Origin of the sequence: Marinomonas maritima (assembly GCF_024435075.2) — a bacterium.
GTDB classification, from domain to species: domain Bacteria; phylum Pseudomonadota; class Gammaproteobacteria; order Pseudomonadales; family Marinomonadaceae; genus Marinomonas; species Marinomonas maritima.
In genome coordinates, this window is record NZ_JAMZEG020000002.1 from 634,085 (window position 1) to 691,755 (window position 57,671).

Here is a 57,671-nt window from a genome sequence, read left to right on the forward strand (position 1 = left end):
ACCGATACGAGAGGTCGTTCCGTCTTCCAGTATGACATCAAGGTGGCCAATGCCAACGATAGGGTGATCCATCTGGCTGGTTTGATAGCCTTTTGGGAGATCTGGATAGAAATAGTTTTTACGCGCAAAAACCGATGTCATGCCTATTTCAGCATTAACGGCATGGCCGAACATAACGGCCATACGCAAAGCTTCCTTGTTTAGAACGGGCAATGCACCAGGCATGCCTAAATCAACCAGTGTCGTTTGAGTGTTCGGTTCAGCGCCAAAACCAACGGCGGCGCCAGAGAATAATTTTGATTTTGTGGTGAGCTGAGTATGAATCTCAAGGCCAATAACAACTTCCCAATTCATGCTTATGCTCCTTTTGCCATGGTCGGTGTTTGAAGGTGCCAGCCAGTATTTTGCTGGTACTGATGTGCTATGTTAAGTAGCTTGGCTTCGGCGAAATAGTTGCCCATTACTTGAAGGCCGACCGGCATGCCATTCACAAACCCTGCTGGTATAGACATAGCTGGAATGCCGGCAAGGTTCACGGACAGTGTGTAAATGTCTTCTAGGTACATGGCGATAGGGTCGTTGGTTTTGCTGCCAAGTCCAAATGCGGTTGTTGGTGCAACAGGACCCATGATGACATCGACGTCGCTTAGTGCTTTTACGAAATCTTCTTTGATCAAGCGGCGTATTTTTTGCGCTTTTAAGTAGTAGGCGTCGTAGTAACCTTCTGATAAGGCGTAGGTGCCGACCATTATACGCTTTTGGACTTCAGTGCCGAAGCCTTCCGCACGCGAGCGGGTGTACATATCGAGTAGGTCTTTTGGATCGTCACAGCGGTGGCCAAATCGAACGCCATCAAAACGAGATAGGTTTGATGAGGCTTCAGAGGGCGCGATTACATAGTAAGATGGTATGCTGAGTTGTAAGTTTGGTAATGAAATTTCTTTTATTGTTGCGCCCAGCTTTTCGAATTCTTTCACTGCGACCATAATGGTGTCAGCGACGTTAGAGTCGAGACCTTCTCCGAAATATTCTTTTGGCAAACCTATTTTTAAGCCTGCTAATGGTGCGTTTATGTTGACTAAATAGTCGTCTGTAGGTGTTTCAGAAGACGTTGAATCTTTTTCGTCAAAACCGCTCATGGCCTGCATTAAATGTGCACAGTCTTCGGCGCTTTTTGCCATTGGGCCGGCTTGGTCAAGGCTTGATGCGTAAGCGATCATTCCGAAACGAGAAACACGACCATAAGTGGGCTTAAGTCCTGTGATACCGCAGAAAGAGGCGGGTTGGCGAATGGATCCACCCGTGTCTGTGCCAGTAGTGGCCAATACAAGACCTGCGGCAACGGCTGCGGCAGAGCCACCAGAAGAGCCGCCTGGAACCATGTCTAAGTTCCAGGGGTTTTTAACGGCACCGTAAAAGCTATTTTCGTTAGAGGAACCCATGGCAAATTCGTCCATGTTGGTTTTACCCAGCATAACGGCGCCAGCTTGCTGAATACGGCTGGTAACGGTTGACTCATAAGGCGGAATAAAATTATGCAGCATTTTAGAACCACATGTAGTGAGTGTGCCTTCTGTGCAAAATAGATCTTTGTGTGCGACAGGGATGCCTGTCAAGCTGGTGCCTTTTCCGCTTTGTAGAAGAGCATCCGCGGCGGCGGCTTGTTCTAGTGCTCGCTGCTCGCTTACGGTAATGAAGCTGTTTAGTTGTGGGTCAAGTTTGGCTATGCGCGCTAGAAAATGGCGAGTGAGCTCAACGCTTGAAATATCTTTGTTACGCAATTTTTGCGCTAATGTTGAGATGCTTTGTTCGAACATGCTTGGCTCTCTTAATCAATCACTTTTGGTACTAGGAAAAGACCAGCTTCGGTCTGTGGCGCGTTCGCTAGGAATGCGTCACGGCGGTTTTCTTCTGTGACTTTGTCTTCTCTTAGTCTTTGAGTCATTTCAAGCGGATTCGAAAGTGGTTCAATGCCATCGGTATTAACAGATTGCATTTGTTCAACAAGCGATAACACGCTGGATAGCGAATGTTGATATTGATCGGCGTCTTCCTCTGTGAGAGCGAGGCGTGCCAAGTGTGCAATCTTTTGCACGTCTTGTTTGTCTATGGACATGTTCCACCTAATTTTTGATTGTCGTAAATGGCTTTTATTGTATCCCGTAGCCGTATTGCTATAAAGCCAACTGAGTGAAAAACTGGCTTATTTTTAGTTTATTGGTTTTTTTTAGGTGAACAATGAAAATCATGGGGGTTTTTTTCAGATTTACGCGGAATCAACTTGCCCATTGGGCGAGCGATTGTTACATTTTGACGCTGTTCGTATCGTATTATCAGGGTGTAGGAATTCATGTTTAAGAAAATCAGGGGAATGTTTTCAAGCGATTTGTCTATTGACCTAGGGACGGCAAATACCCTTATTTACGTTCGTGGTCGCGGAATCGTGCTTGATGAGCCATCTGTAGTAGCCATTCGTCATAATGGGAATCAGAAAACAGTCGCGTCAGTTGGTACTGATGCAAAGCGTATGTTAGGCCGAACGCCAGGTAATATTACGGCGATTCGACCAATGAAAGACGGCGTTATTGCTGATTTTCATGTTACAGAAAAGATGCTTCAGTACTTTATTGCAAAAGTGCACGAGAATAGTTTTTTGAAACCAAGCCCACGCGTTTTGGTTTGTGTTCCCTGTAAGTCTACCCAAGTCGAACGTCGTGCTATTAAAGAGTCTGCGTTGGGTGCAGGTGCACGTGAAGTTTATATTATTGAAGAGCCAATGGCGGCCGCGATTGGTGCTGGTCTTCCTGTCGCTGAGGCGTCAGGTTCAATGGTGATTGATATTGGTGGCGGTACAACCGAGATCGCTATCATTTCGTTAAATGGTATAGTTACATCGGAGTCAATCCGTGTTGGTGGTGACCGTTTTGATGAAGCCATTACGACCTATGTCCGTCGTCAATACGGCAGTTTGATTGGTGATGCTACCGCGGAACGTATTAAGACGGAAATCGGTATGGCTTACCATACAGGTGAAGAATTACAGATCGATGTTCGTGGTCGTAATTTAGCGGAAGGTATTCCACGCTCTTTCGTTCTGAGCAGTACGGAAATCCTAGAAGCGCTGCAAGAACCGCTTGCTCAAATCGTTCAAGCGATTAAAGGTGTTCTTGAGCAGTCACCTCCAGAATTGGCTGCAGATATCGGCGAGACTGGCTTGGTGTTAACTGGCGGTGGTGCTTTGTTACGTGAGATTGATCGTCTGATCAGTGAAGAAACGGGCTTGCCTGTCATTATTGCTGATGACCCTTTGACCTGTGTTGCTCGAGGTGGTGGTATGGCGTTAGAGTTGATGGATAAACACGCATCCGAACTATTTACTGAAGATAATGAGTAAAGGTTAGGAGCGCACCATTAATAATTCGCTTCATTTTAGTGGCAAAGTTTCTAGCACACGTTTTGTTGTGTTGGTTATTTTGTCTATAGTGATGATTGTTGCTGATGTTCGTTATTCTACTTTTTCGCAGGTGAGACCTTATTTGACTCTGCTTGTGACACCTATACAAGTTGTAGTGAATACTCCTCAGAAAGTGCTTAATTGGTCTGGTGAACACCTTGCCAGCAGAGAGGGCTTAGTAAGTGAAAATCAGTCCTTGCAGTCTGAAATATTGCTTTTACGCAGTCGACAGCAGAGGCTGGATTCCCTTCAGGCAGAAAACGTTCGTTTACGTGAGTTGCTAGATGCTTCACAGAGAGTTGACGAAAAAATTGTCATGGCAGAAGTGATAGGCTTTGATCAAAATGCCTATAGTCATAAGCTTATGATAGATAAAGGTTTTTCTTCTGGAGCATACGTTGGTCAGCCTGTTTTGGATGCGACGGGCGTATTGGGTCAGGTGGTTGAAACTGCAGCGTATAGTAGCCGTGTATTACTTATCGCTGATGCTAGTCATTTTGTTCCTGTACAGCTCTCTCGAACAGGCTTTAGAGGGATCTTACGAGGAACGGGTAGCTTGAAAGTCATGGAGTTGATGAGTGTTCCTCGTTCTGTTGATATTAAAAAAGGCGACATATTAACAACGTCGGGCTTAGATAAACGCTTTCCAAGTGGATACCCTGTCGGGGTTGTGCGGAGCGTCAAGTATACTCAGGGTAAGGCTTATGCCGATGTCGATGTCGTTCCTTTGGCTCAGCTGGGGCGTAGTCGACACGTTATGCTTATTGATAAGCCCAAGGCTGAGCGATAATGAAACCGATTTTTGTATTTTGTATTACGTTATTAACGGCCTTGATGCTTGAAGCGGTGCCTTTTCCCGAAGAGCTTGTATGGTTTCGTCCTGAGTGGGCTTTATTGGTCATTTTATATTGGGTGATTGCTTTACCTTTTCGTGTTGGCGTTGGTTTGGCTTGGTTCTTGGGGTTGATGGTTGATTTATTGCAAGGTGGGATAATTGGTCAGCATTCTCTCACATATGTGATTATCGCCTATACTTGCGCTGTGTTTTATAAGCGATTGAGGATGTACCATCGTTGGCAACAAGGCTTTTTTGTATGCTGTTTGGTTAGTATTAATCAATTAGTTGATTTTTGGGTCGATCATTATCTTGGGCATGCAGAGCCAACATTAATGATCTTTATGCCGGCTGTGATGACGGGGTTGTTATGGCCTTGGTCTTTTATTATTTTGCGCAGTGTGCGCCGTATTTACGCTATCCGCTAGGTCGTTTTTTTAGGGAAAGTTTATGCTTGTTTTGGCTTCAGCTTCGCCAAGAAGAAAAGAACTACTGAGTCTCTTGGTTAAAGAATTTGAGGTTTTGCCGGCCGATATTGATGAAACACCGTTGTACCAAGAAAATGCGGAGGATTATGTTGTTCGCATGGCAATGGAGAAGGCAAGTGCTGCAGCGCTGAAATATAGACAGCAAGCCGACTTTGATTTGTCAGCTATTTTTATTGCTTCAGATACAAGTGTTGTCATTGATGGACGCATTTTAGGTAAACCCGCTTCACTTGAAGACTCTCTTTCTATGTTAAGGCTTCTTTCTGGCCGCTCCCATAAAGTGATTACCTCTCTATGTTTTTCTAACTTACAGCTTGAACATATAGCAACAAAACTTGTTGTCAGTGATGTGCTGTTTCGTGAGATCTCTAATGTTGAAATAGAGCAATATTGGAAGACGGGTGAACCTCAAGATAAAGCGGGTTCTTATGCTATTCAAGGGTTGGGCGCTATTTTTGTTCGCTCTATCTCTGGTTCTTACTCCGCTGTTGTTGGTCTACCGTTATATGAAACGGCGCAACTATTGTCTCAATTTGGAATTCATTCGCTAGAGGAAATGTCCCATGAGTGAAGACGTACTCATTAATGTTACTCCCATGGAAATTCGTGTTGCTCTAGTTGAGAACGGAGTGTTACAAGAAGTTTACATCGAACGCTCAAGTCGCAAGGGGATTGTGGGTAATATTTATCAGGGCAAAGTGGTTCGAGTGTTGCCTGGTATGCAAGCTGCCTTTGTCGATATTGGTCTTGAAAGAGCCGCTTTTATTCATGTGTCAGAAGTGGTTGATCGCGATGCAATTAACCCAAGTGATCAAATTGGTGATTATTTGCGTGAGGGGCAATCGCTGGTAGTTCAAGTTACTAAAGATCCTATTAGCTCTAAGGGCGCTCGTTTAACAACACATCTTTCCATCCCTTCTCGTTATTTGGTTTACATGCCGGATCAGGCTCATGTAGGAGTGAGTCAGCGAATAGAGGATGAGGTCGAACGTGAACGTCTTAAATTGCTTGTATCCGAAGCGTTAACAGACGCAGATGAAAGCAGCGGCTATATCCTGCGGACAGCAGCGGAAAAAGCGGGAGAGGAGGAAATTCTTTCCGATATTAAGTTTTTGACCCGACTTTGGCAGTCTGTAAAACGCCGTATGCAAAACGCTAAAGCCCCTTCAGTTATTTATGAAGACCTTCCTTTGCATTTACGTACTATGCGAGATTTGGTCGGGTTGACGACAGAAAAAATCCGTATTGATTCCAAAGAAAACTACGCGAAGCTGAGATCGTTTGCAGAAGATTTTATACCAGACTTGAAGGACCGTATCGAATACTATCCGGGCGAGCGTCCTATATTTGATCTATACAGTGTTGAAGATGAGATTCATAAGGCGCTTGATCGAAAAGTACAACTGAAGTCTGGAGGCTATTTGTTGGTTGAGCAGACTGAGTCAATGACCACCATAGATGTTAATACAGGTGCTTTTGTTGGCAGTCGTAATCTTGAAGAAACCATCTATAAGACCAATCTTGAAGCGGCAACGGCCATTGGTCGACAGCTAAGATTAAGAAATCTTGGTGGTATTATCATTATTGATTTTATCGACATGGAAGATGAAGAGCACAAGCGTCAAGTATTGCGGATGCTCGAAAAAATATTAGACTCGGATCATGCTAAAACAAAAATCACCGGTGTTTCTGAACTTGGTCTAGTAGAAATGACAAGGAAAAGGACGCGTGAAAGTCTCGGGCAGACCTTGTGTGAACCTTGTCGGTCCTGTCGAGGGAGCGGTTTGGTTAAAACCCCAGAGACGGTTTGTTACGAGGTATTTCGAGAGATTTTAAGGGCAGATCGTGCTTATGATTCGCAAACATACACAGTGTTAGCCGCCAGTTCTGTTGTTGAACGCTTTCATGATGAGGAGGGAGCCGCTGTAGCGGAACTAGAGGCTTTTATTGGTAAAACAATTCGTTTTCAAGTGGATTCTGTCTATACGCAAGATCAGTATGATGTTGTGTTACGCTAGCAATAAAAGGTTTTAAAATGAGGTGGTTATTACGTAAACTGATCCTTTTCTTGTTTTGGGGGGCTGTCGTTTTTGCCGCCTTTCTTGGCGTATTTGCAGTAAGTGTTGGAAAACTGCTACCTTACCTAGATAGTTATCGTCCTCAAATAGAGCATAATCTGCAGCAAATAACAGGCTATCCTGTGACCTTGGGTGAGATTGATGGTCGTTTAGAAGGGATTGATCCGACGGTTTCGATTAGTGGCTTTAAACTATTTTCTAATGGACAGCCTGCGATAGCCATTAATGAAATGCGGATTCGTTTAGATATTGTTAAATCACTCCTTAGTTTTAGCCCTCAATTCACCTATATTCGTTTTGTTCGTCCAACGATTGCATTGCAGGAGAGTGATGGGCAGTGGCGATTAAATGGCGCCGCGCCTTCGCGAGATGTACGCAGTGACGTTGGTGTTGAGCGCGTATTGGATTATTTGTCCGCCCAGCGTAACTTCTCTATATATGATGCCAAATTAGAGGTTTATAGTGACCAGTTTGGAGAGCATGTATTACGTATTCCTCATGTATATATATTTCAAAAAGCGTTTGAATCATTATTGAGCTCAACGCTTTATTTGGATGATTACAAATCGCCATTTCAAATAAATGCCCGTGTTGACAAAACTCGTAGTCTTCTGGGTAACTATCGAATAAAGGCTTCAATTGAAGCACCATTAGTTTCTTTACCTTTAAACTCAATGCTATCAAGTAATTCCTATTCGCTATCGTCGGTTGAATTTGGTGGTGATATTTGGTTGGATGCTTTGGTGGGTAAAGAGCTAGAGGTGCGTACAGAATCAACAAAATTTAATGTCGCTTTTACTGATGGAAAAACGTATAGCACCACGTCTTCGGTTAAGCTTCGCTATTCTCAGAAACGCCCTGGTGTGAGAATAGATGTACACAATATGCTAATTAAGGATCAAGGTGGCACTGAGTATCCTGCTTCAGATTTTGCATTCGACTGGTCATCCGTTACTCATCGCTCAAATATGAGTTTTAATCAAATTGATCTCGGTTTAGCGAATAAAATCGCGCCCTACTTTCTACCTGAAGAATCCAACGCCGCAAAAATCTTGACTGGACTTGACCCTAATGGAATGGCTAAAAACGGCACTGTCCGTTTGTGGCGTGAAGGTGATGCGTTTGCTTTCCAGTTTCTAAGTAATCTACAGTCAGCTTCAGTTGACGCTTATAATGGTATTCCCAAGGCAAACAATATCAATGCTGTTTTTAGTTTATCGGACGATAATGGTTATATTGATTTTCGTGGAAAAGGCAGTGAAATAGGTTTTGATACTGTTTATGACGAGTCATGGCGTACTGAGCTGCTGTCTGGTTATGTGAGTTGGCAGAATCAGCAAGATGTCTTTTTAGTCAGTGGGCGTGATCTGTCTGTTCAGCGCAATGGAGCAGATATCAGTGGTGGGTTTCGATTAGAGGTTCGCGATACTGAGCCAGATTGGATTTCATTAGATTTACATGGACGAAATTTGCCCCTTTCTGATCGCCTAACGTACCTTCCTCCAAAGGCTCTTGGGGATGACTTAATGTCTTGGATTCAAGAGGCGTTTGCAGGCGCTAAAGCAGGACAGGTAGACAGTGTCGATGTGTTGCTGCAAAGCGAATTATCTGATGACTCAGAGCCTCATGTTAGAGTGCAAATGGTGGTTAGTGATGTTGATGTGGCCTTCGATAAAAATTGGCCAACGGCCACTAAGGTTAATGGTTTCTTTGAGTATGATGAATTGGGTGTTTCTGTAGATGTGAAATCAGCCTCTTTGCTGAATTTGCCAGTAAAGGACCTTTTGCTAACGGTTCCAATTTTAAGCGGTTCTGCTGATTGGTTAAATCTAAAGGGCAGCATTAATGCTGAGTCTACGACTATTTTGACTGCATTAAGAGCGACACCATTAGCGAATACGGTGCTCAAGCCTTTTGATAATTGGCAGCTGAAAGGTGGTGTAAAAGGCAGTTTCGAGATTGCTATTCCTTTCTCAGAAGACGTGGAACCTAGGGTGCAGTTAGGACTAGTTTTTAAAGGTAATCAGTTATTGATAAAAGAAATAGATCTTTTATCTAAAATTCAAAATGGTCGTTTAAATTATAGCTCGAACGAAGGTATCACTGATTCGGGTTTTGATATAAAAGTCTTAGGCGGTACTTCACGCCTTGAATTGTCTTCGAATGTTACCGAGAGCGGAGGGTTTGCGGTTGTAGGTGACCTTTCAGGTGTTGTTGATGTCAGTGACGTGGCGACGTGGCGTCAGCTACCTGCCGCAGCCGTTAAAAAGGTATCTGGTCAGTCTGCTTATAAGGCGGTATTGCTCGTTAATCAAGCCCAAGATGGACAGATAGACCTAACTGTTGATAGTGATTTGATTGGAGTTAGCATTGATCTGCCTGAGCCTGTAGGTAAAGCTGCGCAAGAGGCTAGGGCATTGCGAATAAAAGTGATGCAACATGAAAAAGATCTTGTCGTTGATATGGATTATGAATCGTTGTCTAAAGCGAGATTTTTTCTGCAAGACAATGAGTTTGTTGGCGGTGAACTTATTTTGAGTGGTGCTCAAGATCAAGTTTTGAGCTCATCTATTCCCAAGGGGTTGGTACTGACAGGCGATTTTGAACGCTTTTATGTTCAAGATTGGCAATCAGTTCTTGCTGACCTATCTGGTGATGCATCTAGACCTTCTAGTGATGTAAAGATTCCTGAATTTCCTGAATGGTTAAGCCGAGTCGATTTGATTGTAGATGAGGTTATTGTTAATCCTGATAACAGGTGGCATAACTTCAAGGTTGGCTACAATGTTGCTAATGGTAAATCGCTTTTCGTTAGTTCCGATGAAATGAACTTTTCTTTAATAAATAAAGAGGGGGTTCCTAACCTCCACTTTGGCTTTTTGAGTTGGAATACTGCGTCATCAGACACAGCTGAAGCTTCTCCAAATATGAATGAACCGCCCATTTCAGCAAAACAAGTTCCTAACATGGTGCTTTCTGTTGATCAGCTTTATTTTAATCAAAAACCCTATGGAGATTGGAAATTAACACTTCATAGAGAGGGGGATAGCGTTCGAATAGACCCCATCACATCAAAATTAAAGACGGGTAGTTTCAAAGGGAGTTTGTTTTGGCACGATAAAGAAGAGGACTCTCGTGTTGAGCTGGTTATTGCAACAAGTGGTGAAGACCTTGCTGAGTTAACTCGTAAATTTTCGAATGATGCTTTTGTTTCTTCAAAAAAATATAAGATTGATGTTGTACTCAATTGGAAAGGGCACCCTTTTTACTTTGATCGTGAGTCAGTATCGGGGCATATTGCCTTTTCTGCTGAAAATGGCAACTTCCAAAAGGTTGAAGAGCTACCAGCATTCCTGAAAGTCTTAGGGATTTTTAATATTGGAGCGCTTAGTCGCAGATTATTATTGGATTTTTCAGATGTTTATAAACCAGGATTAACATACGATAAATTTAGTGGTTCGCTTTCCTTAGATAAAGGCATTTTAAAAACCATTTCTCCTATTTCCATTGCCTCCCCTACCGCAGAACTCGTTGTGGAAGGAGAGGCTAATATTGTGAATGAAACCTTAAATGAAAAACTGACAGCAACGTTTCCTTTAACAGGTGCACTACCTTTGGCCGGTTTACTGTGGGGAACACCTCAGTTAGCAGGGCTGCTTTTTATTACAGATAAACTAATTGGTGACCAACTCTCAAAAGTGACGAGTGTGCAGTACAAAGTAGAAGGCTCTTTTAATGAACCTATTATGACGCCTATTCGTTATAACCCGTTAGGGAAGTCTAAATAGATGAAAGAAACGCTTTGTGTTGCGGCTATTCAGCTAACTAGCACTCGGTGTTGGCAAGATAATCTGACTGAAGTGACACGACTTATTGACTCTGCAGTAAGTGATGGGGCGCGTTTGGTCGTGTTACCTGAGAATGTTTTTTTATTTTACGGAAAAGGCATGCGATGGTTAGCAGAGTCTGATTCTCAAAAAATACTGTTCAATAACGTTTTAGGGTTGGCTAAAAAACACGCCATTTATCTTGTTGTTGGTTCACATCCTTCACTTTATACACCTAATGGTGAAGTGGTTGCTGATGGCCGAGTTAGACAAACCTGCTGGGTGATTGGGCCTGACGGTCTTATCGTTGAGCGTTATGACAAGATTCATTTATTTGATGTGATGGTTGATGATAAAGCCGCTTCTTATAAAGAATCTGATTTTATTGAACAGGGGGATTTGACACCAAAAGTCATTGATGTTGACGGCTTTAGCATTGGACTGAGTATTTGTTATGACGTGCGCTTTCCGGAGTTGTACAGGGCTCTTGCTGAATTAGGGGCTGACGTTTTACTGGTCCCTGCCGCGTTTACTTATGTGACGGGAAAAGCGCATTGGGATATTTTATTGTCAGCGCGGGCTATTGAGAATCAGTGTTATGTACTTGGCGTTAATCAATGTGGTTGGCACAGTGAAACCAGACAAACTTATGGGCACAGTGCGTTGTATTCTCCGCTAGGCGTTCGCTTAGCCAGTTTACAAGAAAAGCCAGAGTATTTTGTTTATAACATAACCAAACAGGCCTTAGAGGATTGTCGGCAAAAAATGCCATGCTTTTCCCATCGAAGGTTGTAATAAAAAAAATCCCTTCTTTCTCTGTGATCTACAGAGCCATGAGTTCTTTATGATCTACAGAGCCATGAGTTCTTTATGATCTTCAGTATTGGTTTCTAGTGCCAAGCAGATCGATTTACGGATAACCCAAAACAGACTATTTACCGCGATTGGATTACCTATATTTTTGTGGCTTTGTTGGTTTTCTACCACCTAGGGTTGGTATCTATTAAGTAAGATAACTGAGACTCACTAAAAAGGGCCAGATCCCTTTAAGAAGAGAGTACATCTTTCACTTTCCTATTTAATGTGGCGTTTAAGAGATCTGGCCTCTTTTAAGCCTTATTCGAAAATGCTTTTCTTACCTGATGTTTTATTAGATTCTTTGTCTTTAGACTTTGATACGTTGTCTTTAGCCTTAGAGCCGCTTCTAGGTTTTGATGGGCCTTTGCGCTCTGGCGCTTTGCTCTTACGAATAAAGTTCAATACAGAAACTGGCACTGTTTTTCTAACCGGAAATTCGTCAATTTCTTCTCGGTCAATGATATGTTTTAAACGACTTTCAATGGCGCATAGGTTTTTAAAATCACCCATTGCAACAAAAGAAATGGCTTCACCTGCCGCTCCAGCACGACCTGTTCGCCCAATACGGTGGACATATTCTTCAGGCTTGAAAGGTAAGTCGTAGTTAACAACACGACTCAGATCACCAATATCAATACCACGAGCAGCAACGCCGGTGGCGACCAAATATTTTAGTTTGCCAGATTTGAAGTCAGTTAGGATTTTTTCACGCATGGCTTGGCTTCTATCACCATGAATGGAGTCTGCTTCAATACCACGTTTTGCTAGCTGATCAACAAGCTTGGCCGCACCGTGTTTTTTCTCGATAAAAATAAGCGCCTGATCCCACTTATGCTCTTTAATTAAATAACTAAGCAGGGCGGATTTTGTGTCTTTATCGACCGTAATTAGCCATTGCTTGATATTTGGGGCCGTTTTTGTTCTTGGTGAAATCTTAATTTCAGTCGCAGGTTCACTCACTTTGCTATCAGAAAAATCATAAGCCAGTTCGCGAACACTGTCTGTTATTGTCGCCGAAAATAATAGATTCTGGCGGTGCGGCGGTAAGCGATCTAATATTTTGTATAGCTCATCGGTGAAGCCCATGTCTATCATTCTGTCAGCTTCGTCTAATACTAAGACTTCAAGCTCATCAAAATGTACCGCTCGCTGATGCGCTAAATCAAGTAGTCGACCGGGCGTTGCCACTAAAATATCAACGCCTTCGATTAAACGCTGCTTTTGTGGTTCGGTATCAACACCACCATAGACGGCCATAGAAGTGAGTTTCAGATGTTTACTATACAAAGCAACATTGGCTTCTACTTGAACGGATAATTCACGTGTTGGTGTCAGAATAAGTGCACGTATACGTTTGCCTCTTAATGTTCGCTCTTTATTGAGCTTCTCTAATAGAGGAAGAACAAACGCAGCGGTTTTACCAGTACCCGTTTGAGATGTGGCAACAAGGTCTTTTCCCGCAAGAATGACAGGGATGGCTTGTTCCTGTATGGGCGTTGGTCTTTTGTACCCCAGTTCCTTGATAGCTTGTACAAGGGGCTTTGATAATCCTAGTTTTGAAAATGGCATATGAGGCTCGGACAGATTGTCGTAATGGTCGTTGTAAGGATGGCAATAAGATTCGCCATAAGGCAATGTGGCGCAGTATAGCGTAAAAGCGTTGGCTTGTTGTCCGAACGTTGCAAAAATCAATGAAGCGTTGAAAATTATCGCTTAGAAAGGATAATGTCGTGATCTTTCCTCGCTTAATGTTGTATCTCATGCGCCTTGATAAGTTTGTTTGTAAAAGTACCGAGTTAACCAAAATTGAAGCCATTCAACATATACACTTTGGTGAGGTTAGCGTTAATGGTGACGTGACAACAGATGAAATGACTCAGGTTCATGAAAACAACACGATTATGTTAAATGGGGTTAGGCTAAAAACGCGTGATTTTCGCTATATCTTAATGCATAAGCCTGCTGAAACGATTTGCTCTAATCTCGATGAAGCGTATCCATCGCTATTTAATTATCTAGTGGTTGATAAAGTGTCTGAGTTGCATATCGCAGGGCGTTTGGATGCAGACACAACCGGTTTGGTCTTGATTACCGATGACGGGCGTTGGTCATTTAATATTACGTCGCCAACAAGACAATGTTGCAAAGTATACCGAGTGGGGCTTTCTAGAGCCCTAACGATAGAGCAAGCTGAAAGTGTTACGGTTAGATTTAAAAACGGCGTTCAATTACAAGGCGAGGAAGGTTTAACACGCCCAGCTAAGATGGAGGTGATTTCTTCAAAAGAGGTGCTTTTAACGATCACCGAAGGAAAGTTCCATCAGGTAAAACGTATGTTTTCGGCGGTAGGGAATCGAGTCGTGTTATTACATCGTGAACAAATTGGCGAGGTTCGATTAGATGTCGAGGTTGGACAATGGCGCTATTTGACAGAAGGTGAAGTGCTGTCTTTTGCTCAATAAAGTCATTCACTTCTCTATGACTTTATAAAAAACGGCTTCTATTAAGAGTGGAAGTCGTTTTTTATAAGAGTGTTAGTAATTTCTTAGAAAGAGTGATTTAGCGAAAGTTACGAAAAATGCGTTTTAAGGTAACGGATGATTTCGGATGATTCGTACAGCCATTCAACTTTGCCTTCGTGCTCAATGCGTAAACAAGGAACTTTAATTTGTCCACCGCCGGCTAGTAATGCAGCGCGATGAGGGGAGCCTTCTGATGCACTGCGTTTTTCAATTGGCAAATTCAATTTGTGCATGGCTCTGCGTGTTTTGATACAAAAAGGGCAAGCAAAAAATTGATAAAGCGATAGGTGTTTCAATTCATTGTTAATCTTTTTTTGTTTTTCAGGGGGTCGCTTTAGCTTTGTTCCGCGAGTCGCTAGGTCAATGATTGCAATGATGTAGCCTAGTAGGTTTCGGATAAAGTTAATAAGTATTTTCATATGGATTGCTCGCTCTCTAATAAATGAGTCAATAAGAGGAATATCAAATCGAGGCTATTCTAACGGTAAAATGTTGAGTGTTTAAGCCCTTAGGGAAAACGATTTTAAATAGTGACGTTATTTGTGTCATTATAATGCGTTAATGCACTGAATTTTGTAACCATTTGGAGTAAGTATGAATAATAAAATTCTTGGGATCATTCTAATTGTTGCGGGTATTGCTTTGGCGATATGGGGTTATAACATCTACGATGCGGCTTCTTCTCAAGTGACACGAGCGTTAAGTGGAGAAACGCCAATTAAAGCATGGGTTGGCATGGTTGGTGGTTTGATTTGTGTATTGGTTGGTTTCACTAAAGTTAAGTAAGTTTTCTGATTTGATGGTAGATCGGCTTAGTCACTAGTTGAATTAAGCCGCATGTTGTAGAGGTATCCCCATACCAGTAAATGAAGATTAAAGTGAATTCCTAAGGTTTAGTCTTATTACGCCATTGAAAAATGGCTTCTGGAAACAGAAGCCATTTTTTTAATTCCAATTGATGTCGGGTAGGGATTCGAAGCTGGGTCTGGCGAAATAATAGCCTTGGAAAAGATAAATGCCCATGTCTTGTAAGGTGTGGTATTCCGCTTTTGTTTCGACGCCTTCTGCGACAACTATCATGTTGAGATCGTTAAATAAATTAACCAAATTACGGACTATTATTTGCCGTTTTTTATCTTTATCGATGTTTTTGATGAGTGCTATGTCAATCTTGGTAATGTCGGTTTTTAAATCTGCGAGTTGGTTCAGTCCATTAAAGCCAGAGCCAAAGTCATCTGTCGCGGTGAGAAAACCTTGTGCTTGATAGTGCTGGATAATGGATTCTAGATGGGCGCTGTCGGTGACTTGTTCGTTTTCAGTAAATTCGAAGATTATTTTTTCTTTTGGAAAATGAAATTCTTCCGCCGCATTGAGGGTTGTTTGAATACAAAGCTCTGGTTTATAAACCGCGTTTGGTAAAAAATTAATGCTGAGAAAGCTGTGTGTGTGAATATTCAGTCTGGCGGCCAGTTTAATAGCTTTAACGCGGCAGCTTTGATCAAAGCGATATCGATTGGTATCATTGACGTTCTGAAAAATGTGAAAAGCACCTTCATTATTGAGACCACGAGCAAGGGCTTCTTGTGCGAAGACGGTTTTTGTCTGGCTGTTAATAATCGGCTGAAAGGCCATCGTGAAGTCGAACCCTAGATCGCACCCAGTCGCGCATTCTGCACAACCTAATTTTCGAAAGTCCTTCTGCTGCATTTCGTTCATCCTCCTGTTTTATGTCTGTCTAGCATGGATAGTCGACACTAACGATGTCGTCGTACCCTGTTCGGAAAAATATGAATATTATATTAAACAATAGAGCTTTTATTATAGTTTTTCTAGTCGGCGATATTTTTTTATGTGTGGCGTCATCACTCTATAAAAATAACGTATTACGCGGTCTTTGGTACGTCTTATTGTGTGATAAATCAAAATAATAAGGGCCAGCCGTTTTCACGGACTGACCCTTATTATTTCAATGTTTATATTTCTTTTAAATGAATAGATTATTTCTCTACTGTTTTTTCTGCTTGTTGCTTGTCATAACGTTTTTCCCAGAACTCTGCGCCTTTGATACCAAGGGCTTTCGGGTTAAAGGTGTACTCGGTTACGCCAGACGCTTTTTGCGCTTCATAATCTCGTAGCGCTTTCATAGTAGGTTTCGCCATGAAGAAAATGGTGATAATACCAACAATGTTTAACCAAGCCATTAGACCTACACCAACATCACCTAGATTCCATATGTAACCTGCGGTGTTAACAGTGCCGTATGCCACCATAAACATGATAAGCAGTTTAACGAATGTCAATGACACATTGATCTTCAACGCACGACGTAGGTACGCTACATTGGTTTCGGCAATATAGTAGTAAGCCAAGATAGTAGTGAATGCGAAGAAGAATAACGCGATACCAACAAAAATCGGGCCGGTACTTCCAAACACACTTGCCAATGCCATTTGCGTGAACGCAGGAGAGGCAATAATAGTAGATGGATCGACATTTTGTACAATGAATTGACCATCAGCTAATGTACCTTGCACATTGTATTGCTGAGTAATCAGAATCATCAACGCCGTTGCCGTACAGATAAATAATGTATCTATATAAACAGAGAACGCTTGAACAAGACCTTGCTGTGCAGGGTGTTGTACTTCTGCTGCTGCTGCTGCATGAGGTCCAGTTCCTTGGCCTGCTTCGTTTGAGTAAACACCACGCTTTACGCCCCAACCGATTGCTGCACCGAAACCTGCTTGAGCAGTGAATGCATCGGAGAAGATTAAACCGAAGATGCCAGGCACTTTGTCTAGGTTAAGGAAAACAACGATTAGCGCCATCACAATATAACCAAGCGCCATGAATGGCACGATGATTTGGGTGAAGTTCGCAATGCGCTTGATGCCACCAAAAATGATGAATGCCAACACAACCAAGATGACAGCCAGAGCAACTAATTTAGTTGAGCCTACGTCACCAAATGAGCTTGATACAACAACACCTTCACCGAAGATTTGTACCACAGCGTTGCCAACAGAGTTTGCTTGAATACCAGGTAAGAAAACGCCACAGGCAATAATAGAAGACAAAGCAAATAATACGCCTAACCAGCGCCAGCCTAGGCAACGCTCGAAGTAATATGCAGGGCCACCACGATATTGTCCGTCTTCGCTTACTTTATAAATCTGACCTAAGGTCGATTCTGCATACGCGGTGCTAGCGCCTAAGAACGCCACAACCCACATCCAAAAAATGGCACCAGGGCCACCAAAACCAATGGCTGCTGCAACCCCGGCAATGTTACCTGTGCCAACACGGCCAGATAAAGAAACCGCCAGTGCTTGGAAAGAAGAAATCCCTTTGTCTGATTCGTTTGGATTGAACAGTAGAGAAAACATTTCTTTGAAATGTCGTACTTGAGCAAAACGCGTCAGAATAGAGTAGAAAAGGCCCGCTCCTAGGCATAGAAAAATTAGGGCAGGGCTCCAAATGATCCCGTTTAAGAAATCAATGAATGCTTGCATAGTTAGTCCTCGATAAGGTTAGCTCGATGAGCTTTTTTAGTTTTTATTTGATTACTAAGGTGCTGTGATTATGGGGATTGTTATCTTAGTCATACGTGAAGCTACGTTGTAATCCGTATATTACGTATAAAAATGCACCGTCGCGGTGCGAATCTACCATGAAAAAGAAATGAGATCTATTTGTAACAGTGAGGAATGCCACATTTTATAAGAAATTTATTAAGACAAAATACATGACGTTTCACGAGATCTATTTGTTTTTTTATCTTTTATTATGAAAGTACAATTATTTTTAATGAGACTGCATCCAATTAGCTATGTTACTTCGTCTTTAATAGTGTAAGAACATTTTTTAAGACAAAACGGAGTATTGATATGAAGTTACAACTTAGAACGGTTGCCGCTAGTGTTGCCATTTTACTTGCGCCTATGGTGATTAGCTCGAATGCCTTTGCCGCTGATGATGTGTTGATGGATAAATCAGGTATGACGCTTTATACCTTTGATAAAGATTCAAAAGATCAGTCTAACTGTAACGACGGTTGTGCTGTTAAATGGCCACCTTTTGTCGCGAGTCAAGGGGCTAAAGCTAAGTCAGGGTTTGGTGTGATTAAACGCGATGATGGCACTCAACAATGGACGTATCAAAATAAGCCTTTGTACACTTGGTCTGGTGACATAGAGCAAGGCGATATGAATGGTGATGGTCTTGGTGGTGTTTGGCATGTCGCGAAAAAAGTTGCGAGCGTTTATTGATCTCTGCCTAAATTGTTTGAAAAGTAAATAATTGCTTTTGTGTCTCCCCATATTCTTGTAGTTTTGAACAAAGCAGGGAACGTTAGTTCACTGCTTTGTTTGGGGGCGCACGTCGCTTTTTCAGAGGGAGAATGGGTTGTCAGTTGGTGAATTAGAATGGTGCTATCAAGTAAATGCTTTGCTATATCGGGTGCAAAAACAAGATAAGAAAGCGTTGCAGTCTTTATATGAGTTAACCAGTGGGAAGCTTCTTGGTTTAATCTTTCGCATCGTTAAGGACGAGTCCGAAGCTGAAGATGTGCTGCAAGATGTTTTTATAAAGGTGTGGCTGCAAGCCAATCAATATAACGGTAAAGGCAGTGCTTGGGCTTGGTTGTGTGTGATGGTTCGCAATAGCAGCTTAGATCGACTGAGGAAAATACAAAAGCACCCACACGTTTCTACTGACGAAGATGAAGAATTGCTAAATAGCCTGACAGAAAAGTTTGATGCCCATAACAATATTGCGTTAAACCGGTGTTTGTACACCTTAAAAAATCAAGTTCGAAAAAGTATTCTAATGTCGTATTTACATGGCTATAGCCATAGTGAGTTAGCAAAAACGATGTCTGTTCCCTTGGGAACGATGAAGGCATGGATTCGCCGAGGTTTGCAGGAGTTAAAATTATGTCTGGAAGCTTGAGATATGAAAAACCAACAGTTTGTGAGCATTTGGCGAGCCAATATGTAATGTCGGTAATGACACCCCTTGTTAAATCTCGTATTGAGAGTTTGCGTTTAAACGTACCAGAGCTTGACGAGGCTATTATTCGTTGGTCAGAACGCGCCGTAACGTTCCATGAAAACTTACCTGAGAAACAACCTTCGAGTCATGTGTGGAAGAGGATTGAACGGTCTATTTTTCCACCATCAAGAAAAATCAAGGCGAACAAATCATGGTTGAGTAGTCTGATTTTTTGGCAGGTGACAGGTGTTGGGGCTAGTCTGGTGTCGCTAATTTTGGTGGTGACCTTATCTACAGGCTTATCAAAACCAGATATGTCATTGCCTTTAATAAGCTCAACCCCAAGTTATACGGCCGTTATGTCTTCAAACTCTAACGGAGTAAGAGAAAGTGATGATATTCGTTTTGTGGTTAATGTGTATCAGAAAACTGAAGCAGCCCCATCAAGATTGTTTATACAATGGTCTCAAAGGAAGCCTCGTGTCAATAATACCAGTATGCATGTTTGGGCAGAAAACCAAAACACGGGAGAACTCACTTATATTGGTGTAGAGTCAAATGAGTCTAAGGTCTTGGCATTGAACAAAATCACATGGTTAGCGGTGTCGAACAGCAGTCACCTTATTTTCACCAAAAATGAGAGCAAGCCGACTGAAAATAACACTTTATTTTCAGGTCCTTGTATTCAGTTAGGCAGTTGGAAAAATGAAGCGACATAATCACCTTTGTGTTATATGACGTTGGTGTTTCTATCGAGGTTTAAGTTTAGAAAATGTCGAGAACTTGCCTATGTGACTCGATTTTTGGAAAACTAAGCGCAGGGCATTCCTCTTAACCAAGCTAGTATGGTGCTTCAGCTTAATTGCTTTTGCTATTTTCAAGCACCCTCTAGGTAGGGCTTCTATGTCTCATTTTCGTGTTCGTTATTAAACGCTTGAGTTTGATAAGACCGATATCCATGTACTTACTCGCCGTGATAAACAAGAGTTTTCAGACGACGATAACACCGCTTTCAATTTAAGGATTTCCTCAGCAGTTTGACCTTTGTTGAGTGTGATATGGTCATCAGGTGAGGTACTTGCTCATCTCATGTTTAAACATGAAGTGAAAGGGTTAAAGATATTAGAAGTAGGGTGTGGCATAGAGCTGGCAAGCTTGGTGTTGAACCATAGACTTGCTGATATAACAGCAACGGATTATCACCCTGAAGCGGGTAATTTTTTAAATGAAAATACCTTACTTATACCCATAGTCAGCGTAAATCGATTGATGCCTGTTATTTAACCGCGCTATTTAAAGGTCAGGTTTTAACGTATCAAAAAGGTCTGCTTTACCAATAAGTAATGGTAGCGACCGAGAAAAGATAAAACGCCCAGCATCATGCTGGGCGTTTTTTATGTTAATTATTCAGTTCTTATTAAGTCGTACTTTTTCTCGTTATAAAGCCAAGTACCTAATAAAGGATGCGCAATGGCTTGATTAATGATGTCTGAATCGATCTTATCTCTTGGCAATAGTGTTGAGTTTTCGTAGAGGAAGGTTTTTGGTGATTTTTGTGGCTGTAATATCACGACTTGGTTTCCCTTCATATAAGCTTGATTGTCGTTAAACTGCATGATGGCTCGTCCAATGTAGTTATCACTGACATTTGTCATATCTTGCCCAATCATCGGGTGGGTAGAATCCACTCCGATTAATGACAAAAGTGTTGGTGCTAAATCTATTTGGCTAGTGATTCGACTGTCTTGTTTAGGAGTAATGCCTTCTCCTAGAATAAGTGCCGGTATGTGAAAGCTTGGAATCGGCACTAAGTCTGAACGAGTGGTTCGAGCATCATGGTCAGCAACCACTAAGAATACGGTATCCTTCCAATAATTTTCTTTTTTGGCCAGTTTGAAAAAATGGCCAATGGCATGATCTGCGTATTTGACGGCGTTTTCTCGCGTGTTTTTCGGTGTGTTATAAAGTTTAATTTTGTTGTCTGGGAACTCATAAGGGTCGTGATTTGATGAGCTAAAAACAAGACTGAAAAAAGGCTTTCCAGATTTAGATTTAGTGACAAAGTCTTGGTTTGCTTTGCTGAAAAGGTCTTCATCACTCACACCCCAAGAACCTAAAAATTCAGGCTCCACAAAATCTTTTTCTTCGATGATAGAGTCAAGCCCGTTGCCTAGGAAAAACGTTTTCATGTTATCAAAGTGGGCGCCACCGCCGTATATGAAATTGGTGTCGTAACCTTGTCTGCCAAGCAATTTGGCGATAGTGAAAAAGTTTGTTTGAGAGTTAGGTAGTTTCACGGTGCTGCGCGCTGGTGTTGGTACAAAGCCAGTTATAACGGCCTCTATACCTCGAACGGAGCGAGTGCCGGTGGCGTACAAATTATTGAATGACCATCCTTCTGGTACTAATTTATCGTATTCAGGCGTTAAAGGAAGCCCGCCTAAGCTGCCAACAAATTGTGCACCCAAGCTTTCTTCAAGAATAATAACGAGGTTCTTAGGTCTATCAAAATGTCGCGTCGCTACCTGTTTATGCAGTGTAGGAAATTCAGAAGACGTAAATTGGGTTTTTTCCAACCCCATCGCTTTATGTATCTGCGTAATCACGTCGTCTTGTTTCATGTTGGGATATAGCTCAAAAGAACTGACTTCACCTGACATTTGACTAACGGCGTATAACAGAGAGTACGTAGAGTTCAACGTTAAGCTATTTACCAACGGATCATTCGTAAAAGCAGTGTAACTCGGATTAATGGCTCTATGCTGTAAGCTTGAGCGAGCTCCAAGAAATGCCAGAGTGAAAACAATGACGACTAAGACGGGTCGCTCGAACCATTTTGGTTGTGGATGGCTGAGGATGCTTTGCTTGCGGAAAAACTGATACGCCAAAATAATAGTAATGGTGGTGATCAATGACGTCATCAGTAGGGTGAGCTTATGACCCTCAATCAGCATGGAAAAAACTTCTTTTGGGTAGAGTAAGTATTCTACAAAAAGACGATTGGGTCTTAAGCTGTACTCTTCAATAAAAGCGGGGGTTGATGCTTCCATAAAAATAAGCAAAACAAAAACGCTGGTTAACCAGATTAGAGTAAGTGTATTCCAAACTCGATTTAGATAGGGAATACCCGAAATGAGTAAGCTAATGACGGCTGGGATACCGATTAAGTATGAAATTGAAGCGAGATCAATACGCAAACCAAAGCCCAATAAGGTTAGCCAATCGCCCATAGAATCGATGCGATCAAACTTCCAAGCCATTAAAAATATACGGCTGACTGTGAGACAAAAAAGTGTGAGTACTAAAAAAAATAGATACGGTTTAAGTGGAGAAATAAGACGCATTAATAGTTTTTTTGATTCGATCATGTGATATCTCTAAAGTAAGCAATATTCGCCTAATTTAGAGGAGGCAGAGTGTAAAAAAAGCCAACGACATTTTTTTCACATTATTTGTATTAGTGTTAACACCAAGCCACTCTGTCGTAATTCCTAATTTCCAAGGGAGCCTTCGGTCTCTTTTTTACGAAAACTCAAACCCACAAGCTCCTTTCTGTATACGTTTTCTCTATGAGGTCTAGTCTTTATTTCGATTGCCTCTGTTCAGTCTCTTCTTTACTCTTGATGTCATTGCTTTAGAAAGCCTTTCTCTGCCTAGGCTTGATTTTTTTGAGGCCTCTACGCTGAACCATTTTTCCCATAGGAAACTCCATGAACGAAATTCTAACGACGTTACAGCCGAATGCCATTTGGCGTCACTTTCAGACGTTATGTAATACGCCACGTCCTTCTTATTATGAGGCGGAATTACGAGATTCGTTGATTCAATGGGCGTCTAAATTGGGTTTAGAAACGTACGTTGATCCGGTGGGAAATTTGTTGATCCGTAAAGCGGCGTCTAAAGGGATGGAAGATAGGGCGACTGTGGTTCTTCAAGGCCATTTGGATATGGTGGCGCAGAAAGACGCGGATGTCGTTCATGATTTTACTAAAGACCCAATCGTGACTCAGGTTATTGACGGATGGGTGCATGCGACAGGCACTACGCTGGGGGCAGATAATGGTATTGGTGTGGCGGCCGCGTTGGCGGTGTTAGAGTCGACAGATTTGGCGCATGGGCCGATTGAGGCGCTTTTTACCATTGAAGAAGAAACAAGTTTACGTGGTGCGTTACAGTTAGAAGAAGGAATTCTGAAGGGCAAGATAATGCTTAATTTGGATTCCGAAGATCGCGGCGATGTTTACATTGGTTGTGCTGGTGGTGTGGATATTAATATCAAGAAAGGCTATCTGGCTGTGCCTGCGGGACGTGACAAAAAGGCCTTTAAGATTGCGGTGTCGGGTTTACGTGGTGGTCATTCTGGATTGGATATTCATAAAGGCCGTGCTAGCGCGAATGTATTAATTATCCGATTGTTGAACCTACTTAATGAACAATGTGAGTTTGGTTTGAGTTCATTTTCTGGTGGTACTCTACGTAATGCTATTTCTCGTGATGCCAATGCAACGATTAATGTAGCGTCAAAAGACGAAGCGGTTTTATTGGCTTTTATCTCTGAGTTTGAAAAAGCAACGCAGGCAGAATTTATCAGTACTGAAGCCAATTTGACGGTGAGTTTGGTGCCTGCTGAATTGGATTATGAGCTTGCAGCGAATGCTAAGAATGATTTGTTGAGTGCGATTTATTGCGCGCCTCATGGCGTGCATCGTATGAGTGCAGAATTGGAAGGCGTGACAGAGACATCGTGTAATCTTGGTGTGATTAACCTTTGTAATTCCAATGAAGGTGAAAAGGCGTTTGATGCTTGTTTGTTGGTTCGTTCACTGGTTGACTCCGCGGTGGAGCACCTTGCTTGTGGCGCGAAAGCGGCGTTTTCGTTGATTCAAGCGGAAGTGATGCTAGAAAACGGATACCCAGGTTGGCGCCCTGATCCAAAAGCGGGTTTGTTGAAACATTTCCTTGAAGTGCATAAAGCGGTAACGGGTCAGGAAGCGAATGTGAAAGTAATTCACGCAGGTTTAGAGTGTGGTGTGATTGGTGCGAAATACGCGGGCATGGAAATGGTGTCGTTTGGGCCAAACATTCGCGGTGCGCATTCCCCTACAGAGCGAATGGAAATTGATTCTGTGGCAGACTTCTGGAACTTATTAACGGCGTTGTTAGCGTCTACACCGAAAGCCTAGTTGGTTATCAACTTTCAATGATCCGTTATCGGTGATTGATGGAGGGTGATAGGAACCTAGTATAGATACAAAAAAGCAGAGTGCGATTAAATCGACTCTGCTTTTTTGTTTTTTTTATTCAGATTGTTTTCTTGAAAGCGTTTTAGTCTTCTATGATTCTTTAAACGAAATGGAGGCTAGGATTTTACGTTCGCCTTCAAATGGTTGGCGCGCGTGGAGTACAGCATGATTGTTGATCCAAAGTACATCGTCTTCTTGCCACTTAAAGTTGACGCAATTGTCACTCATTTCTTTGATCAATGCGTTCATGACAGTATCGTCCATTGGTTCGCCATCTGCGGTAGCAACCGCTTTTTTGCCGACATTACGAGAATCATCCCAGCCTGAGTAAACGGCGACAATGGAGTTGAAGAAAACTTTTTGCTGAGTTTCTTCATCATAGCGAATCGCTTGTAATACAGCGGTTTCGGTTTTTAAATTGCCATTGTCTAGCCATTCCCAGTTCATACCGGCTTCTTTCATTCGTGCTTCGGCGTCTTCCTTTGTGGTGACATTGAAGGTTTCTTTCCATGATCGGCCAATGGCAGAGCGGGTGTCTGTTACTTCTGGCATGACTCGGATGTAGCGAACACCTTGTTCCTCTACTTTTTTTGCAAACGTAGGGTTGAGGTCAAAAAATTTCTTACAAATCTCACCAGAATGCAAAATGGACGTGGCGCCGCCGGTTGTTGATGCTTTGTTGCAGTAAAAGAAGATGTAGCCTGGCGGAGTCGGGACTTGTGCCATCTCATGGTGAAATGGAATTGTCTCAGAAGCAGGGGATTCATTGGCTGTCACGATACGGGAAGCCGTTACTTGAGTTCGAGGTGCAGCACCGCCAACGTAAGGCATGTTTTTATAATCAGTTTGATCCAGCATCTTTTCGAAAAGATCAGACGAGCTCACAGGAAAGCCACGAAATAACACCGCCCCATGCTTGATTAATAAACCATGTAATTCCGCTTTGTTATTTTGAACCCACTGCAAAAAGCGCGTTTCATCTTGAGCCGTGCTTGCATTTTGAGGTGTTACTAATAACGGAAAATCCAACCCATTGACTTGTTTTTGTTCTTCTAGCTTGGAAATGATAACGCTCATGTTTGCTCCCATTTTAAAGATGGTTTGTTGGCAAAACCCTAGTCCCGTTAAGTCGGGGCTAGGGTGAATCTGTAAATCACTCTAATTAGAATATTAAAATAAGTAAATCAATAGTGAATGAATTAATGTTAAAAAAATCCATATATTTCATAAGATATTGATTTTAAAGTATTAAAAAATATCTATTTGAATTTCATTCTTAAAAGGAAAAGCCGTCATTTTGTAGTGTTACCGCTTGGCCTGTTTGTGCGGAATGTTGTGCAGCAAGGCCAATAACAACGGCTTTTAAGCCATCTTCAACGGATACATCAACAGGTGATCCTTGCGTGATGGCGTTAAAAAAACCTAGGTGTTGGTAATAGGTTGAGCCATTGTGATCGCCCGCTTCTAGCAATGTTTCATCAACTGGAATGTCGGCTTCAATGGGGCCTTTTGGATGACGAGGGCTTAACACTACTTTAGGAATAGGGGCAGGACCTAAGGTTTTTTCTGGCCAAAAACGACCTGGACCAGGTACAAAACATTCTATTTTAGCTTGTGGGCCAATAGCGCATATTTCTTCTTGATAACGAGAGCCTTCGGCAAACATATTAAGGTCAAGGCAAGCACGCTGACCACTGTTAAAATCGACGATGACATACGCATTGTCGATAATATCAGGTGTTTTTCCATCGTAGGTTTCATCAAGATGATTGTTGTCTTGTCCTGTGGAAGCGTAAACACGGGTTACTTCGGATTGGGTTAATAGGCGCATTAGGTCAAAAAAATGACAGCATTTTTCGACTAACGTACCGCCAGATTTTTCATTGAAGCGATTCCAGTCTTGTACTTTTTCTAGGAAAGGAAATCGATGCTCTCGGATGTTGAGCATTTTTAACGGGCCAATGTCGCCAGAGAGTATCTGCTTGCGAAACTGTGCAACGGGTGGCATGTAGCGATACTCCATCGCAACCCAAACCGGTGCTGGATGGTTGGCCGTGGCTTGCCTAACTTTTGCCACTTGGCTTAAATCGCTGACGACGGGTTTTTCAACTAAAATTGGTAACTTGGTTTGTGCAAATAATTGCAGCAATTGGTCTGCATGTTGATAATTTGGTGTGGTAATAACGAGAGCGTCAACCAAATTTGACGCGAGCATGGCTTCTAGTGAATCAAAAAAGCGGACATTTGGTACCAGTGCGGTACAACGTTGACGCATTTGTTCATCTGGTTCTGTGATGGCAACCACTTCTGCTCCTTCGATAAGAGCAATATTTCGCAAGTGTTCTTGGCCCATCATGCCGCAACCTAGCAAACCATAGCGCACAGACTTCTGCATTGTCGTAACCTCTTATTATTTTTGTTAATGATTGATTGTTGTGAATGTATGTCGGTCAATTGTTAGTGCCAACGAGCAAAGTAACGACATTTACTTGGGTCGTACCAAGTCAAAGAAAACTCTTCTACTTTCCCTTCGTTTGACCAACTGCGTCGTTGTACTCGTGGTATGACTTGTTGTGGCTTAAGCCCTAATTGTTTAGAGACCCAATCAGGCGCCTCTAAACAATCAATTTCATCTTCAACTCGACTGATCCAAAAGGAAAAGTTTTCACGGTAGTGAAGGTAAAGTGATTCATGCAAATCTTTTAATTTTAATGATGTTGCATGTGAATGACGAAACCATATCTGTTCAACGGCCACCAGTTGACGGTTCAGATAACGGGACCGGCGAATGCACCAAAGTTGCTTTGACGCTTCATCAGTTTTTAATTGCTCGAATACAAAAGGGTTGTTATCTATTTCTAAAGAAAGTGTATCTGCTGTTGGTACACCGCCGCCGCCAAGGAGCTCTAAATGAAAAAATTGATAGATGGCACGACTACCAGACACTCTTTTTATGTAGGTGCCAGACCCTTGGCGGCGCTCTAATAACCCATCTTCTTCCAGTTTTGCTAATGCCTTACGTAGTGTGCCAATGGCGACACCTAATGTGGCCGCTAAACTGGATTCTACAGGCAGCCGCTCCCCTGGAAGCCAATGACCAGCGGCAATTTCTCTGTGTAATAGCTCACCAATTTGAATATAAAGTGGTAACTGTTTTTTTGTTTTTTTATCAGTCACTTAGTTGCTCCGTTTTGAAAAATATACCGTTATTCTACAACTGAAGTGAGAGTAAGTAAGCTTATTATTGAGCGCTTTCATTAAGCAAAGGTGTGATTAATTTTTTACCTTAGCGTGTAAGTGAAAGCCTGTTTAGTGGCGTATTTCTAAATAAAACCACGTAATTAAAGAGCAATAAGCAAAATAAAGAAAAATTCATTCACTATTGATTTACATCAATAGAATACACTGATAATGTCAATATACAACTCTCTTTGGGTTTGCTCTTAACACTTGGTTTAGTAGAAACAGTGAAAAAAGCGAAGACGGGATGAGGTACTTACAATAAAAATAAAAGCCGCTTTTTTTGAACATAACCGGCTTAGCTATCAAAAATTTTGGAGGCATGGAAAATGCAAATGGTTCAACTCAGTCAATCGGATGTCCAATTAAGTCGCCTTGTTTATGGTGTGTGGCGTCTAGCGGATGCCGCTAATTTGTCTACCGCTCATGTCAGAGAAAAAATTGACCTTTGCCTAGATCAAGGCATTACGAGTTTTGATCATGCCGATATTTATGGTGATTACGAATGCGAACGTCTTTTCGGTAAAGCGTTAGAGCAGGATGCGAGCCTTCGCGCCAAAATGCAGTTGATTTCCAAGTGCGATATCGTCATTCCTTCAGATAAATTCCCGCAACGCCAAGTTAAGCATTACGACACCAGTGCTGTGTATATACAAAACAGTGTTGAGCAAAGCCTGAAAAATCTGCATACAGATTATTTAGATTTGTTACTTATTCACCGTCCAGATCCTTTTATGGATGCGGCTGAAACAGGTAAGGCGCTTGATGCGCTTATTGATTCTGGCAAAGTACGTGCGGTGGGTATCTCTAACTTCGAAGTGTGGGATTGGCGTTTGTTGCAATCACACATGAAGCATCCATTGGTTGTGAATCAAATTGAAATGAGCTTGCTCAATCAAAGCGCTTTTACGAACGGTAACCTATCCGCCATTCAATTAGACGGCTTGACGCCGATGGCATGGTCGCCTTTATCGGGTGGCGCGTTGTTCCAACAGACTGCTGAGACAGCAAGGTTAGCGCCTATTTTCGATCGAATTTGTCAGCAGCAAAATTGCTCAATGGATCAGGTGGCGGTTGCTTGGTTGCTGGCGCATCCTGCTAATATTTTGCCTATTGTTGGAACGAATCATCCTGATCGTATTAAAACCTTATCAAAAGCGATGGACATTCAAATAGATCGCGAAACATGGTTTGAATTACTGACTGCTGCCGCAGGCCATGAAGTACCTTAGGGGAAAGTTCAGTAAGAGTACTTTTCGAAAAATCAGGGTGCTCTCTAGAAAAAAACCGCTACATTAGTTGTTGAATGACCGTTGTGTTCGCCTTCTAGTGTAGAGGTATTATAAAAATAAAAATAATACTTCCATGGAGCAAAAGATGATCATTTTGCAAAGATTTGTTCACTATTTAGCAAAACTAAATGAAGTGATTGGGCTTGTTGGTCGCAACATTGCTTGGGTACTGGTGAGTGCCATGATTAGCGTCATTCTGTTACAGGTCTTCTGCCGTTATGTTCTTAATAATGCGCTACCTTGGCCAGAAGAAGTAGCTAGGGCACTGATGATATGGATGATGGCGGTTGTTGCTGGTGAGGCTTATAGAAAAGGCTCTTTTGTTGCCATCGACATGTTGATATTTGCTCTTCCTGAGCGTGCCTCTCGAATTTTAAAACTGCTGTTATTTATTTGCGCCGGAATCGTCCTTTATAAATTAGTGACTCTGGGAATAGATTTCTTTGAACGTGGCTTTCGCGCTAGAGCAGCAACGATCCATATTTCTAGAGCTTGGATTTATTTGGCCATGCCTGTCTGCTTCTTCACTATGCTGTTAGCCAATATAGAGCTTTGTTTGCGAGAAATTGGCTGTCTTTTAGGGGATAAGAAAGATTTTGAATTAAGCGTCTCTGATGGTCCTGCACCTGCTAGCGCAGAGTAATTCTCCGTGTTTAATATGATACATAGACTCAAACAATAATAAGAGATACATACTATGTTAGCGCTATTTTTACCTTTGTTTTTAATTCTTTTATTGATTGGTATGCCGGTATTTTTTGCTATGTTGGCAGCCCCCGGTGTGCTTTTATTTTCAACGGGGATGGAGCGTGACCTTTCCTTGTTGTTTAGAAATATCTACAACGGCATTGACTCTTTTCCCTTGATGGCGATCCCATTTTTCATGTTGGCGGGAGAGCTAATGAATAAGGGAGGAATTACGCTTAATTTGGTGAATTTTTCTCAGTCTTTCATTGGCCATGTTCGTGGCGGCTTGGCTCACGTTAATATCTTATCGAGTATGTTATTTGCTGGTATGTCTGGTTCGGCGGTAGCGGATACGTCTGCCATTGGGTCGATGATGATCCCTGCGATGGAAAAAAATGGTTACAGCCGTAAGTTTGCTGCTGCCATTACGGCGGCATCTTCAGTCATCGGTCCGATTATTCCACCTTCTGGCATTATGATTATTTATGCTTACACCATGGAAGTGTCTGTGGCCGCTTTATTTGCTGCGGGAATAGTCCCAGGAATTTTGGTGGGCGTTTCACTCATGATTATGGTGGCGCTGATGGCTAAAAAATACGACTTTCCTGTCGCGGGACCAAAGTCCAGTTGGAAAGAGCGAGGCCATGCTACTCGGCATGCTATTTTGCCTTTATTTGCGCCTGTAATCATTTTAGGTGGCATCATTGGTGGAATATTTACACCGACTGAAGCGTCTGCTGTCGCGACGGTATATGCGCTGATTATCAGTGTTTGGGTCATGAAAACCGTCACCTTGAAGGATCTACCGAGCATCTTTGTTAAAGGCGCAAAAGCGTCAGCGGTAGTACTCCTTCTTGTGGGCTCGGCTATTGCTTTTAAAACGGTGGTAAGCCTTTCGCACAGTGCTGAAATACTGGCGGATTGGGTATTAACCATCAGTGAAAATCCATTGATTCTTCTGTTCTTGATTAACATCTTATTGTTTATCGTGGGTATGTTTCTTGATGCCGGCCCTGCCATTATTATTTTAGGTCCCATCTTAGGCCCTATCTTTATTAGCTTAGGCATAGATCCCGTTCATTTCGCTATTATTATGAGTGTGAATTTAACGGTAGGTTTAGCAACTCCACCCATGGGGCTGGTGTTATTTGTCGCCTCCAGTGTTTCTGGTGAACGTATCGAAGCCATTTCAAAAGCCATATTGCCCTTCCTTGCCGTCGAGGTTGTGGTGATCTTTTTAATCACTTTTTTCCCCGCTCTGTCCATGACCGTTCCTAGATTGTTAGGTTTGGTCGCAGGATAGTAGTAATAATCAAAACGTAAAATAAAAATAACAAAAGAGGACAACTCAATGTTCATGAAAACCAAAATCAATAACGTGATTGCCGCTACATTAATTGGTGCTGGAGTACTGCTTAGCGGTGCTGTCCAAGCCGCTGACTTTAATCTACGTGCTGTTGCCAACTCAAATGAAAACGATGAAGACTACGATGGATTGGTTGTTTTCAAAGACTTCATTGAGTCCCATTCAAATGGCCGTATTGCCATAGATATTTACATGGGAACGCAGTTGTGCGGTAACGGTGTGGAATGTCTTGAGGCGTTAGAATATGGCTCGGTTGACGTTTATATTTCCACCTCTGGTGGCGCGGCTTCCATGTACCCTTATGTACAAGTATTGGATTTGCCGTATTTATTACCTGATGATCGCGTGGCTGAAAGAGTATTGGAAGGGGACTTTACCCGTGAGTTGCGTAAACAGATTTTAGCTGATTCAGGTAACAGTGTTCGTCTCATGACCATTGGCAACACGGGCGGCTGGCGTAACTTTGCCAATACAAAGCGTACGGTTAAAACACCAGCGGATTTGAATGGTTTGAAAATGCGTACTGTGGTTGCAGATTTACCTCAAGAGTTAGTGCGTGCTATGGGCGCAAGTCCAACACCGATTCCTTGGGGTGATTTGTTTACATCGTTCCAAACTGGTGTTGTAGAAGGCTCTAAAAACGGCATTACCGATATCATGGGGATGAAGTTTACGGAAGCAGGCTTAAAATACTTGACGCTTGATGGGCATGCCTACATGTCTGCACTTTGGTATATGAACAACGACGCGTTTATGGACATGCCTGAAGATTTACGCCGCGTAATGGTTGATGGTTTTAGTGCCTTGCAACAAGCTACTTTTGCATCGCCAAAACGCAAGTCGATAAAAGCGTATCAAGATTTTGCCAACACCGGCGGTATACTTTATGTGCCAACTCCAGATGAAAAGGCGCAATTTAAAAAATCGGCAGAACCGGTTTACAGCTGGTTCAAGGGCAACATACAAGATGGTGATAAGTGGTTTAACTTATTATCTGCATCCGCAGCGAAAGCGGAAAAAGAAATTGCAGCAGAATACGCTAAAGATTTGAAATAAATCTAAAGCGTTGTTCAATTATAAAAGAGGCCATAAGACCTCTTAGGTTACTGACAAAGTCCTCGCCATCTTGCGGGGATTTTTTTATGCTGGTAGCAGGCTAAAAAACCGCTTACTGTTATTCTCTTTTCATCTTTCGCCAGCGATTATTTATCGCTGAACGTGACGTTCGTTGTCACGGAGGCATGCTTTAGGTGGTTATGATTTTTTGTTGATACACGCACTTCCTGAGGCCGTATTTCTGATGACCAGTTAGGAATGTTGCCTTTTGTCTTATAGGGAAGGAGAGGGAAGGAGAATGTGCCATAATAGCGGCATCTTAGAAAAGTTGGATTAAACGATGAGTTCGCAAGCGAGATCAATAAATCTGGATGGGAAGATGATCGAGGCGAACGATGGTGATAATTTGCTGACGTCTTTGCTTTTACACCATATCGATGTGCTTTATGGTTGCCGTGCCGGTGCGTGCGGTGCGTGTCGTTTGTACGATCAAACGAATTGTGAATCCATCTTATCCTGCCAAACCCATATTACATCACCTATGGTGCTGTCCACGCTGTTGCCTTCTGTTTTTTCAACGTTTTCCCTTATGACAAAAAACGTGTTGGATGATGCCAATATTGAGCTGACCTTACTAGGTCCAAGTGATGAATCCTTTGGTGATCATGTTGCCGTTTCTGTCTCGCTAGAAGATGACAAAACATTTGTTGAATGTATGGCGTTGAATCCTGCGGGCACACCATTGAAAGTGATGCTGCAAGAAAATCAGTTTTCAGCCATTGAATGGCAACATGTCTTAGCGCTGGACCTTGATGATCCACTGCAAGTTCAGCTTTCTTCTGGTGCCAGAAAAGGGCGCTTATTGCATGAAATGGGAGTGAATGATGGCAGCGTTGTGGTGATCACGTCGCCAGAAAATGCGCCGTTCGAATCCTATTGGCGTGATGCATTGGCGGATTATTCGGCTAAGTATTTGGGGCATTTTTCATTGTCGTCGAACCCAGAGCCTAGTATGAGTTTGGCAGATGAGGCGTTTATTTCTTTTCTCAGAGACGCGCCTGCCAATGTGGGAAGTGGCATTTTACAGATTATTTATCATGGCCAAAAAATCTCAACGAAAGATTGGGAACAATCGCTTCGCCCTTTGAGAATTCGAACGAATCAGCTGTATTTTGTTCGTTAATTTTATTAGACCTTTTTGTTTTTCTGCTTTTTATTCAATGGATTTTATCAATGAAAATTCTTCACACTTCTGATTGGCATCTTGGTCAGCATTTTATGGGAAAATCCCGCCGCGATGAGCATAAGGCATTTATTGCTTGGTTGTTGGCGCTGCTGGACAGTGAATCCATTGATGCAGTGATTATAGCAGGCGATATTTTTGATACGGGATCACCGCCAAGTTATGCGCGAGAAATGTACCATCAGTTGGTATTAGACATGAAGGCGCGTGAGTGTCAGTTGGTCATTGTGGCGGGTAATCATGATTCGGTGAGTATGCTCAATGAGTCGAAAAGTCTGCTTTCTTATCTAAATACTCAAGTGTCGAGTCAAGCGAATCTTGATGACCTTGAGTCTCATGTTATTGCGCTTAAAGATAAAAATGGTGAGGTAGCGGCATGGGTGTGTGCTGTACCATATTTACGTCCAAAAGATGTAATGAAGAGTGCTGCGGGTCAATCTGAACAAGATAAGAAGCTCGGTCTGTTGCAACGCATTGGTGATTTTTATCAGCAGGTGTTTGAACTTGCCTGCGAGAAAAATACAGCGCTTAAGCAACCTGTGCCGATTATTGGAACCGGTCATCTTACGGCAATGGGCGGACAAGTGAGCGAGTCGGTTCGTGACCTTTATGTCGGTACGCTGGAAGCCTTGCCGACGTCTGTTTTCCCTAAATTTGATTACCTTGCTCTTGGTCATATTCACCGTGCGCAAGCGATTACCAAAGATGGCTGCTTTCGATACAGTGGCTCACCGATTCCTTTAAGTTTTGATGAGTTGGGTCGAGATAAGTCCTTGGTTGTTATTGATACCTCGGCCTTCGGTGATCAAATGTTAGCAATGGATCTTTTCGATGAGCGACAAGAACCAATTCAACTTCATACCATTCCAAGCTTTCAGCCGATACAAAGCCTAAAAGGCAATTTGAAAGACGTACTAAAGCAGATTACCGACCTTCAATTGGCTGAGTCAAAGACAAAAGAGGGCTCTTTTCTTGAAGGTAAGAGCCTTTGGTTAGAAGTCACAGTGATTGCGGATGAATATTTAAGCGATGTACATAAGCGACTGGTAGAAGCCATAGAAGGCAAACCCATTGAGCTGCTTAGAGTCATGCGAAAAAGTGTAGTGGAAGCAAAGAGGGATGCTTTTGAATCGCGTCAAACTTTGTCTGAATTGACAGTAAAAGAGGTTTTTGAGAAAAGCTTGCAGGGCAATGCTGACATTGATGAAGAAGAAAGCGTGATATTAACCAATTTGTTTAATCACTGTTTGATCGAGATGGAAGAAAGCCAGGAGCAGCAAGTATGAAAATTTGTAAGCTCCGACTGAAAAACATCAATTCCTTAAAAGGCGAATGGGAAATCGATTTCACCAAAGCGCCGTTTGACGACGCGGGTGTGTTTGCCATTGTGGGGCCAACAGGTTCTGGGAAATCCACGTTATTGGATGCAATTTGTTTGGCTTTGTATCATGAAACGCCGCGCTTAAAAGTGTCGCCAAGCCAGAATGAACTCATGACGCGTCATACCGCGGAATGTCTTGCGGAAGTTGAATTTGAAATTAAAGGCAAGGGCTACCGAGCGTTTTGGGGGCAACGTCGTGCGCGTGGAAACAGTGATGGTAAATTACAGCCCATGACATGCGAGTTGTGTGAGATAGACGGCACCATTATTACGACTAAAATAAACGAAAAAATCGATAAAATTGCCGAAATTACAGGGTTGGATTTTTCACGTTTTACCAAGTCCATGCTACTTGCTCAAGGTGGTTTTTCGGCTTTTTTGAACGCGTCCGCCAATGACAGAGCAGAATTGTTGGAAGAGTTAACCGGCACAGAAATCTATGGGCAAGTGTCTAAATGGGTGTTTGAAAAGCACAAAGCAGAACGCCAAAAAATTGCACAGTTGGAAGCCATTAATGCACAACGGCAATTAATGAGCGAAGACGCTCTGCAAGCGCTTATCGAACAAGAAACGACCTTGGCTGTAGAAGATAAAAAGCTGTCTGACAATCTAAGGGAGCATAAGACAAACTTTGAGTGGCGTCAGACAGAATCGAACCTTGTAAAGCAGTTAGCGACCAGTAAGCAACGCAATGAAGACGCGATCACTGCATTGGCGGATTTCAAACCAAAACAAGACGCATTAGAAAAAGCCGATGTTGCGAACAAACTTCGCCCTCAGAATGAAAGTTTGAAAGACATTCAGCGCCGAAAGATGGAGCTTGAGTGTGAGCAGGCGGAAGTCTCACAGAAACACCTTGAGCAAAATCAGGTGATTGAACAGCTCGATGTTCATACCAAGAGTGTAAAGCAAACATTTGAAGCACAGACCCAAATATGGGAAGCGCTTAACGAAGACATTGCTAACATTATTCAGCCGCTGATTTCTCGTCGAGAGAGTGTCAATGAACAGCTTACCGAGACCAATAATCGACGTGTTTCGATTGAACAAAAACACCGTGAAAGTCTGAATGCGTTAGAACAGCAGAAGCAAAAACGCCACGAAAGTACATTAGCTTATGGAGGCAATCAGCAGCGTTTGTTACAATGGCAGGCTCCAGAGAAAATAGAAGCACAACTGTCGAATTGGCAATATCAACAATCGTCTATTCAGGCTCAAGATCAGGATTTGACTCGAATCGCTGCGGAAGTTTCATCTGCACAAGCTGCGCTAGATTCTGCGTTGAGTCACTTTGCCGCCGGTAAAACGGCGTTAGAGAAACAAACCAATCATACCGCTACGTTTGAGCAACAATTGAATGTGATTGTTGAGGCGTTCTATGTTGTGTCGTCTGGGCGCGAGCTGAATGAATGGCAAGATCATTTTCGAAGTTTGGATATTAGGCAGCAAAAAGCCGCTGAGCTTGTGCTTCGTTATGAGTCTTCTCAAGGTAAGCGTCAACAAGTTCAGCAAATTGATGATTCAATTCAGGCATTAGTGACTCAGCTTACTCAACAAGGCGAGCAACTTGTAGAGCAAAGGCAAGCCTACAAAGAGAAACATGCGCATTGCATGGATTTGGCCAAGCTGGTGGACGCTGAACGACATATTGTATCGTTGAACGAATTACGACAATCAATGGGTAAACACGACGCTTGTCCGTTGTGTGGTTCTCATGAACACGACCTTGGCCAAGCTCTGCATCAAGAGGTGAATGTCGAAAACCAAATGCGATTGCAGCAATTACAGTCTGAATTGGATGCGTTGGTGCAAGCTGGGCAAGCACTTAAAGCCGATCAAAAGGTTGTCGAGCGCGAGCAGGAAATGCGCCATGACCAGCGTCTTGTGTTAGTAAAGGAATTGTCGACCGCAGAAAACGAATTGTTGTCGATGTTAAATGATTTGATGTCTTTAGCAAATGTGAGTGAAAGTAGTCCGCTGCAAGCGTTCGATGTGAGTCGCATGTCTTCTTGTGTGTCCGACATTCAGCACGAGTGGCAGGGTGTGTTTGAGCTCAACCAAGTGGTGTTGGAAAAACATCAGCAACGAACTGCGTTGGAGCAGGCATTCACCAGCGCCAATACTCAAATGCAACAGATGGCGCAAGACCTTCAGCAGCTGGAGTTTCAAGGCCGTTCTCTTCGTCAAACACTTGAATCAAAACAGTCGGAATATCAAAAAATAGTCACTGAGAAAGACCGTATTGAACAAGCGCTGATGGCTTCGATGATTGCATCTGATGTGCCTGAGCGTTATCTGGCGTCACCCTTGGCGGAATCCTTGTCTGCATTGCAAACGTCCTTGCAGTTATGGCGAGATGCGAAAGTGAATCATGATGCGCAAGCGAAGCAAATCGAACAGCTTGGTTATGAAATTTTGGTGCTAGAAGGTCGACTGAAAGAAGGCGATGCTCAAGTAAATGAAGTGGTGCTTAAAGCAAACGGATTACGTGATGAGTTGGATAAAATAGACGCGGCATTGTTTGAAAAGCTGGCTGGGAAATCTTTGTCGGACGTACGATCCGATGCGCAAGCGGCATTGGCAGAAAAACGAATAGGCTACGAAGCGGCGTTGAAAGAGCGTGATCGCGTTCAGGAAGCATTGACGACCTTGTCAGCGACGTTAAAAGCCCTCGAAAAATCCTTAGGTTCTTTGCATAAAGAGTTCGAATTGGCTGTATCTGCGTGGCAAATTGCGTTGCAAGAAAAAGGCTTTAGTGAAGAGCAGGATTGGCTATTGGCGTGTTTGACGGATGCTGATTTGAAAGTCTTGCAAGACATGTCTGTCGTATTGAAAGACACGATGATTCGACAAGCGGCTTTGCTAACACAATCGGAAGACGCATTGCTTGATCACACGAATCAAAAACCGACTAATGAGTTGATAGGCAGTGACTCACTGGACAATACCTCACTGGATGAGCTGCTGGCTTTGGTCGAGACGCTCGAGGCGCAGCGACAACAATTGAATCGACATTTGGGTGAGGTGTCGCAGAAAATACGCGAAGAAACGCAGCGGCGAGAGCAAGCTAAAGCGTCGGTGGAAGAACTAGGTGCTCTGCGCGATGGAATGATTCATTTAGATCGTTTGAATCATTTGATTGGTTCGGCAGACGGCGCGAAGTTCCGTCGCTTTGCACAAAGTCTCACATTGGATCATTTGGTGTATTTAGCTAATCAGCATTTGAATATTCTGCATCGACGCTATCAGCTTATGAGGCACGAAGAGGCCTTATCGTTGGCGGTAGTGGACACATGGCAGGCGGATGTGACACGTGATACCAAAACCCTTTCAGGCGGTGAGTCTTTTCTCGTTAGTTTGGCGTTGGCATTGGCGTTGTCTGATTTGGTGTCCCATAAAACTAGCATTGATTCTCTATTTTTAGACGAAGGCTTTGGCACATTGGACAGTGAGACATTGGAGTCGGCACTCGATGCTTTGGACAACCTTCATTCTTCAGGTAAAACTATTGGGATTATCAGTCATATTAGTGCGCTGAAGGAGCGTATTCCGGTGCAGATAAAATTAACCAAGCAAAGTGGGTTGGGCGTGAGTCGTTTGTCACCTGAATTTGCGGTTTATACTGTGGATGAATGAGAATTTTTATCGTTTTTTAATGGTGCAAAAGTTTTCCCCAGATTAATGGGAACAAGTCTGTAAGTAAGTTGTAAAAGATTAACTAAATCAAAAGGTTAATCTTTCGTTCATTATTGCTCATTTTACGTTATTCTTAGCACTATAAGGGAGCAAGGAAGCTTTTCTGGAAGTGTAAAGACATTGTCGTGATGACTTTCTTTAATCGTTCAGCTTGATAGAATAGATTTCTTGCGCTGATGAGGTTAGTTCAGCTCGGCTTAATACTATTTAAAGCCATTTTAGGTACTAAAAAGGACAGTTTGCATGACAGACTCAGGCTTCCGACTTAAAGGAAGTGTCGTTACGACAGTTTTGCTAGAAATTCAAACCTTCTCATTAGATGATATTGTTTTTCATCTAAAAGAAAAAATTGATCAGGTGCCTCATTTTTTCAATCAGGCGCCTATCATTATTGATATTTCGAAAATGAAACGCGGCATCACATTAGAAGAATTTGAAACACTTATTCGATCTGTCAGTGCCCTCGGCCTTGGTGTGATTGGTTGGCGTTGCGACCCAGAAGGCTTGCCAGTATGGAATGCCTCTGTGACGATTCCGCTTTTGCCTGCCAGTAAAGCGAGACCGATTAATGTTTCTCCTTCCATAAAAGATGAAGCCAGCCCAGATGTTGTTGTGAAAACTGTGGTTGAGGAGCGTTTAGTACCTCAAGCGACGAAAGTTATTTCAAAACCGATACGTTCTGGTCAGCAGGTATATGCAGAAGGGGATTTGATTATTTTGGCTCAAGTAAGCGCTGGAGCGGAAGTATTAGCTGATGGCAATATTCATGTTTACGGTGCTTTACGTGGCCGTGCATTGGCTGGTGTGAAAGGCGATGTTGAAGCTCGAATTTTTTGTAAAAGCATGGAGGCAGAGCTGGTTTCCATTGCGGGTAATTTTATGTTGAGCGATGCGCTTCAAAATATCGTTTGGAAAGACAGCGCGCAAGTGTTATTAGTTGACGATAGCTTAGAAATCGTACCGCTTTAAGGTTCATTTTTCATTTTATTATTTAGATAAGCTCATAACGGGATTATCGGGGGATACAGTATTGGCAAAGATCATAGTAGTCACCTCAGGCAAAGGCGGTGTTGGCAAGACAACATCCAGCGCTGCTATTGGGACTGGTATTGCGTTAAAAGGACATAAAACCGTTATTATTGATTTTGATGTAGGCTTGCGTAATCTGGATTTGATTATGGGTTGCGAACGCCGCGTGGTTTATGATTTTGTAAATGTGATCAATAAAGAAGCGACACTATCGCAAGCTTTAATTAAAGATAAGCGTACGAAAGGGTTGTTCATTCTACCGGCATCACAAACACGAGATAAAGACGCATTAACCATTGAAGGTGTGAAAGAAGTTCTAGACGAGCTTGCTAAGGAATTTGACTATATTATCTGTGATTCTCCTGCCGGTATTGAAAAGGGCGCTCAAATGGCTCTGTATTTTGCTGACGCGGCAATTGTTGTGACGAATCCAGAAGTTTCTTCTGTAAGAGATTCAGACCGTATTTTGGGTATTTTACAAAGTAAGTCTAAACGCGCTGAAGATGGAAAAGAGCCAATAGAAGAACACCTTTTGTTGACGCGTTATCATCCTGGGCGTGTTGCATCGGGGGAAATGTTAAGTGTTTCTGATGTTGAAGACATTTTAGCCATTCCGCTATTGGGTGTTATTCCTGAGTCGGAGGCGGTTCTCAAGGCTTCAAATCAAGGTACTCCCGTCATTTTAGATACTGAATCTGAAGCTGGCTTGGCTTATATGGATGCAGTTGACCGTTTGATGGGCGAGGAGCGTCCATTGCGTTTCTTGGAAGTCCAGAAGAAAGGTTTTATTAAACGTTTGTTAGGAGGTTAGGGTGGGGATTTTCGATTATTTTAAAAGTAAAAACGCACCTAGCTCAGCTTCTGTCGCTAAGGATCGTTTGCAGATTATTGTGGCGCACGAGCGCAGCAAGCGCCATCAACCAGATTATCTGCCGCAGATGCAACAAGAAATCATCGATGTTATTCGTAAGTATGTCAATATCGGTAATGAAGATGTGCAGATACAGCTAGACAACACAGACGACTGCTCAGTACTCGAGTTGAATGTGACGTTACCAGAACAGAGTTAGTGTTCAGTTAGAAATAGTAAAGCGCCAGCAGGACTTTGATATAAGTCATGTCTGGCGTTTTTTTTATTTCAAGTTTAGTAAGAGTGATTATCATTGTTTTACTCGAATTCTGCGTGGGTGTATTATTCGCTCCACTCATTTTTGACTGTTAGAGTAAGATTGAATGCTGCGTTATTTTCTTGGTGTGACAACCATTTCATTATTTATCTCTGCTTGTAGTGAGCCAACACAGGTTGCTGGCCGCGCTGAACTTCATAGTAAGCCGGCTTCAGAGCTTCCTATCGCTTCAACCGACTCTAAAGCTTTGCTAGGATCGCAATTATTTTTTGATACCAGCCTTTCTAAAGAGCGTAATCAGTCTTGTGGAACATGCCATGATATTGCGAATGCCTTTATTGATAAAAGGCAAGATGCACTTTTTGGTGCGGTGTCGCTAGGCAGTGATGGGCATTCTATGGGCGGGCGTAATACGCCTACCGCTGGGTACGCTGCTTTTTCTCCAGCATTCCATCGTATGGCGAATGGTGAATACCGTGGAGGTCAATTTTTAGACGGGCGAGCCTCAGGCTTAGCTCAGCAGGCAGAGGGGCCATTTTTAAACCCTTTGGAAATGGCGATACCCGATGGTGATGCGGTTGTCACTCGAGTTAAAGAGAATGGTCGTTATGAGGGTCTGTTTAATTCTATTTATGGTCAAGGTGTGTTGGACGATCCTATTAAAGGCTATGCGGCGATTACAGATGCTATTGCAAGCTTTGAGAAAACCGCTTTATTCATGCCTTTTGACTCAAAATACGATCGAGCGTTAAGAGGGGAGGAAAAACTAACGCCTCAAGAAGAGCTGGGGAAAACGTTATTTTTCTCTCAGCAGTTTACTAATTGCAACGCATGTCACCAGTTAAATAATTCACCATTAAACCCTCAAGAAACCTTTAGTAATTATGAGTATAGAAATATTGGTGTGCCGGCCAATCAGGCATTGATGGCTTATAATGGCAATAAGAAAGATCTTGGTTTGCTGGATAATCCAAATATTGATGACCCTAATCAGGCAGGTAAGTTTAAGGTGCCTTCTTTACGTAATGTGGCGGTAACTGGGCCTTATATGCACAATGGGGTGTTCAAGGATTTGCGGACCGTTGTGCTTTTTTATGATAAATACAATAATCCTGGCCGCACAATAAACCCTGAAACAGGAAAGGTGTGGGCGGAGCCGGAAGTAACTGAAAATATTGATCTGGTGAATTTAGAAAAGGGTCCGGCTTTGCCGGATCGCCGTGTTGATGCGATTGTCGCTTTCTTAAAAACGCTTACAGATAGGCGTTATGAGGCGTTGCTAAAAGACAAAGAGTAAAGTCTGAAAATACCTTAATTATGGAGATTGGATTCTTTTAAATGGGGTCGTCTCCTTATTGTTTTCATTGATAAAACTGGCCTGTGATTCAAAAATTTATTACATTGACCCTTTGGTTTACTTTGTTGCGCACTTTGCGTGTGCGAAATGAAACATGAAGGATTGTAAAAATGAAATATGTTCCGCTCGGACGAACAGGTTTAGAGGTTTCTAGAGTCTGTTTGGGTACTATGACTTGGGGTACTCAGAATAATCAAAAAGATGCAGATGAGCAGATTGAATATGCGCTGTCCCGCGGTGTGAATTTTATCGATACGGCTGAAATGTATTCTATCCCACCGAATGCAGAATCTTACGGTAAAACAGAGGCCATCATTGGTGACTGGCTATCTCGTCATCCATCACGTCGTGAAGCGTTTATTCTGGCGACTAAGATTGCTGGTCCTGGGCTTGACTATATTCGCGATGGCGGCCCGATTACGGGCGCTGCAATCATTGCATCTGTTGATGCTTCTTTACAGCGCTTACAGACAGATTATATCGATCTGTATCAGCTTCATTGGCCTAATCGCGCCACACCCCATTTCGCAAAACATTTTCCCGGTCAAATTTCTTTTACTGATGTTGATAGTAAAGCCCATTCTGCGCAAATGTTAGATATTTTGCAGGGTATAGATGTTTGTGTGAAAGCGGGAAAAATTCGTCACTTTGGCTTATCGGATGATTCCACTTGGGGAATCAATGAATACATTCGCCTAAGTAATAAGCATGGTTTGCCTCGTGTTGCTTCAATCCAAAATGAATTTAGTTTATTACACACTAAAGATTGGCCGTATTTGATTGAAAATTGTGTGCATGAGGATGTGGCTTACCTGCCATGGTCTGCTTTGGCTGCTGGCGCATTGACAGGAAAGTATCTGGATGGTGCGCGCCCTGAAGGGAGTCGTTGGAGTTATGCTCAGCGTAACGGTATTTTTCGCGATACAGAATTAGTTGATAAAGCGGTGAGGGAATACTTGAGTGTTGCTGACAAGCATAAGCTGACACCTGCTCAGTTAGCGTTAGCATGGTGTGATCAAGTTGACGGTGTGAGTTCTACTATTATCGGTGCAACATCATTGGAGCAGCTCAAAGAAGATATGGACGCATTTGATATGGTTTTGTCTGAAGATGCATTAAAAGACATTATGTCGGTCTTTAAGAAATACCCAGTCCCGTTTTAGTGTTAGCTTTTGTGTTATTTGAAAAGGGCGCTTTTTAAGTGCTTTTTTTGTGTCTAAGTGTTGGTGCTATTTTTAGATAATAAAAAACCCGGTGCGCAAAGCGCATCGGGTTTTTTTAGAAAAAATATAAAACCAGAAATTAATTCCGTTCTTATTTTTCTTTCTTTTCTCTCTCTTTTTTCTCTTTAACGGCTGCTATTACTGTTTCAGCAACGTTAGAAGGGCATGGTAGGTAGTGAGAGAACTCCATAGAGAACTGACCACGACCAGAAGTCATTGTACGTAAAGTACTGATGTAACCAAACATTTCAGAAAGAGGAACGTCTGCTTTGATGCGAACACCAGTCAAGCCTTTTTCTTGGTCTTTGATCATGCCGCGACGACGGTTAAGGTCACCGATTACATCACCAACGTGATCATCAGGAGTGAACACATCAACTTTCATGATAGGTTCGATCAACTGAGGACCAGCTTTTGGAATTGACTGACGGAAAGCGCCTTTAGCGGCGATTTCGAAGGCAATAGCAGAGGAGTCAACAGCATGGAAGCCACCGTCATACAATTGAACTTCAACGTCTAATACAGGGAAGCCTGCTAGAACGCCTTCGGTCATCATAGATTTAAAGCCTTTCTCTACAGCAGGGAAAAACTCTTTTGGTACGTTACCACCCACTACTGAAGAAGAGAACACGAAGCCAGTGCCTGGCTCACCTGGTTTGATGCGGTAATCGATCTTACCGAACTGACCAGAACCACCAGATTGTTTCTTATGTGTATAAGTGTCTTCCACTGCTTTAGTGATGGTTTCACGGTAAGCAACCTGTGGCTGGCCTACGATCAAATCAACACCGTATGTACGTTTCAGGATATCTACTTTGATGTCTAGATGGAGCTCGCCCATACCACGAAGAATTGTTTCACCTGAATCGATGTCAGTTTCAACACGGAATGTTGGATCTTCTGCAACCATTTTACCGATCGCAATACCCATTTTCTCGTTACCGCCTTTGTCTTTCGGCGTAACAGAGATGGAAATTACTGGCTCAGGGAAAACCATTGCTTCTAGTGTGCAAGGGTGTTTAGGATCACAAAGAGTGTGGCCAGTTTGTACGTTTTTCATACCAACGATTGCAAGGATATCACCAGCTTGTGCTGAGCTGATTTCTTTACGGTCATCGGCTTGCATTTCAACCATGCGGCCTACACGTTCTGTTTTGCCTGTGAAGCTGTTTAGGATCGTGTCGCCTTTGTTAAGCGTGCCAGAGTAAACGCGTACGAAAGTCAAGGCGCCAAAACGGTCATCCATGATTTTGAAAGCAAGCGCTTTGAAAGGTTCGCTAGCGTCAACGATCGCTTTTTCACCGTTTGGATTACCTTCTTCGTCCGTAAGATCTTGAGGAATAACATCTGTTGGGCTTGGTAGGTATGAAACAACGGCATCAAGAAGAAGCTGCATGCCTTTGTTTTTGAAAGCAGAACCACAGTACGTTGGGAAGAACGCAAGGTCACGAGTACCTTTACGGACACAACGGTTGATGTCATCGATGGAAGGTTCTTCACCATCCATGTAGGCCATCATGATGTCGTCGTCTTGTTCTACCGCAGTTTCAATAAGTTTTTCACGGTATTCTTCAACTATTTCTTCCATGTCAGCAGGAACGTCTTCTATGCTGTAGTTTTCTGGCTGGCCAGAATCATCCCAGATGTACGCTTTACGCGTTAGAAGGTCAACAACACCAGAGAACTCATCTTCAGTGCCAATAGGAAGAACCATGATTAGCGGGTGAGCACCAAGTACTTTTTGTACTTGTTCAGTTACGCGGTAAAAGCTAGCGCCAAGACGGTCTAGTTTGTTAACGAAGATGATACGAGCAACTTCAGATTCGTTAGCATAGCGCCAGTTAGTTTCTGATTGTGGTTCAACACCACCAGAACCACAGAATACACCAATGCCGCCATCTAGGACTTTAAGAGAACGATATACTTCTACTGTGAAGTCAACGTGTCCAGGTGTGTCGATAACGTTAAAGCGGTGATCTTTCCAGAAACAAGTCACAGCCGCAGACTGAATGGTAATACCACGCTCAGCTTCTTGTTCCATGAAGTCAGTAGTAGATTCACCCTCATGTACTTCACCGATTTTGTGGATCATACCAGTAAGTTTAAGAATACGTTCTGTAGTGGTAGTTTTGCCCGCGTCAACGTGAGCAAAAATACCGATGTTTCTGTATTTTGATAAGTCAGCCATTACATTACTCTAAATAAGTTAGGACGAAATTTGCGCGTTAGTATACAAGACTTTTGGTCACTTGTAGTCAGGTATTTCGCGCTATTCTATTATATTTTATGTAATTAAAGGAAGGGGCAAGATAAAAGCATTTTAGAAATCAGTAATAATTTATCTTACAAGGCGATGAAAATGCACGAAGGGTCGTTAGTCGCGACGCAATTTGTCCGAAATGGCGATGGGGTTGGGGAAATTCAAAATTACAATATAGGTAGACAGTGCAAAGCTTAAAATGGCTGTGGCTTGTATGACATGTGAGGCTTCTATGCCTATCAATCCTATGTTGGCGGCAAGGTAAGCAATTAATAGCGAGAATTCACTCACTTGGCCTAAACGAAAGCCGACTTCCCAAGACGTGCTGGCGTCTTCTTTTATGCCTTTTAAGAGAAATCTAAAAACGACTGGTTTAATCAACATCGAGCCGATTGCCAAGATTAGGGCGGGAACAATGACTAACCCCAGCAAATCAAGATTAAAGCTGGCGCCAATGCTAAAGAAGAACAAAATTAAGAAAAAGTCTCTAAGGGGCTTGAGGTGTGTGGCTATATATTGAGATATTGGGCTGGTTGCCAACGCTACGCCTGCAATGAACGCCCCCATTTCGGCTGATAGACCCGCGCTTTCTGCAAGTACAGCCATCGATAAACACCAGCCAATAGACACTAAGAAAATATACTCATGAAAGCGGTCAAATCGAGTAATAAGCTTCAGTAGAATGTATTTTACAAATAGGAAAGCGCCAGCGATCAATAAGGGTAGGCCGACAACTGGTTTTAGATATTGCAAAACACCATTATTTTCATTGCCAGAGATACTATAAAGAATCAGCAATACTGCGATAGCGATCATATCTTGTAGTAGTAATAAGCCAACAACAAGTTCGCCTGTATGTTTGTGATGTAGAACGGTTGTAGGGAGTAATTTTATGCAGACGATGGTGCTTGAAAACATCATGGCAACACCAACAATTAGGCTCTCAATGGCGCTGTAGCCGCAAAGTATGGCAACACCATAGCCCAAAATGGCAAAAGCAGCTGAGCTGAGTAAGGCAATCCAGGAGGCTTTTTTAAGCATGTTAATTAAATGGCTGGGTTGCATGTCTAAGCCAAGTAAAAAAAGCAAGAAAATGATGCCTATATGGCTCATTTCATCCATGAGCTTAGGTTCATCAATAAGTGATAGAGCAGATGGGCCAAATAGAACGCCAAGAGCAATGTAGGCGATGATCATTGGTTGTTTTGTGTACAACGCAATGGAGGCAACGACAGCTGCTCCTGCAAATATTAAAAAGAAGGAGTGTACTATCGAGGCTTCCATTTTTTCCCTTAGTTAAGACCAAGAACCGGTGTTGTTTTTCTTACGGCGCAACAGTGGTAATAGGGTGCCCAATAGAAGTCCTCCAAAAAGAGTGACAGCACCTAACATAAACCATTTTTGTTCTGTCGTGTCTTGCAACTTTTCTGATTGCGCTATGGCTGTGCTGGCTTGTTGCTTGAGGCTCTCTATTTGGTAGCTTACATCATCATTTTGGGAAACGATGGCTTGTGCCTTTTCTGACAGCTCTGCCGCTATTTGAAGTTGTTTTTTCAAGGATTCGTTTTCATTTTTCAAAGATATATTTGCATTACTTAGCTCTTGAATTTTTTGTTGGCTGACTTTGAGTGTGTCGACTATTTCTGTTCTGCTTTGCGTGCTTTTATTAAGGCGTGTGCGTAATGTGTCTAATTGGTCTCTGGTGACCATGTCTTCACTAAGAAAATAATCAGCAACCCAGCCTTCACTTCCGCTTGGGGTGCGAACTTTGGTATAGCCATCGCTTTGCTCGATGACGTCTAGAGGCGTTCCACTTTTCAAACCCCTTTCTACCGCTCTGGTGCTGTTGTCCAGCCCTTCACGGATGGCAACAAATTGAACGTCAGAAATATACACTGTCGCTGAATGCGCAGTGGCAGAAAGTAGTGCGCCAATAATTAGGCTTGTAATACGTTTTTTAGACACGTTAAGTTCCTTTAACAATCAATCACTTTATCTGTTTAGTACGATAGTCATGAGAGGCTCAATACGCAATAGAAAAGGCCATCGTAATGGCCTTTTCTAGGGATTTAATTGTAAAAATTGTATTTATCGGCGTAAGAATATGGGTCTTGGATCCGAAACATCGCCTTGATAAGCAATTGAAAAAGGCTTGTGTAGAGCAAGCGCCTTTTCAAGATCAACTTCTTCATTAAATTGAAAACTATTAAAACCAACTCGCAAAAGGTAGCCCAGTTGATCTGGAATAAAATGGCCAAGTGCTCTTATTTCGCCTTGATAATTCAGTCTTTCTCTTAATAGGCGGGCATAGCTAAAGCCTCTGCCATCAGTAAAAGCAGGGAAGTTAACGCCGATAACATCAAATTGAGTTAGGTCAACGTCTTGGAGGAATTCGATTCCGTCTCCGGCGTCTAGCCAAATGCCTGCGACACAGCCAATGGTGTCTTTTTCTGATAGCCATTTTTGAGCGGCGATAATGCTATTGGGCGTGACTTTTTGCTCAGGGTCTTGCTGCCAGATAAAGGCGTTGTCAATTATTCCGCCGTTCTTAATTAGCTTTGGCATACGCAGCCTCTTTAAATGGTGTGATGCCAACGCGGCGATAAGTATCAATAAATCGCTCATCTTCAGAGCGATTTTCAACGTAAACATTCATTAATTTTTGAATGACAGTGCTGATTTCTTCTTGAGCAAAAGAGGGCCCTAGAATTTTTCCGATGCTTGCGTCATGACCAGAAGCCCCACCAATGGAGATTTGGTAGAACTCTTCGCCTTTCTTGTCTACGCCTAAAATACCGATGTTACCAACATGGTGGTGTCCACAGGCATTCATGCAGCCGGAAATATTGAGATCAATATTACCTAGGTCAAATAAGTAGTCGAGGTCATTAAATGTTTCTTGAATTTGTTCGGCAATGGGAATGGACTTCGCATTGGCTAATGAGCAAAAGTCGCCACCTGGACAGCAAATCATATCGGTTAGTAAACCAAGCGTTGGTGTGGCAAAGCCGGCTTCTTTGGCTGCTTCCCATAGCTCTACTAACTGTTCTTGACGGACATCGGCAAGTACAAGATTTTGTTCATGGCTTACGCGCAATTCACCAAAACTAAACTTGTCAGAAAGGTCGGCCGCTTTTTGCATTTGGTCTGACGTTGCATCACCTGGTGCTTGTCCTGCTTTTTTGAGCGTCAGCGTCACGATACGATAGCCCGGTTTCTTATGCTCAAATGTATTGCGCTCGTACCAGCGAGCAAAGCCAGCGCTGTCGGCTAGTTTGCTTGATAGAATTTCAGGTTTGTTTTCCAGCGCTGCGTAAGCGGGTTCAGAAAAGAAGCTTGTGAGACGATCAAATTCGCTCATTGGGACGGTGCTTTCTTTGCCCTTTAAATGAGCCCATTCAGCATCAACTCGGTTACGGAACTCTTCGATCCCCAGTGCTTTTACCAGTATTTTGATGCGAGCCTTGTATTTGTTATCACGACGACCTTGCTGATTATAAACGCGAATAATCGCATCTAAATAAGTTAGTAGGTCTTTACGCGGCATGAACTCACAGATTGTCACGCCAACCATGGGTGTACGGCCAAGACCGCCACCGACAATAATTTTAAAACCAATTTCACCAGCATCGTTTTTCTTAATGTGTAGGCCAATGTCGTGAACCTGCGTTGCGGCACGGTCTGCGGATTCCGTTGCGTTTACAGCGATTTTGAATTTTCGCGGGAGGAAAGCAAATTCTGGGTGAAATGTAGACCATTGACGGATCAGCTCACAGTAGGGGCGAGGGTCTACGATCTCATCAGCAATGACGCCGGCGTATTGGTCTGTTGTTGTATTACGGATGCAGTTACCGCTTGTTTGTACAGCGTGCATTTCTACTTGCGCAAGCTCTGCTAAAATATCTGGCACATCTTCAAGTTTTGGCCAGTTTAATTGTAAGTTCTGACGGGTGCTAAAGTGACCGTATGATCTGTCGTAGCGACAGCTGATGTCAGCTAGCTTCCGTAATTGCGTGCTAGAAAGCATTCCGTATGGGATTGCAATGCGTAGCATTGGCGCATAGCGTTGTACATAAAGCCCATTTTGAAGGCGCAACGGTAAAAATTCTTGCTCACTCAATTCTTTGTTTAGGTAGCGGCGTGTTTGGTCGCGAAATTGTGCTACACGCTCGTCAACAAGCTGTTGGTCAATTGCGTCGTATTGATACATAGTGGAATGAACCGTGGTTAATAAGTGTTAGTTGGCTCATCTTAGCAAAGATCCTTTATTCTAAAAATGAATATTTATCTATATCTTTAGGGGTTTTTCTAATAAGGCTTATTTGTGGGGCTCGTTATTTAAGTCGGTAATAAATAGAAAGAGGAAAAATACCCTACTTTTTTACTAGGTCTTTGGCTTTGCTGTTTATCTGCTGTAATATAGCGTTTATTGATCGTTATGTAGATTTAGAAAAGGGTTATTATGAACATTACAATTACGGATAGTGCCCAAGAGTACCTTGCATCTTTGCTTGAAAAACAAGACGTAGAAGGTATTGCCGTGCGAATTTTTATTCAGCAGCCAGGTACACCTTATGCTGAAACGTGTCTTGCTTACTGTCGTCCAGATGAAGTGAATGAGACAGATGAGATTTTAAATTTACCCAAGCTTAAAGTGTATCTTGAGAAAATGTCAGTGGCTTTTTTGGATGAGGCTTTTGTTGACTACGCTACAGAGAAAATGGGTGGTCAATTAACAATTAAAGCACCCAATGCGAAAATGCCAAAAGTGACGGCGGATAGTCCAATTGAAGATCAAATTAATTATGTTCTTTACTCAGATATTAATCCTGGACTAGCGGCTCACGGTGGTGAAGTTAGCCTCCTAGAAGTAATCGACGGTCAAGTGGCGGTGCTAAAATTCGGCGGGGGTTGCCAGGGCTGTAGCGCGGTAGACCTAACTCTTAAAGAAGGTGTTGAGAAAACCTTGATTGAGAAGGTTCCGGGTCTTACTGCCGTTAGGGATTCGACTGATCATACGGTAACAGAAAACGCTTTTATGTAGTTTGTGTTGACGTGTAAAAAAGGGGGAGCCGCTTACAAGCGATTCCCCCTTTTTTATTGGAGCTTAGAGTCTTTACTGGAGTGGTCGCTATCCACGCTGACGTTTTGGCAGTACGTCACGTAACGTATTTGCCATATCTGTCAGTGCTTTTTCGGTTGCTTCCCAGTCAATGCAGGCGTCGGTAATTGATACGCCGTATTCTAGGTCTTTTAGGTTGGTAGGGACTTTTTGATTCCCCCAGCCGATATTACTTTCGATCATCAAGCCCATGATGGAGTTATTGCCATCTAGGATCTGTTGAGTTGAGTCTTCTGCAACCGTTACTTGGCGCTCAGGCTTTTTGCTTGAATTCTCATGAGAGCAATCAACCATGATGTTGTGCATTAATTTCGCAGACGTTAACGCTTCTTCACTTAATGCAATGTTGGCGGCGTCATAGTTTGGTAGGCCGTTGCCGCCACGAAGAACAAGATGGCCATAGCCATTCCCTTTTGTATTTACAATGCTCACTTCTCCGTTTTCATTAATGCCTAGAAAAGAGTGTGGGTGAGAGACGGATTGCATCGCATTGATAGCCACTGTCAGGCCGCCATCGGTTCCGTTTTTAAAGCCAACAGGGCCTGATAATCCTGATGCCATTTCACGATGAGTCTGCGACTCCGTTGTGCGAGCACCAATGGCAGACCAGCTGATCAGATCTTGTATATATTGTGGGGAAATAGGGTCTAGTGCTTCGGTGGCAAGAGGGAGGCCGAGTTCTGATAGGTCAATCAGTAGCTTGCGTCCCACTCTAATACCTTTATCTATATCAAAAGTCCCGTCAAGATTAGGGTCATTGATTAGGCCTTTCCAGCCTACGGTAGTACGTGGCTTTTCAAAATAGGCGCGCATGATAATGTATAGAGTGTCGTCAAGTTTTTCTGCAAGTGCTTTTAAGCGCTTAGCATAATCTAGTGCGGCCTCTGGATCGTGAATGGAGCAAGGCCCAATGACAATTGCTAAGCGATGATCTTTACCATCCATAATGTTTTTTATAATGTCGCGCGATTCTGCAACATGGCCGCTAACGGTTTCGCTTACTGGCAGCTCTTTTTTTAATTGGCTCGGCGTTACCAAAGCGGTAAAAGAGGCAATATTTAGGTCTTCAAGACGTGTGTTGCTCATTACGGGGATTCCTGCTGTCTACTATTAATTATAGCCACTAACAATATCGTGTTTTTATTGTTGAATGAACCGCTAGCCAATCATTTTTTGATTTTTTAGAAGAAAAGATACTTCACACCAAAAGTGAGCAGTGCTATAGCTAAAATAGGCTGCAAAATATGGTTAGGAACGTGGCTGGCGATACGAGTTCCTATATAAATGGTGGGAATGGAGCCAATTAGTAAAGCGGCCAATAATGTGTAGTCCACATTCCCCAAAAACAAATGGCCGACGCCGGCAACTAGTGTGAGTGGCACTGCATGCGCTAGATCTGTACCGACAATATTTCTTGCCCTCATGACAGGAAATAAAATCATCATAATGGCCGTGCCTAAGGCGCCAGCACCAACCGAAGTTAACGTCACTAATATTCCTAGAATAAAGCCGCAAATAAACACGATTCGAATGCCTGTTTTTTCGCTGATATTAAAATTTAATGCTTGGGTGAGCTTTACCCTGAACAAAATGACAGCGGCTGTGAGTACAAGCATTAAGCCTAGTGTGCCAGTCAGTATTTCTTGGTAGTGATCGGGTTTTTCAAACTGAGATAGGGCCCAGACCGTAATAAAAGAGGCTGGTAGGCTGCCTGCTGCCATCGCAAAAACGATTTTCCAATTGACGTTGCCACGTCTTGCATGCATCACCACACCTGTGCTTTTGGCTATACCGGCATACATTAGATCTGTGCCAATGGCTATATAAGGGGGAAAACCAAACATGAGTAGAAGCGGGGTCATAAGTGAGCCGCCACCAACGCCGGTAATACCTACCGCTAAACCAACTGCCGCACCTGCGCAAATGTACCAAAAAAAATCCATTAGTAAGCCATATCGAAGTTATTTAAGCTGGCAACACTAGAGCTTTTTTACTATTCTATAAAGTAATATTTTATTATGTTTTTAACTCTTTTTCGTATAAGGAAAATGATGAAGTTACAGCAGCTTAGGTATATATGGGAAGTGGCGCGTCATGACTTAAATGTTTCAGCGACTGCGCAAAGTTTGTATACGTCCCAACCGGGCGTTAGTAAACAGATTCGACTTTTAGAAGATGAGCTCGGTGTGGAGGTGTTTGCTCGAAGTGGCAAGCATTTGACTCATGTAACGCCGGCGGGTGAAAAGATCATCGCTTTAGCGGGAGAGGTGCTTAGTCAAACGCAAAATATCAAGCGTGTGGCGAAAGAGTTTAGTGATGAGCGCAAAGGTTCTCTTGATATTGCTACCACACATACTCAGGCACGATATGCTTTGCCTAAAGTGATCAATCAGTTCATTGAAGGCTATCCTGATGTGAGTTTGCATATGCATCAAGGAACCCCGATGCAAATTGCTGAAATGGCAAACGATGGTATTGTCGACTTTGCCATTGCTACAGAAGCACTTGAACTATTTGGTAATTTGGTAATGCTGCCGTGTTACACGTGGAATCGATCTGTTGTGGTACCAAAAGATCATCCATTGGCAAAAGTAGGCAAGCTAACATTAGAGAAACTGGCCGAGTATCCAATCGTGACATATGTGTTTGGTTTTACCGGGCGCTCTCAGTTGGATAAGGCGTTTCAAGACGCAGATTTACAACCTAATGTTGTCTTTACTGCTGCAGATTCTGATGTTATTAAAACCTATGTACGGCTTGGGTTGGGTGTGGGTATAGTGGCTTCGATGGCGCACAATGACGTTCAGGATGCGGATTTAGTGGCGTTAGATGCCTCGCACCTCTTTGCTGACAGTTGTACAAAAATAGGCATTCGAAGTAATACTTTTATTCGTGGTTATATGTATAAATTTATCGAATCTTTCGCACCACATCTTACTAAGGATGTGGTAGTGGCTGCAATGGATGCGGGCAATCGACAAGATGTCGAGCTGTTGTTCAAGGATATTGAGCTTCCTCGGTACTGATTTCATGTATTTTAAAAATAAAAAACGCGATATAGAGGAAGACTAGGTCGCGTTTTTTTTGGTATTGAATCTATCAAATTACTTTTTTAACTTTACGGCCATTTCGGCGATGCGTTTTCCTTGTGCCTCACACAGCGCTTTTTCATCATTGGTTAGAGTGTTTTCGCTGGTGCTATTTGCTAGATGGCTTGCGCCATAGGGTGTACCGCCAGCAAGCGTACTAATCAGCTCTTTGTTTTTGTATGGAAGTCCAACCCAAACCATGCCGTGATGCAGCATTGGTGTCATCATGCTGTGAAGGCATTGCTCTTGTCCGCCATGCATGGTGCTTGCGCTGGTGAATCCACACGCGGGTTTGTCTATTAATTGCCCTGTCAGCCACAGTGTCGACGTTTGATCGATGAAGTGCTTGAGCGGTGCGGCCATGCTGCCAAAATAGGATGGAGATCCCATTGCTAGGCCAGAGCAGTCCGCCAACTCTTCTAGTGTGCAGTAGGGGGCGCCGTCGTCAGGTAAAGCAGGGGAGGCGATTTTTGTTGTGTCCGATACGTCAGGAACTTGGCGTATCTTTGCCTCAATGTCGCTCACTTTATTGATGCCACGTGCAATATATTTGGCCATTTCAGAAATAGAGCCGTGTCGACTGTAGAATAAAACCAATATGTATGGCGTGGTGATCATTAAGATCTTCCTTGTTATTTAAATAATGCCAAAACGCCTTCTGGTGGGCGTCCGATGGTGGCTTTGTTGTTGTGTATGACGATAGGACGTTCTATCAATTTTGGGTGGTTGTGCATCGCTTGCAAACGCTCTTCATCGGTCGACTCTTTGTTTAGACCAAGTTCTTTATAGATGTCTTCTTTAGTTCGCATCAGTTCAAGAGGCGGGACTTGCAGTTGAGCGAGTAGTGTTTGCAATTCTTCGATGCTTGGAGAGTCTTGTAAATACAGTCTGATATCAGGGTGGATGTTGTTTTCTTCTAGGAGCTGTAAGGTTTGGCGTGACTTTGAGCAGCGAGGGTTGTGGTAGATAGTGGTCATGTTTGGATCCTATTTAGAAGCTGTTTTTCTATTTTTGGCAAAACACGATAAATGCCTGACGGAAGTTAAGACCATACCGTCAGGCATTTATGTTGTTACTTTTTGCTTAAAATGAAGTCGATTGCGTCTGCAATGACGATGTCTTCGTTCTCACCAGCTTTGCGGTATTTGTATTCTAATGTGCCTTTTTCTAGGCCTTTATCTCCCACAACTAAGCGATGCGGAATACCTAGCAACTCGCAATCAGCGAATTTAACACCTGGGCGTTCTTTGCGGTCGTCTAGTAATACGTCTAAACCTTTTGCTTTAAGTTCTGCGTATAGGCGATCGCATTCGGTACGAACCGCTTCGGATTTGTCGTAGTTCATGGCAATAATGGCGATATCGAATGGTGCGATGCTTTCTGGCCACAAAATGCCTTTTTCATCGAAATTTTGTTCGATGGCTGCTGCAACGATACGAGAAACGCCAATACCATAACAGCCCATGTGCATGACTTGCGCTTTGCCGTTCTCATCTAATACTGTGGCTTTTAGCGCTTCTGCGTATTGTTGGCCAAGTTGAAAAATGTGACCGACTTCGATGCCGCGCTTAATAATAATGGTGCCTTGGCCGTCAGGTGAAGGGTCGCCTTCAACGACGTTGCGGATATCAGCAATTTCAAACTCAGCGCAATCGCGTTCCCAGTTCAAGCCTATGAAATGGTAGTCGTCTTTGTTTGCACCGGCGCAGAAGTCAGACATGATAGCCGCTGAGCGATCAGCAATCACACGAATGCCTTTCTCTTTAAGGCCTTTAGGGCCGATGGAGCCAGGCGCGCAGCCAGTTTTTGTCACAATGTCGCTTTCGTCTGCAAACTCGAAAGGAACAACAAGGCCTGATAGTTTTTCAACTTTGATTTCGTTGATGTTGTGATCACCACGAAGCACAAGTGCGACAATAGTAGGCTGATCGTTTTCGTCTACAGCTTTTACCAACATGGTTTTGACAGTGCTAGTGACATCCATTTTAAGGAATTCAGCAACTTTTTGGATTGTTTTACAATCCGGTGTGAATACTTCTGTTAATGCTTGTGTTGGTGCGTCTGCTTTTTGTTTTAAGCAAACGGCTTCTGCCAATTCTATGTTAGCGGCAAAATCAGAAGAATCACTGAAAGCGATATCATCTTCGCCTGAGTCTGCCAATACATGAAACTCATGAGAGAATGCGCCACCAATGCTGCCTGTGTCTGCGCGTACAGGACGGTAGTCTAGGCCAATGCGGTCAAATACATTGCAGTAAGCTTGATGCATCACGTCGTATGTTTGTTGTAATGACTCTGCGCCGACGTGAAAAGAGTAAGCGTCTTTCATGCAGAACTCGCGAGAGCGCATTACGCCAAAGCGTGGGCGGACTTCATCACGGAATTTGGTTTGAATTTGGAAAAAATTCATTGGAAGTTGCTTGTAGCTGGTTAATTCATTACGCGCAAGTTCAGTGATGACTTCTTCATGAGTTGGGCCAAGGCAATACTCGCGACCGTGGCGATCTTTGAGGCGAAGCAATTCTGCGCCGTATTTCTGCCAGCGTCCTGTTTCTTGCCATAGTTCAGCAGGTTGTACGCCGGGCATCATGACTTCCAAGGAGCCCGCTTTTTCCATTTCGTCACGAACGATGTGTTCGACTTTGCGGAAAACTTTAAGCCCAGTCGGTAGCCAAGTGTATAGGCCTTTTGAAATCTGACGAACCATGCCAGCACGAATCATAAGTTGGTGGCTGGTGACAACCGCATCGGTTGGGGCTTCACGTAAGGTAGAGAATAAATAGTTGCTTGCGCGCATAATAAGTGTCTATTTTTTTAAAAGTTAAATTGCGAAAGTTAATGTTTTTAGCCTGCGAAGCGAGGCTCAATTTGGCCTCTTACACTCGTTTCAAGGGTGAAAATGCCACCGGCTTGAGGAAATTGCTTTAGCTCTTCTTCTGTTTGTGCTCCTCGACAAGTGCTCACGAATAGAGTCTTCATGTCGGGTCCACCAAACGCCACCATGGTTGGATAGGTTGCTGGTACAGAGTGCTCTTCTAAAATCTCGCCTTGAGGGCTGATTTTAACCACGCGTTGACCTTGATAAAGCGCGGACCAGTAATTTCCTTCGATATCAACGGCAGCGCCATCTGGACGACCGTTGCCGTGTGGAAATTGAATAAAAACGCGCTTGTTCGAGGCTGAGCCTGTTTCTAGATCGTAATCAAACTGATAAACCACGTGATTTGGTGTGTCTGAGTAATACATGATGGTGTTGTCTGGCGAGAAGGCCAGGCCATTAGATGTCCAGACAGCTTGGTCTATCAGTGTTTCTTGTCCATTGCTGAATTGATGTAGTGCGCCATTAAATGCGTCTTTAGGAGAGTACATTGTGCCGGCAAAAAAGCGGCCCTTCGCATCGCAACGACCATCGTTAAAACGAGTTGTTTTTTGGTCATAGGTGGCAAGCCAATAAGGTTTTAAATCCGCGGTGAAGTTTTCTAGAGTGTAAACGCCTGAGCGCAACGCAGCAATCACTCCACCATTGTTATCTAAAGAAAAACAACCTATTTCTTCATTAAATGTGCGACTTTCTAGTTTTTTTGATTGAATGTTGTATGCGTGTAATTTGAAAGAATCAATGTCAACAAAATAGAGTGTTTGAGTGCGCTCATCCCAGCGAGGACATTCGGCTAATTTTGCTTGTACATCCAAGGCACATTGCATATCAGTCATGTGGGCTCCAAGTCTCTGAGAGTTTTTAAAAATAGGGTGCTATAGTGCTTATGAAAGCCATTTTTGTAAATAGGAAGATGTAAAGATGTTTGAGTTAAACCCAGCGCTAGATCGAGATTCTATTCTCGTAGGGCACTTTTCTCTGTGCCAACTTCGGATAATTAATGATGCTCAATTTCCTTGGTTTGTACTTGTTCCTCAAAGAAACAATATTACTGAAATTTACCAGTTAGTTGAAGAGGATCGTCAGCAGCTGATGACTGAAAGCTGTTTATTAGCGGAAACGCTGCATGATGCTTTCTCTGCAACCAAACTAAATATTGCCGCTCTTGGCAATCAGGTGCCGCAATTGCATGTCCACCATATTGTTCGTTACAAAACCGATTCGTGTTGGCCTGGCCCTATTTGGGGGGTATTTGATGCAATGCCTTATGAAAAAGAAAACTTGGCTGAAATTTTGCAAAAGGTTCAATCACTACTAAGCGACGATTT

General features: G+C 42.9%; 51 protein-coding genes (2 of these 51 running past the window's edge). 29 read left to right on the forward strand and 22 right to left on the reverse strand.

The genetic code is table 11. From position 1 onward, the window contains the following. The 3 genes in view from gatB to gatC are tightly spaced (at most 11 nt apart) and all read right to left on the reverse strand, a layout consistent with a single transcriptional unit that may run on beyond the window. Window positions 1–354, reverse strand: the start of a protein-coding gene (gene gatB, locus M3I01_RS09005) for an Asp-tRNA(Asn)/Glu-tRNA(Gln) amidotransferase subunit GatB (protein WP_255895471.1). It extends 1,092 nt beyond the left edge of the window; only the first 354 of its 1,446 coding nucleotides appear in the window; the start codon lies at window positions 352–354; the stop codon falls past the left edge of the window. Between the two features lie 2 nt (window positions 355–356). After that, the gene (gene gatA / locus M3I01_RS09010) at window positions 357–1,817 is read right to left on the reverse strand and encodes an Asp-tRNA(Asn)/Glu-tRNA(Gln) amidotransferase subunit GatA (protein ID WP_255895475.1); all 1,461 of its coding nucleotides are present in this window, start codon (window positions 1,815–1,817) and stop codon (window positions 357–359) included. A gap of 11 nt (window positions 1,818–1,828) precedes the next feature. Further along, window positions 1,829–2,116, reverse strand: a complete 288-nt coding sequence (gene gatC / locus M3I01_RS09015) for an Asp-tRNA(Asn)/Glu-tRNA(Gln) amidotransferase subunit GatC (protein ID WP_112138353.1) — start codon at window positions 2,114–2,116, stop codon at window positions 1,829–1,831. Window positions 2,117–2,350: 234 nt separating this feature from the next. On the opposite strand from gatC, the gene M3I01_RS09020 reads away from it, so the two are divergent. From M3I01_RS09020 to M3I01_RS09050, 7 genes are all read left to right on the forward strand, one after another. Beyond that, window positions 2,351–3,394: a rod shape-determining protein gene (locus M3I01_RS09020; protein WP_112138355.1), complete on the forward strand. Its 1,044-nt coding sequence runs from the start codon at window positions 2,351–2,353 to the stop codon at window positions 3,392–3,394. A 67-nt stretch (window positions 3,395–3,461) separates the two neighbouring features. Continuing rightward, a complete protein-coding gene (gene mreC, locus M3I01_RS09025; RefSeq protein ID WP_255895477.1) occupies window positions 3,462–4,244 on the forward strand; it encodes a rod shape-determining protein MreC in 783 nt (260 codons plus the stop codon). Next, the gene (gene mreD, locus M3I01_RS09030) at window positions 4,244–4,717 is read left to right on the forward strand and encodes a rod shape-determining protein MreD (protein WP_112138359.1); all 474 of its coding nucleotides are present in this window, start codon (window positions 4,244–4,246) and stop codon (window positions 4,715–4,717) included. The genes mreC and mreD overlap by 1 nt, the downstream gene beginning before the upstream one ends. A 22-nt stretch (window positions 4,718–4,739) precedes the next feature. After that, entirely contained in the window at window positions 4,740–5,348 is a 609-nt protein-coding gene (locus M3I01_RS09035) for a Maf family protein (protein ID WP_255895482.1), read from the forward strand. Then, window positions 5,341–6,795 (forward strand): ribonuclease G, encoded by a 1,455-nt coding sequence (gene rng / locus M3I01_RS09040; protein WP_255895484.1) that lies wholly within the window; start codon window positions 5,341–5,343, stop codon window positions 6,793–6,795. Before M3I01_RS09035 ends, rng begins: the two co-directional genes overlap by 8 nt. A 17-nt stretch (window positions 6,796–6,812) precedes the next feature. Next, complete coding sequence (locus M3I01_RS09045) at window positions 6,813–10,643, forward strand: YhdP family protein (protein ID WP_255895485.1); 3,831 nt, start codon at window positions 6,813–6,815, stop codon at window positions 10,641–10,643. Further along, window positions 10,644–11,477, forward strand: coding sequence for a carbon-nitrogen hydrolase family protein (locus M3I01_RS09050; protein WP_255895486.1), 834 nt, complete (start codon window positions 10,644–10,646; stop codon window positions 11,475–11,477). It begins immediately after the preceding gene. Between the two features lie 321 nt (window positions 11,478–11,798). Here the strand turns inward: M3I01_RS09050 and M3I01_RS09055 are convergent, their stop codons facing one another. After that, window positions 11,799–13,109: a DEAD/DEAH box helicase gene (locus M3I01_RS09055; protein ID WP_255896126.1), complete on the reverse strand. Its 1,311-nt coding sequence runs from the start codon at window positions 13,107–13,109 to the stop codon at window positions 11,799–11,801. Window positions 13,110–13,270: 161 nt separating this feature from the next. On the opposite strand from M3I01_RS09055, the gene M3I01_RS09060 reads away from it, so the two are divergent. Next, complete coding sequence (locus M3I01_RS09060) at window positions 13,271–14,002, forward strand: pseudouridine synthase (protein ID WP_317133919.1); 732 nt, start codon at window positions 13,271–13,273, stop codon at window positions 14,000–14,002. 107 nt (window positions 14,003–14,109) lie between these two features. Here the strand turns inward: M3I01_RS09060 and M3I01_RS09065 are convergent, their stop codons facing one another. Further along, window positions 14,110–14,481: a glutathione S-transferase N-terminal domain-containing protein gene (locus tag M3I01_RS09065; protein WP_255895487.1), complete on the reverse strand. Its 372-nt coding sequence runs from the start codon at window positions 14,479–14,481 to the stop codon at window positions 14,110–14,112. A gap of 175 nt (window positions 14,482–14,656) precedes the next feature. On the opposite strand from M3I01_RS09065, the gene M3I01_RS09070 reads away from it, so the two are divergent. After that, complete coding sequence (locus M3I01_RS09070) at window positions 14,657–14,848, forward strand: DUF3185 family protein (protein ID WP_255895489.1); 192 nt, start codon at window positions 14,657–14,659, stop codon at window positions 14,846–14,848. Window positions 14,849–15,007: 159 nt separating this feature from the next. Here M3I01_RS09070 and M3I01_RS09075 read toward each other — a convergent pair whose 3' ends face one another. Both M3I01_RS09075 and M3I01_RS09080 read right to left on the reverse strand, forming a co-directional pair. After that, window positions 15,008–15,769 carry an EAL domain-containing protein gene (locus M3I01_RS09075; protein WP_255895490.1) on the reverse strand — a complete coding sequence of 254 codons (762 nt, stop codon included), beginning with the start codon at window positions 15,767–15,769 and terminating at the stop codon, window positions 15,008–15,010. A gap of 290 nt (window positions 15,770–16,059) precedes the next feature. Then, a complete protein-coding gene (locus M3I01_RS09080) occupies window positions 16,060–17,574 on the reverse strand; it encodes an alanine/glycine:cation symporter family protein (protein WP_275565040.1) in 1,515 nt (504 codons plus the stop codon). Window positions 17,575–17,949: 375 nt separating this feature from the next. Between M3I01_RS09080 and M3I01_RS09085 the strand changes: the two genes are divergently transcribed. The 4 genes from M3I01_RS09085 (at window position 17,950) to M3I01_RS09100 (ending at window position 20,338) form a co-directional block, all read left to right on the forward strand. Beyond that, window positions 17,950–18,330 carry a COG4315 family predicted lipoprotein gene (locus M3I01_RS09085; RefSeq protein WP_255895493.1) on the forward strand — a complete coding sequence of 127 codons (381 nt, stop codon included), beginning with the start codon at window positions 17,950–17,952 and terminating at the stop codon, window positions 18,328–18,330. Window positions 18,331–18,466: 136 nt separating this feature from the next. Then, window positions 18,467–19,012, forward strand: coding sequence for a sigma-70 family RNA polymerase sigma factor (locus M3I01_RS09090; protein ID WP_255895494.1), 546 nt, complete (start codon window positions 18,467–18,469; stop codon window positions 19,010–19,012). Continuing rightward, window positions 18,997–19,773, forward strand: a complete 777-nt coding sequence (locus M3I01_RS09095; RefSeq protein WP_255895495.1) for a hypothetical protein — start codon at window positions 18,997–18,999, stop codon at window positions 19,771–19,773. Before M3I01_RS09090 ends, M3I01_RS09095 begins: the two co-directional genes overlap by 16 nt. Before the next feature lie 370 nt (window positions 19,774–20,143). Continuing rightward, window positions 20,144–20,338, forward strand: a complete 195-nt coding sequence (locus M3I01_RS09100; protein WP_255895496.1) for a class I SAM-dependent methyltransferase — start codon at window positions 20,144–20,146, stop codon at window positions 20,336–20,338. A gap of 119 nt (window positions 20,339–20,457) precedes the next feature. On the opposite strand, the gene M3I01_RS09105 is transcribed toward M3I01_RS09100, so the two are convergent. Further along, on the reverse strand, window positions 20,458–22,422 hold the full coding sequence (locus M3I01_RS09105) for an LTA synthase family protein (protein WP_255895497.1): 1,965 nt from the start codon (window positions 22,420–22,422) through the stop codon (window positions 20,458–20,460). Between the two features lie 342 nt (window positions 22,423–22,764). Between M3I01_RS09105 and M3I01_RS09110 the strand changes: the two genes are divergently transcribed. Next, the gene (locus tag M3I01_RS09110) at window positions 22,765–24,237 is read left to right on the forward strand and encodes an aminoacyl-histidine dipeptidase (protein ID WP_255895498.1); all 1,473 of its coding nucleotides are present in this window, start codon (window positions 22,765–22,767) and stop codon (window positions 24,235–24,237) included. A gap of 150 nt (window positions 24,238–24,387) precedes the next feature. On the opposite strand, the gene M3I01_RS09115 is transcribed toward M3I01_RS09110, so the two are convergent. From M3I01_RS09115 to M3I01_RS09125, 3 genes are all read right to left on the reverse strand, one after another. Next, entirely contained in the window at window positions 24,388–25,374 is a 987-nt protein-coding gene (locus tag M3I01_RS09115; RefSeq protein WP_255895502.1) for a TauD/TfdA family dioxygenase, read from the reverse strand. A gap of 199 nt (window positions 25,375–25,573) precedes the next feature. Further along, window positions 25,574–26,692, reverse strand: a complete 1,119-nt coding sequence (locus M3I01_RS09120) for a Gfo/Idh/MocA family protein (RefSeq protein WP_255895503.1) — start codon at window positions 26,690–26,692, stop codon at window positions 25,574–25,576. Between the two features lie 62 nt (window positions 26,693–26,754). Then, on the reverse strand, window positions 26,755–27,474 hold the full coding sequence (locus tag M3I01_RS09125) for a GntR family transcriptional regulator (RefSeq protein ID WP_255895504.1): 720 nt from the start codon (window positions 27,472–27,474) through the stop codon (window positions 26,755–26,757). Between the two features lie 398 nt (window positions 27,475–27,872). On the opposite strand from M3I01_RS09125, the gene M3I01_RS09130 reads away from it, so the two are divergent. From M3I01_RS09130 to M3I01_RS09185, 12 genes are all read left to right on the forward strand, one after another. Continuing rightward, window positions 27,873–28,769 carry an aldo/keto reductase gene (locus tag M3I01_RS09130; RefSeq protein WP_255895505.1) on the forward strand — a complete coding sequence of 299 codons (897 nt, stop codon included), beginning with the start codon at window positions 27,873–27,875 and terminating at the stop codon, window positions 28,767–28,769. Between the two features lie 145 nt (window positions 28,770–28,914). Further along, window positions 28,915–29,472 carry a TRAP transporter small permease gene (locus M3I01_RS09135; protein WP_255895506.1) on the forward strand — a complete coding sequence of 186 codons (558 nt, stop codon included), beginning with the start codon at window positions 28,915–28,917 and terminating at the stop codon, window positions 29,470–29,472. 54 nt (window positions 29,473–29,526) lie between these two features. Then, on the forward strand, window positions 29,527–30,819 hold the full coding sequence (locus M3I01_RS09140; RefSeq protein WP_275565041.1) for a TRAP transporter large permease: 1,293 nt from the start codon (window positions 29,527–29,529) through the stop codon (window positions 30,817–30,819). 48 nt (window positions 30,820–30,867) lie between these two features. Then, window positions 30,868–31,938 carry a TRAP transporter substrate-binding protein gene (locus M3I01_RS09145; protein WP_255895507.1) on the forward strand — a complete coding sequence of 357 codons (1,071 nt, stop codon included), beginning with the start codon at window positions 30,868–30,870 and terminating at the stop codon, window positions 31,936–31,938. A 379-nt stretch (window positions 31,939–32,317) separates the two neighbouring features. Continuing rightward, window positions 32,318–33,121, forward strand: coding sequence for a 2Fe-2S iron-sulfur cluster-binding protein (locus M3I01_RS09150; protein WP_275565042.1), 804 nt, complete (start codon window positions 32,318–32,320; stop codon window positions 33,119–33,121). Between the two features lie 50 nt (window positions 33,122–33,171). After that, complete coding sequence (gene sbcD, locus M3I01_RS09155) at window positions 33,172–34,467, forward strand: exonuclease subunit SbcD (protein WP_255895510.1); 1,296 nt, start codon at window positions 33,172–33,174, stop codon at window positions 34,465–34,467. Then, the gene (locus M3I01_RS09160) at window positions 34,464–38,198 is read left to right on the forward strand and encodes an AAA family ATPase (RefSeq protein WP_255895512.1); all 3,735 of its coding nucleotides are present in this window, start codon (window positions 34,464–34,466) and stop codon (window positions 38,196–38,198) included. Before sbcD ends, M3I01_RS09160 begins: the two co-directional genes overlap by 4 nt. Before the next feature lie 303 nt (window positions 38,199–38,501). Further along, complete coding sequence (minC, locus tag M3I01_RS09165) at window positions 38,502–39,227, forward strand: septum site-determining protein MinC (protein ID WP_255895513.1); 726 nt, start codon at window positions 38,502–38,504, stop codon at window positions 39,225–39,227. A gap of 61 nt (window positions 39,228–39,288) precedes the next feature. Beyond that, window positions 39,289–40,098 carry a septum site-determining protein MinD gene (gene minD / locus M3I01_RS09170; RefSeq protein WP_176335493.1) on the forward strand — a complete coding sequence of 270 codons (810 nt, stop codon included), beginning with the start codon at window positions 39,289–39,291 and terminating at the stop codon, window positions 40,096–40,098. A gap of 1 nt (window position 40,099) precedes the next feature. After that, window positions 40,100–40,357 (forward strand): cell division topological specificity factor MinE, encoded by a 258-nt coding sequence (minE, locus tag M3I01_RS09175; protein ID WP_176335492.1) that lies wholly within the window; start codon window positions 40,100–40,102, stop codon window positions 40,355–40,357. A 163-nt stretch (window positions 40,358–40,520) separates the two neighbouring features. Continuing rightward, complete coding sequence (locus tag M3I01_RS09180) at window positions 40,521–41,711, forward strand: cytochrome-c peroxidase (protein WP_255895514.1); 1,191 nt, start codon at window positions 40,521–40,523, stop codon at window positions 41,709–41,711. Between the two features lie 170 nt (window positions 41,712–41,881). Then, entirely contained in the window at window positions 41,882–42,934 is a 1,053-nt protein-coding gene (locus M3I01_RS09185; protein WP_255895515.1) for an aldo/keto reductase, read from the forward strand. A 151-nt stretch (window positions 42,935–43,085) separates the two neighbouring features. Here the strand turns inward: M3I01_RS09185 and fusA are convergent, their stop codons facing one another. The 5 genes from fusA to M3I01_RS09210 form a co-directional block, all read right to left on the reverse strand. Next, window positions 43,086–45,182 (reverse strand): elongation factor G, encoded by a 2,097-nt coding sequence (gene fusA, locus M3I01_RS09190; RefSeq protein WP_255895520.1) that lies wholly within the window; start codon window positions 45,180–45,182, stop codon window positions 43,086–43,088. A 186-nt stretch (window positions 45,183–45,368) separates the two neighbouring features. Next, window positions 45,369–46,538 carry a cation:proton antiporter domain-containing protein gene (locus M3I01_RS09195; protein ID WP_255895521.1) on the reverse strand — a complete coding sequence of 390 codons (1,170 nt, stop codon included), beginning with the start codon at window positions 46,536–46,538 and terminating at the stop codon, window positions 45,369–45,371. A gap of 12 nt (window positions 46,539–46,550) precedes the next feature. Beyond that, entirely contained in the window at window positions 46,551–47,219 is a 669-nt protein-coding gene (locus M3I01_RS09200; protein ID WP_255895522.1) for a TIGR04211 family SH3 domain-containing protein, read from the reverse strand. A gap of 123 nt (window positions 47,220–47,342) precedes the next feature. Further along, the gene (locus tag M3I01_RS09205; protein WP_255895523.1) at window positions 47,343–47,819 is read right to left on the reverse strand and encodes a DUF934 domain-containing protein; all 477 of its coding nucleotides are present in this window, start codon (window positions 47,817–47,819) and stop codon (window positions 47,343–47,345) included. Next, complete coding sequence (locus M3I01_RS09210; protein ID WP_255895525.1) at window positions 47,803–49,464, reverse strand: nitrite/sulfite reductase; 1,662 nt, start codon at window positions 49,462–49,464, stop codon at window positions 47,803–47,805. The genes M3I01_RS09205 and M3I01_RS09210 overlap by 17 nt, the downstream gene beginning before the upstream one ends. A 252-nt stretch (window positions 49,465–49,716) precedes the next feature. On the opposite strand from M3I01_RS09210, the gene nfuA reads away from it, so the two are divergent. After that, complete coding sequence (gene nfuA, locus M3I01_RS09215) at window positions 49,717–50,298, forward strand: Fe-S biogenesis protein NfuA (protein ID WP_176335485.1); 582 nt, start codon at window positions 49,717–49,719, stop codon at window positions 50,296–50,298. Window positions 50,299–50,385: 87 nt separating this feature from the next. Here nfuA and M3I01_RS09220 read toward each other — a convergent pair whose 3' ends face one another. After that, window positions 50,386–51,462 (reverse strand): 3-deoxy-7-phosphoheptulonate synthase, encoded by a 1,077-nt coding sequence (locus tag M3I01_RS09220; protein WP_255895526.1) that lies wholly within the window; start codon window positions 51,460–51,462, stop codon window positions 50,386–50,388. A gap of 95 nt (window positions 51,463–51,557) precedes the next feature. Then, window positions 51,558–52,319: a sulfite exporter TauE/SafE family protein gene (locus M3I01_RS09225; protein WP_275565043.1), complete on the reverse strand. Its 762-nt coding sequence runs from the start codon at window positions 52,317–52,319 to the stop codon at window positions 51,558–51,560. 108 nt (window positions 52,320–52,427) lie between these two features. Between M3I01_RS09225 and cysB the strand changes: the two genes are divergently transcribed. Then, window positions 52,428–53,402, forward strand: coding sequence for an HTH-type transcriptional regulator CysB (cysB, locus tag M3I01_RS09230; protein WP_255895533.1), 975 nt, complete (start codon window positions 52,428–52,430; stop codon window positions 53,400–53,402). A 78-nt stretch (window positions 53,403–53,480) separates the two neighbouring features. Here the strand turns inward: cysB and wrbA are convergent, their stop codons facing one another. The 4 genes from wrbA to M3I01_RS09250 all read right to left on the reverse strand — a co-directional run bounded on the left by wrbA (window position 53,481) and on the right by M3I01_RS09250 (window position 57,179). After that, window positions 53,481–54,083: an NAD(P)H:quinone oxidoreductase gene (gene wrbA / locus M3I01_RS09235; RefSeq protein WP_255895534.1), complete on the reverse strand. Its 603-nt coding sequence runs from the start codon at window positions 54,081–54,083 to the stop codon at window positions 53,481–53,483. Window positions 54,084–54,097: 14 nt separating this feature from the next. Next, window positions 54,098–54,442 carry an arsenate reductase (glutaredoxin) gene (gene arsC / locus M3I01_RS09240; protein WP_255895536.1) on the reverse strand — a complete coding sequence of 115 codons (345 nt, stop codon included), beginning with the start codon at window positions 54,440–54,442 and terminating at the stop codon, window positions 54,098–54,100. Between the two features lie 95 nt (window positions 54,443–54,537). After that, entirely contained in the window at window positions 54,538–56,262 is a 1,725-nt protein-coding gene (locus M3I01_RS09245; RefSeq protein WP_255895537.1) for a proline--tRNA ligase, read from the reverse strand. Between the two features lie 47 nt (window positions 56,263–56,309). After that, window positions 56,310–57,179, reverse strand: a complete 870-nt coding sequence (locus M3I01_RS09250; RefSeq protein ID WP_255895539.1) for an SMP-30/gluconolactonase/LRE family protein — start codon at window positions 57,177–57,179, stop codon at window positions 56,310–56,312. Window positions 57,180–57,264: 85 nt separating this feature from the next. Between M3I01_RS09250 and M3I01_RS09255 the strand changes: the two genes are divergently transcribed. Continuing rightward, on the forward strand, window positions 57,265–57,671 hold the 5' portion of the coding sequence (locus tag M3I01_RS09255) for an HIT domain-containing protein (protein WP_255895540.1). It continues 37 nt past the right edge of the window; 407 of the gene's 444 nt are visible here — the first part of the coding sequence; its start codon is at window positions 57,265–57,267; the stop codon falls past the right edge of the window.

Excerpts from the sequence above, each read along its gene's own strand:
- gatA (WP_255895475.1), bottom strand. The coding sequence starts at position 1,817 with ATGTTCGAACAAAGCATCTCAACATTAGCGCAAAAATTGCGTAACAAA.
- gatC (WP_112138353.1), bottom strand. The coding sequence starts at position 2,116 with ATGTCCATAGACAAACAAGACGTGCAAAAGATTGCACACTTGGCACGC.
- M3I01_RS09020 (WP_112138355.1), top strand. The coding sequence starts at position 2,351 with ATGTTTAAGAAAATCAGGGGAATGTTTTCAAGCGATTTGTCTATTGAC.
- mreD (WP_112138359.1), top strand. The coding sequence starts at position 4,244 with ATGAAACCGATTTTTGTATTTTGTATTACGTTATTAACGGCCTTGATG.
- M3I01_RS09035 (WP_255895482.1), top strand. The coding sequence starts at position 4,740 with ATGCTTGTTTTGGCTTCAGCTTCGCCAAGAAGAAAAGAACTACTGAGT.
- rng (WP_255895484.1), top strand. The coding sequence starts at position 5,341 with ATGAGTGAAGACGTACTCATTAATGTTACTCCCATGGAAATTCGTGTT.
- M3I01_RS09045 (WP_255895485.1), top strand. The coding sequence starts at position 6,813 with ATGAGGTGGTTATTACGTAAACTGATCCTTTTCTTGTTTTGGGGGGCT.
- M3I01_RS09050 (WP_255895486.1), top strand. The coding sequence starts at position 10,644 with ATGAAAGAAACGCTTTGTGTTGCGGCTATTCAGCTAACTAGCACTCGG.
- M3I01_RS09055 (WP_255896126.1), bottom strand. The coding sequence starts at position 13,109 with ATGCCATTTTCAAAACTAGGATTATCAAAGCCCCTTGTACAAGCTATC.
- M3I01_RS09065 (WP_255895487.1), bottom strand. The coding sequence starts at position 14,481 with ATGAAAATACTTATTAACTTTATCCGAAACCTACTAGGCTACATCATT.
- M3I01_RS09070 (WP_255895489.1), top strand. The coding sequence starts at position 14,657 with ATGAATAATAAAATTCTTGGGATCATTCTAATTGTTGCGGGTATTGCT.
- M3I01_RS09075 (WP_255895490.1), bottom strand. The coding sequence starts at position 15,769 with ATGCAGCAGAAGGACTTTCGAAAATTAGGTTGTGCAGAATGCGCGACT.
- M3I01_RS09080 (WP_275565040.1), bottom strand. The coding sequence starts at position 17,574 with ATGCAAGCATTCATTGATTTCTTAAACGGGATCATTTGGAGCCCTGCC.
- M3I01_RS09085 (WP_255895493.1), top strand. The coding sequence starts at position 17,950 with ATGAAGTTACAACTTAGAACGGTTGCCGCTAGTGTTGCCATTTTACTT.
- M3I01_RS09095 (WP_255895495.1), top strand. The coding sequence starts at position 18,997 with ATGTCTGGAAGCTTGAGATATGAAAAACCAACAGTTTGTGAGCATTTG.
- M3I01_RS09100 (WP_255895496.1), top strand. The coding sequence starts at position 20,144 with ATGTTTAAACATGAAGTGAAAGGGTTAAAGATATTAGAAGTAGGGTGT.
- M3I01_RS09105 (WP_255895497.1), bottom strand. The coding sequence starts at position 22,422 with ATGATCGAATCAAAAAAACTATTAATGCGTCTTATTTCTCCACTTAAA.
- M3I01_RS09110 (WP_255895498.1), top strand. The coding sequence starts at position 22,765 with ATGAACGAAATTCTAACGACGTTACAGCCGAATGCCATTTGGCGTCAC.
- M3I01_RS09115 (WP_255895502.1), bottom strand. The coding sequence starts at position 25,374 with ATGAGCGTTATCATTTCCAAGCTAGAAGAACAAAAACAAGTCAATGGG.
- M3I01_RS09120 (WP_255895503.1), bottom strand. The coding sequence starts at position 26,692 with ATGCAGAAGTCTGTGCGCTATGGTTTGCTAGGTTGCGGCATGATGGGC.
- M3I01_RS09130 (WP_255895505.1), top strand. The coding sequence starts at position 27,873 with ATGGTTCAACTCAGTCAATCGGATGTCCAATTAAGTCGCCTTGTTTAT.
- M3I01_RS09135 (WP_255895506.1), top strand. The coding sequence starts at position 28,915 with ATGATCATTTTGCAAAGATTTGTTCACTATTTAGCAAAACTAAATGAA.
- M3I01_RS09140 (WP_275565041.1), top strand. The coding sequence starts at position 29,527 with ATGTTAGCGCTATTTTTACCTTTGTTTTTAATTCTTTTATTGATTGGT.
- M3I01_RS09145 (WP_255895507.1), top strand. The coding sequence starts at position 30,868 with ATGTTCATGAAAACCAAAATCAATAACGTGATTGCCGCTACATTAATT.
- M3I01_RS09150 (WP_275565042.1), top strand. The coding sequence starts at position 32,318 with ATGATCGAGGCGAACGATGGTGATAATTTGCTGACGTCTTTGCTTTTA.
- sbcD (WP_255895510.1), top strand. The coding sequence starts at position 33,172 with ATGAAAATTCTTCACACTTCTGATTGGCATCTTGGTCAGCATTTTATG.
- M3I01_RS09160 (WP_255895512.1), top strand. The coding sequence starts at position 34,464 with ATGAAAATTTGTAAGCTCCGACTGAAAAACATCAATTCCTTAAAAGGC.
- minC (WP_255895513.1), top strand. The coding sequence starts at position 38,502 with ATGACAGACTCAGGCTTCCGACTTAAAGGAAGTGTCGTTACGACAGTT.
- M3I01_RS09180 (WP_255895514.1), top strand. The coding sequence starts at position 40,521 with ATGCTGCGTTATTTTCTTGGTGTGACAACCATTTCATTATTTATCTCT.
- M3I01_RS09185 (WP_255895515.1), top strand. The coding sequence starts at position 41,882 with ATGAAATATGTTCCGCTCGGACGAACAGGTTTAGAGGTTTCTAGAGTC.
- fusA (WP_255895520.1), bottom strand. The coding sequence starts at position 45,182 with ATGGCTGACTTATCAAAATACAGAAACATCGGTATTTTTGCTCACGTT.
- M3I01_RS09195 (WP_255895521.1), bottom strand. The coding sequence starts at position 46,538 with ATGGAAGCCTCGATAGTACACTCCTTCTTTTTAATATTTGCAGGAGCA.
- M3I01_RS09205 (WP_255895523.1), bottom strand. The coding sequence starts at position 47,819 with ATGCCAAAGCTAATTAAGAACGGCGGAATAATTGACAACGCCTTTATC.
- M3I01_RS09210 (WP_255895525.1), bottom strand. The coding sequence starts at position 49,464 with ATGTATCAATACGACGCAATTGACCAACAGCTTGTTGACGAGCGTGTA.
- nfuA (WP_176335485.1), top strand. The coding sequence starts at position 49,717 with ATGAACATTACAATTACGGATAGTGCCCAAGAGTACCTTGCATCTTTG.
- M3I01_RS09220 (WP_255895526.1), bottom strand. The coding sequence starts at position 51,462 with ATGAGCAACACACGTCTTGAAGACCTAAATATTGCCTCTTTTACCGCT.
- M3I01_RS09225 (WP_275565043.1), bottom strand. The coding sequence starts at position 52,319 with ATGGATTTTTTTTGGTACATTTGCGCAGGTGCGGCAGTTGGTTTAGCG.
- cysB (WP_255895533.1), top strand. The coding sequence starts at position 52,428 with ATGAAGTTACAGCAGCTTAGGTATATATGGGAAGTGGCGCGTCATGAC.
- wrbA (WP_255895534.1), bottom strand. The coding sequence starts at position 54,083 with ATGATCACCACGCCATACATATTGGTTTTATTCTACAGTCGACACGGC.
- arsC (WP_255895536.1), bottom strand. The coding sequence starts at position 54,442 with ATGACCACTATCTACCACAACCCTCGCTGCTCAAAGTCACGCCAAACC.
- M3I01_RS09245 (WP_255895537.1), bottom strand. The coding sequence starts at position 56,262 with ATGCGCGCAAGCAACTATTTATTCTCTACCTTACGTGAAGCCCCAACC.
- M3I01_RS09250 (WP_255895539.1), bottom strand. The coding sequence starts at position 57,179 with ATGACTGATATGCAATGTGCCTTGGATGTACAAGCAAAATTAGCCGAA.